The 57,030-nt window shown below is 73.5% G+C and carries 49 protein-coding genes and 1 tRNA gene (1 of these 50 only partly in view); 31 read left to right on the forward strand and 19 right to left on the reverse strand.

Translation table 11 applies throughout. The features are described 5' to 3' along the window. From ABH925_RS29005 to ABH925_RS29020, 4 genes are all read right to left on the reverse strand, one after another. The coding region (locus ABH925_RS29005; protein ID WP_370152607.1) for an NAD(P)-binding protein at positions 1–242 on the reverse strand (242 nt) is incomplete at its 3' end. A gap of 1,144 nt (positions 243–1,386) precedes the next feature. Beyond that, on the reverse strand, positions 1,387–1,782 hold the full coding sequence (locus tag ABH925_RS29010) for a hypothetical protein (protein ID WP_370152609.1): 396 nt from the start codon (positions 1,780–1,782) through the stop codon (positions 1,387–1,389). Then, positions 1,779–2,033: a hypothetical protein gene (locus ABH925_RS29015; RefSeq protein WP_370152611.1), complete on the reverse strand. Its 255-nt coding sequence runs from the start codon at positions 2,031–2,033 to the stop codon at positions 1,779–1,781. Before ABH925_RS29015 ends, ABH925_RS29010 begins: the two co-directional genes overlap by 4 nt. A gap of 108 nt (positions 2,034–2,141) precedes the next feature. Next, positions 2,142–2,663, reverse strand: a complete 522-nt coding sequence (locus ABH925_RS29020) for an N-acetyltransferase family protein (RefSeq protein WP_370152613.1) — start codon at positions 2,661–2,663, stop codon at positions 2,142–2,144. Positions 2,664–2,768: 105 nt separating this feature from the next. On the opposite strand from ABH925_RS29020, the gene ABH925_RS29025 reads away from it, so the two are divergent. After that, complete coding sequence (locus tag ABH925_RS29025) at positions 2,769–5,102, forward strand: Tex family protein (protein WP_370152615.1); 2,334 nt, start codon at positions 2,769–2,771, stop codon at positions 5,100–5,102. Positions 5,103–5,357: 255 nt separating this feature from the next. Here ABH925_RS29025 and ABH925_RS29030 read toward each other — a convergent pair whose 3' ends face one another. From ABH925_RS29030 to ABH925_RS29040, 3 genes are all read right to left on the reverse strand, one after another. Next, positions 5,358–7,007 (reverse strand): glycoside hydrolase family 13 protein, encoded by a 1,650-nt coding sequence (locus ABH925_RS29030; RefSeq protein WP_370152617.1) that lies wholly within the window; start codon positions 7,005–7,007, stop codon positions 5,358–5,360. Positions 7,008–7,124: 117 nt separating this feature from the next. Continuing rightward, the gene (locus tag ABH925_RS29035; protein ID WP_370152619.1) at positions 7,125–10,118 is read right to left on the reverse strand and encodes an AAA family ATPase; all 2,994 of its coding nucleotides are present in this window, start codon (positions 10,116–10,118) and stop codon (positions 7,125–7,127) included. After that, the gene (locus tag ABH925_RS29040) at positions 10,118–11,281 is read right to left on the reverse strand and encodes an exonuclease SbcCD subunit D (protein WP_370152621.1); all 1,164 of its coding nucleotides are present in this window, start codon (positions 11,279–11,281) and stop codon (positions 10,118–10,120) included. Before ABH925_RS29040 ends, ABH925_RS29035 begins: the two co-directional genes overlap by 1 nt. Positions 11,282–11,531: 250 nt before the next feature. Between ABH925_RS29040 and ABH925_RS29045 the strand changes: the two genes are divergently transcribed. Together ABH925_RS29045 and ABH925_RS29050 are read left to right on the forward strand one after the other, a co-directional pair. Next, on the forward strand, positions 11,532–12,308 hold the full coding sequence (locus ABH925_RS29045) for a dienelactone hydrolase family protein (RefSeq protein ID WP_370152622.1): 777 nt from the start codon (positions 11,532–11,534) through the stop codon (positions 12,306–12,308). Positions 12,309–12,412: 104 nt separating this feature from the next. Next, on the forward strand, positions 12,413–13,261 hold the full coding sequence (locus ABH925_RS29050; RefSeq protein ID WP_370152624.1) for a maleylpyruvate isomerase N-terminal domain-containing protein: 849 nt from the start codon (positions 12,413–12,415) through the stop codon (positions 13,259–13,261). A 159-nt stretch (positions 13,262–13,420) separates the two neighbouring features. Here the strand turns inward: ABH925_RS29050 and ABH925_RS29055 are convergent, their stop codons facing one another. The 3 genes from ABH925_RS29055 to ABH925_RS29065 form a co-directional block, all read right to left on the reverse strand. Then, a complete protein-coding gene (locus ABH925_RS29055; RefSeq protein WP_370152626.1) occupies positions 13,421–14,956 on the reverse strand; it encodes an MFS transporter in 1,536 nt (511 codons plus the stop codon). Between the two features lie 254 nt (positions 14,957–15,210). Then, positions 15,211–15,891 carry a hypothetical protein gene (locus ABH925_RS29060; RefSeq protein WP_370152628.1) on the reverse strand — a complete coding sequence of 227 codons (681 nt, stop codon included), beginning with the start codon at positions 15,889–15,891 and terminating at the stop codon, positions 15,211–15,213. A gap of 178 nt (positions 15,892–16,069) precedes the next feature. Continuing rightward, positions 16,070–16,876 (reverse strand): MerR family transcriptional regulator, encoded by an 807-nt coding sequence (locus ABH925_RS29065; protein ID WP_370152630.1) that lies wholly within the window; start codon positions 16,874–16,876, stop codon positions 16,070–16,072. 151 nt (positions 16,877–17,027) lie between these two features. Here ABH925_RS29065 and ABH925_RS29070 point away from each other — a divergent pair, with 151 nt between their 5' ends. The 8 genes from ABH925_RS29070 to ABH925_RS29105 all read left to right on the forward strand — a co-directional run bounded on the left by ABH925_RS29070 (position 17,028) and on the right by ABH925_RS29105 (position 24,076). Next, complete coding sequence (locus ABH925_RS29070; protein WP_370152632.1) at positions 17,028–17,759, forward strand: hypothetical protein; 732 nt, start codon at positions 17,028–17,030, stop codon at positions 17,757–17,759. A 117-nt stretch (positions 17,760–17,876) separates the two neighbouring features. Further along, positions 17,877–18,015, forward strand: a tRNA-OTHER gene (locus tag ABH925_RS29075). Between the two features lie 241 nt (positions 18,016–18,256). Continuing rightward, positions 18,257–18,547 (forward strand): YiaA/YiaB family inner membrane protein, encoded by a 291-nt coding sequence (locus ABH925_RS29080; protein ID WP_370152634.1) that lies wholly within the window; start codon positions 18,257–18,259, stop codon positions 18,545–18,547. A gap of 234 nt (positions 18,548–18,781) precedes the next feature. Continuing rightward, positions 18,782–19,687: an MHYT domain-containing protein gene (locus ABH925_RS29085; RefSeq protein ID WP_370152733.1), complete on the forward strand. Its 906-nt coding sequence runs from the start codon at positions 18,782–18,784 to the stop codon at positions 19,685–19,687. 361 nt (positions 19,688–20,048) lie between these two features. Next, positions 20,049–22,658, forward strand: coding sequence for a nitrate- and nitrite sensing domain-containing protein (locus ABH925_RS29090; RefSeq protein ID WP_370152636.1), 2,610 nt, complete (start codon positions 20,049–20,051; stop codon positions 22,656–22,658). Then, entirely contained in the window at positions 22,630–23,070 is a 441-nt protein-coding gene (locus ABH925_RS29095) for a roadblock/LC7 domain-containing protein (RefSeq protein ID WP_370152638.1), read from the forward strand. Before ABH925_RS29090 ends, ABH925_RS29095 begins: the two co-directional genes overlap by 29 nt. 12 nt (positions 23,071–23,082) lie before the next feature. Further along, the gene (locus ABH925_RS29100; RefSeq protein WP_370152640.1) at positions 23,083–23,511 is read left to right on the forward strand and encodes a DUF742 domain-containing protein; all 429 of its coding nucleotides are present in this window, start codon (positions 23,083–23,085) and stop codon (positions 23,509–23,511) included. Continuing rightward, a complete protein-coding gene (locus ABH925_RS29105; protein WP_370152642.1) occupies positions 23,492–24,076 on the forward strand; it encodes an ATP/GTP-binding protein in 585 nt (194 codons plus the stop codon). The genes ABH925_RS29100 and ABH925_RS29105 overlap by 20 nt, the downstream gene beginning before the upstream one ends. Before the next feature lie 44 nt (positions 24,077–24,120). On the opposite strand, the gene ABH925_RS29110 is transcribed toward ABH925_RS29105, so the two are convergent. Further along, entirely contained in the window at positions 24,121–26,808 is a 2,688-nt protein-coding gene (locus ABH925_RS29110; RefSeq protein WP_370152644.1) for a flippase-like domain-containing protein, read from the reverse strand. Positions 26,809–26,921: 113 nt separating this feature from the next. Next, entirely contained in the window at positions 26,922–27,716 is a 795-nt protein-coding gene (locus ABH925_RS29115; RefSeq protein ID WP_370152646.1) for a lysophospholipid acyltransferase family protein, read from the reverse strand. A gap of 279 nt (positions 27,717–27,995) precedes the next feature. Here ABH925_RS29115 and ABH925_RS29120 point away from each other — a divergent pair, with 279 nt between their 5' ends. The 5 genes from ABH925_RS29120 to ABH925_RS29140 all read left to right on the forward strand — a co-directional run bounded on the left by ABH925_RS29120 (position 27,996) and on the right by ABH925_RS29140 (position 32,995). Next, on the forward strand, positions 27,996–28,337 hold the full coding sequence (locus tag ABH925_RS29120) for a thioredoxin family protein (protein WP_370152735.1): 342 nt from the start codon (positions 27,996–27,998) through the stop codon (positions 28,335–28,337). A gap of 249 nt (positions 28,338–28,586) precedes the next feature. Then, a complete protein-coding gene (locus tag ABH925_RS29125) occupies positions 28,587–29,372 on the forward strand; it encodes an electron transfer flavoprotein subunit beta (RefSeq protein WP_370152648.1) in 786 nt (261 codons plus the stop codon). Between the two features lie 61 nt (positions 29,373–29,433). Next, positions 29,434–30,402 carry an electron transfer flavoprotein subunit alpha/FixB family protein gene (locus tag ABH925_RS29130; protein ID WP_370152650.1) on the forward strand — a complete coding sequence of 323 codons (969 nt, stop codon included), beginning with the start codon at positions 29,434–29,436 and terminating at the stop codon, positions 30,400–30,402. Positions 30,403–30,507: 105 nt separating this feature from the next. Then, positions 30,508–31,911, forward strand: a complete 1,404-nt coding sequence (locus tag ABH925_RS29135) for an acyl-CoA synthetase (RefSeq protein ID WP_370152651.1) — start codon at positions 30,508–30,510, stop codon at positions 31,909–31,911. Positions 31,912–31,978: 67 nt separating this feature from the next. Beyond that, a complete protein-coding gene (locus tag ABH925_RS29140; protein ID WP_370152653.1) occupies positions 31,979–32,995 on the forward strand; it encodes an NUDIX domain-containing protein in 1,017 nt (338 codons plus the stop codon). A 60-nt stretch (positions 32,996–33,055) separates the two neighbouring features. On the opposite strand, the gene ABH925_RS29145 is transcribed toward ABH925_RS29140, so the two are convergent. Next, a complete protein-coding gene (locus tag ABH925_RS29145; RefSeq protein ID WP_370152655.1) occupies positions 33,056–33,577 on the reverse strand; it encodes a MarR family winged helix-turn-helix transcriptional regulator in 522 nt (173 codons plus the stop codon). 148 nt (positions 33,578–33,725) lie between these two features. Between ABH925_RS29145 and ABH925_RS29150 the strand changes: the two genes are divergently transcribed. The 9 genes from ABH925_RS29150 to ABH925_RS29190 all read left to right on the forward strand — a co-directional run bounded on the left by ABH925_RS29150 (position 33,726) and on the right by ABH925_RS29190 (position 43,467). Then, on the forward strand, positions 33,726–35,072 hold the full coding sequence (locus ABH925_RS29150) for an MFS transporter (RefSeq protein ID WP_370152657.1): 1,347 nt from the start codon (positions 33,726–33,728) through the stop codon (positions 35,070–35,072). Positions 35,073–35,216: 144 nt separating this feature from the next. Next, positions 35,217–36,407, forward strand: a complete 1,191-nt coding sequence (locus tag ABH925_RS29155) for a geranylgeranyl reductase family protein (RefSeq protein WP_370152737.1) — start codon at positions 35,217–35,219, stop codon at positions 36,405–36,407. Positions 36,408–36,582: 175 nt separating this feature from the next. Further along, positions 36,583–37,788 carry a sensor histidine kinase gene (locus ABH925_RS29160; protein ID WP_370152658.1) on the forward strand — a complete coding sequence of 402 codons (1,206 nt, stop codon included), beginning with the start codon at positions 36,583–36,585 and terminating at the stop codon, positions 37,786–37,788. An 18-nt stretch (positions 37,789–37,806) separates the two neighbouring features. Continuing rightward, positions 37,807–38,475: a response regulator gene (locus ABH925_RS29165; protein ID WP_370152660.1), complete on the forward strand. Its 669-nt coding sequence runs from the start codon at positions 37,807–37,809 to the stop codon at positions 38,473–38,475. 75 nt (positions 38,476–38,550) lie between these two features. Beyond that, a complete protein-coding gene (locus ABH925_RS29170; protein WP_370152662.1) occupies positions 38,551–39,516 on the forward strand; it encodes an ATP-binding cassette domain-containing protein in 966 nt (321 codons plus the stop codon). Beyond that, positions 39,513–41,135 (forward strand): ABC transporter permease, encoded by a 1,623-nt coding sequence (locus ABH925_RS29175; RefSeq protein WP_370152664.1) that lies wholly within the window; start codon positions 39,513–39,515, stop codon positions 41,133–41,135. Before ABH925_RS29170 ends, ABH925_RS29175 begins: the two co-directional genes overlap by 4 nt. A 132-nt stretch (positions 41,136–41,267) precedes the next feature. Then, positions 41,268–42,032 carry an enoyl-CoA hydratase family protein gene (locus ABH925_RS29180; RefSeq protein WP_370152666.1) on the forward strand — a complete coding sequence of 255 codons (765 nt, stop codon included), beginning with the start codon at positions 41,268–41,270 and terminating at the stop codon, positions 42,030–42,032. 39 nt (positions 42,033–42,071) lie between these two features. Continuing rightward, a complete protein-coding gene (locus ABH925_RS29185) occupies positions 42,072–42,590 on the forward strand; it encodes an NUDIX hydrolase (protein WP_370152667.1) in 519 nt (172 codons plus the stop codon). 88 nt (positions 42,591–42,678) lie between these two features. Beyond that, a complete protein-coding gene (locus ABH925_RS29190; protein ID WP_370152738.1) occupies positions 42,679–43,467 on the forward strand; it encodes a DapH/DapD/GlmU-related protein in 789 nt (262 codons plus the stop codon). Here the strand turns inward: ABH925_RS29190 and ABH925_RS29195 are convergent. Continuing rightward, the gene (locus ABH925_RS29195; RefSeq protein WP_370152669.1) at positions 43,460–44,902 is read right to left on the reverse strand and encodes an MFS transporter; all 1,443 of its coding nucleotides are present in this window, start codon (positions 44,900–44,902) and stop codon (positions 43,460–43,462) included. The genes ABH925_RS29190 and ABH925_RS29195 overlap by 8 nt on opposite strands. A gap of 71 nt (positions 44,903–44,973) precedes the next feature. Between ABH925_RS29195 and ABH925_RS29200 the strand changes: the two genes are divergently transcribed. The 3 genes from ABH925_RS29200 (at position 44,974) to ABH925_RS29210 (ending at position 47,465) form a co-directional block, all read left to right on the forward strand. Further along, a complete protein-coding gene (locus ABH925_RS29200) occupies positions 44,974–45,627 on the forward strand; it encodes a class I SAM-dependent methyltransferase (protein WP_370152671.1) in 654 nt (217 codons plus the stop codon). A 58-nt stretch (positions 45,628–45,685) separates the two neighbouring features. Beyond that, a complete protein-coding gene (locus tag ABH925_RS29205) occupies positions 45,686–46,888 on the forward strand; it encodes an ROK family protein (RefSeq protein WP_370152673.1) in 1,203 nt (400 codons plus the stop codon). 211 nt (positions 46,889–47,099) lie between these two features. Beyond that, positions 47,100–47,465, forward strand: a complete 366-nt coding sequence (locus tag ABH925_RS29210; RefSeq protein WP_370152675.1) for an SHOCT domain-containing protein — start codon at positions 47,100–47,102, stop codon at positions 47,463–47,465. Between the two features lie 27 nt (positions 47,466–47,492). On the opposite strand, the gene ABH925_RS29215 is transcribed toward ABH925_RS29210, so the two are convergent. After that, positions 47,493–48,089: an ATP-binding protein gene (locus ABH925_RS29215; RefSeq protein WP_370152677.1), complete on the reverse strand. Its 597-nt coding sequence runs from the start codon at positions 48,087–48,089 to the stop codon at positions 47,493–47,495. A 287-nt stretch (positions 48,090–48,376) separates the two neighbouring features. Here ABH925_RS29215 and ABH925_RS29220 point away from each other — a divergent pair, with 287 nt between their 5' ends. Further along, positions 48,377–49,474, forward strand: a complete 1,098-nt coding sequence (locus ABH925_RS29220; RefSeq protein WP_370152679.1) for a PLP-dependent cysteine synthase family protein — start codon at positions 48,377–48,379, stop codon at positions 49,472–49,474. Positions 49,475–49,536: 62 nt separating this feature from the next. Here the strand turns inward: ABH925_RS29220 and ABH925_RS29225 are convergent, their stop codons facing one another. The 3 genes from ABH925_RS29225 to ABH925_RS29235 all read right to left on the reverse strand — a co-directional run bounded on the left by ABH925_RS29225 (position 49,537) and on the right by ABH925_RS29235 (position 52,018). Continuing rightward, positions 49,537–50,082, reverse strand: a complete 546-nt coding sequence (locus ABH925_RS29225) for an SRPBCC family protein (RefSeq protein WP_370152681.1) — start codon at positions 50,080–50,082, stop codon at positions 49,537–49,539. A 123-nt stretch (positions 50,083–50,205) separates the two neighbouring features. Further along, positions 50,206–51,042 (reverse strand): DeoR/GlpR family DNA-binding transcription regulator, encoded by an 837-nt coding sequence (locus ABH925_RS29230; protein ID WP_370152682.1) that lies wholly within the window; start codon positions 51,040–51,042, stop codon positions 50,206–50,208. A gap of 112 nt (positions 51,043–51,154) precedes the next feature. Then, on the reverse strand, positions 51,155–52,018 hold the full coding sequence (locus tag ABH925_RS29235; RefSeq protein ID WP_370152684.1) for an alpha/beta fold hydrolase: 864 nt from the start codon (positions 52,016–52,018) through the stop codon (positions 51,155–51,157). Positions 52,019–52,104: 86 nt separating this feature from the next. Between ABH925_RS29235 and ABH925_RS29240 the strand changes: the two genes are divergently transcribed. Together ABH925_RS29240 and ABH925_RS29245 are read left to right on the forward strand one after the other, a co-directional pair. Then, positions 52,105–52,680: an ABATE domain-containing protein gene (locus ABH925_RS29240; protein WP_370152685.1), complete on the forward strand. Its 576-nt coding sequence runs from the start codon at positions 52,105–52,107 to the stop codon at positions 52,678–52,680. A gap of 189 nt (positions 52,681–52,869) precedes the next feature. Then, positions 52,870–55,221, forward strand: coding sequence for a hypothetical protein (locus ABH925_RS29245; RefSeq protein ID WP_370152687.1), 2,352 nt, complete (start codon positions 52,870–52,872; stop codon positions 55,219–55,221). Here the strand turns inward: ABH925_RS29245 and ABH925_RS29250 are convergent. Then, a protein-coding gene (locus ABH925_RS29250; RefSeq protein WP_370152740.1) for a right-handed parallel beta-helix repeat-containing protein crosses the window boundary here: on the reverse strand, positions 55,184–57,030 show its 3' portion. It continues 769 nt past the right edge of the window; 1,847 of the gene's 2,616 nt are visible here — the last part of the coding sequence; its start codon lies off the right edge, out of view; its stop codon occupies positions 55,184–55,186. The two genes, ABH925_RS29245 and ABH925_RS29250, sit on opposite strands and share 38 nt — an antisense overlap.

Here is a 57,030-nt window from a genome sequence, read left to right on the forward strand (position 1 = left end):
GCGGCGAAGCGCTCGGTCCACTGCCACTCGCGCTGCAGCTCGTCCGAGAACGAGTAGGAGTAGTGCACGGACTCGAAGTCGCACCGCGCCCCCGGGTAGCGGTTCCACCACCAGGTCCCGCCCACCCCGCCGGCGGCGTCGAACCCCTGCACCCTCAGCCCCAGCCCGTCACGCAGCCTGTGCACCGCGTACAACCCGGCGAACCCGGCACCGACAACCACGACATCATGATCAGTACTCATGAACTTTCTCCCCGTTTGAAGCATCACTGATGGCGCCAGTGTGGAAGAGAAATCGATGCGCGGAAATACCCATTCGAGTACGGCGGGTGTACATCGTCAGGTCGGCGGTTCGGCGGAATTTCGTATTCAAGTACGGTGGTCGCACATCGTCAGGTCGGCCCTTCGCCTGCATATGCATGCCACCGCTTCCGCATGCCAGGTATCTGGCATTTAATTCCAGGCCGTCCTTTTTGCGGCTTGCGCCGCCTCTCCGCCGGCAACACCGCCGAGGACGCCTGCGCGGCCCTGCTCCCGGGCGTCGGAAGGAGGCGCGAGACGCGGCCCCACTCCGTGAAGCGCGCTTGGACTGCTGTTATGGCGCCACTGTTACTCCAACCTGTCGGTCGCCACCAGGGACAGCGCCAGGTCGATAGTGGCCGACGCTACCCGGCGCGGCCACTTTGAGTGGTCCTGCGGCGGGGCAAGCCGTGCGATTACCTCTCGCGCGTAGGCCTCCGCTGCGGGATCGCCGAGCCATGCAAGTGTCGTGGCCGTGCAGGCGATGGATTTTCCCGGGTCGTATTGAAAGTGATGCTCAGGCTGATCGGGAAATCCTGCGGAGGCGTTGAGCGCATGTACTCGGGTTATTGCGGCGTACGTCTCCGCCGGCTTCCCGAGTCGGGCGGAGGCGCGACCTTGCTGGGCGGTGGCCTGAATCTCTGCCGAGCTTCCCCTGGGTGCAAGTTGCCGGGCCGCCCGGCTCAGTTCCACGGCTTTGGAATGGTCGCCATCCGTGAGCACTCGCCGGGCATCCGTCTCGTAGCACCATGCCTGGATTTCCGGATGGTCAGCGTGTCGGGCCAGCACAATTGCTGACCGCAGTCGCGCTGTTGCCGCATCCTGCTGGTTCAGATCGATATGCAGAGCCGGTGAGGACGTTGCTGTGGAGGCTCTGACTGCCTGACCGCGGAGCGCCCGGCCGGACTCGTTCCCCGCCGCGGCCGTCCCGCCTGGCGCGAGCGGGGTCCTGGCCCTGGGTCAGCGGCTCGCCGAGGAGCTTGCCCGCCTTGGGGCCGGGCCACCGCGACGGGATGGTCGTGGGCCCGGGCGGTGGCGCCCGACGGCCGCGCCCGTTGGTGCTGGATTGTCGCGGAGGTGGGTCCGGTCAGGCGGGTGGGTCGATGGGGAACGCGCGTACGCCCAGGTCCTGGTAGGCATGGGGGATGGCGGTGAGCAGGGGCAGCCCGTCGGGCCAGTCGGCGCTGGGGCGGGCGAGGTGGGCGGCGTGGGCGACGGCCCAGGGGTGGCCGGCGGCGGCGAGAGCGCCGATGGTGCAGGCGGCGGTGAAGTCGAGGTCGACGAAGGCGAGGGCCGGCAGGCCACCGAAGTGCTCGGCTGATCCGGGGCGGTCCTGTTCGGCCTGGGTGAGGCAGGCGGTGGCGACCAGGACTCGGCGTTCGGGGTCGCCATGTGCTTCGTCGATGACGTGGGACAGGAAGTGGTGTCCGGTGCCGAGCGCGGCCAGGGCTGTGTGGTCCAGGGCCAGGATGCCGGTGCTCACGCGCGCGGTGCCTCGATCCGGGACCAGAGGTCCACGGCGCGGGCGCGGGCGCCGGGGTCTGCGTCGAGGTCGGCGCCCAGGGCGCGCAGGGTGGTGCGGGCGCTCTCCCTGCGGTCGTGGATTTCCTGGGGAGTGAGGGACTGGGAGGCCAGTCGGGCGACGACGCGGCCGATGGTGGTGTGCTCGGCTTCGGCCAGGGTCCGCAGCCGGTCGCGGACCTCGGAGTCGACCTGGATCGTGGTGATGGCCATGGAGGACACCCTACACGCGCCTATAGATCGTCTATAGGGAAGCGGTGGAGTTGGTGCCGGGCCGGGTCGCGCCCTGTGTCCGAGCCGCTCGATCGACTCCCGGGGCTGTTACAGCCGCTGGTACATGATGTGGAGGCCGACGTAGCCGAGGGTCGGGTGCAGGAAGCCCTCGGGGAGGGTCGCGACGATCTCGAAGCCCAGCGACTTCCACAGCGCCACCGCGCGGGTGTTGGACTCCACCACGGCGTTGAACTGCATCGCCCGGTAGCCCTCGGCCCGCGCCCAGGCCAGCACGTACTCGCCGAGCGCGCGGCCCACGCCGCGTCCGGCGTGCGCGGGGTCGACCATGAAGCTGGCCGAGGCGATGTGCGAGGCGCCGCCCATGTGGTTGGGGTTCATCTTCGCGGTGCCGAGCACCACCCCGGTCCCCGGGTCCACCGCGACCACGGTGCGGCTCGGCGCGGACAGCATCCACATCGCCCGCGCGGTCTCCTCGCCGAGGTCGCGGGGATAGGTGTAGGTCTCGCCGGCGGCGACGATCTCATGGAGGAAGGGCCACACGGCGGGCCAGTCCGCGGCGACCGCCTCACGGATCCTCGCTGGTTCTGCTGATTCCGGTGATGTCGACACGATGCCACTCTGCCGCCGCGACCCGCCGGGCGCCAGAGGTTTTCCCCCGGGAGCCGGGACGGGCAGAATGCTGACGGAGTCCCTGCGAGAAGGCGGTAACCCAGCGTGACTGTGCACAGCGTGTCGATCCAGCAGACCATCGCCGAGGAACTCGGCGTACGGGCCGGGCAGGTGCAGGCCGCCGTGGACCTGCTCGACGGCGGGGCCACCGTGCCCTTCATCGCCCGTTACCGCAAGGAGGCCACCGGCGAGCTCGACGACGCCCAGCTGCGCACCCTGGAGGAGCGGCTGCGCTACCTGCGCGAGCTGGAGGAGCGCCGGACCGCGATCCTGGAGTCGATCCGCAGCCAGGGCAAGCTGGACGAGGCGCTGGAGGCGCAGATCCGCGCCGCCGACTCCAAGGCCCGGCTGGAGGACATCTACCTCCCCTACAAGCCCAAGCGCCGCACCAAGGCCCAGATCGCCCGCGAGAACGGTCTTGAGCCGCTGGCCGACCTGCTGTTCGGCGACCCGGGCCGCGATCCGCAGACCGAGGCGGCCGGCTTCACCGGCGAGAACGTCGCCGACGCCGCAGCCGCCCTGGAGGGCGCCCGGTCCATCCTGGTCGAGCGCTTCGGCGAGGACGCCGACCTGCTCGGCGAACTGCGCGAGCGGATGTGGGGCCGGGGCCGGCTGTCCGCGACGGTCCGTGACGGCAAGGAGGAGGCCGGGGCGAAGTTCTCCGACTACTTCGACTTCGCCGAGTCCTTCGTCTCGCTGCCCTCGCACCGGGTGCTGGCGATGCTGCGCGGCGAGAAGGAGGACGTCCTCGACCTCACCCTGGAGCCCTACGCGGACCAGGCCGACGCCGAGGCCCCCGGCGGCTACGAGTCCCGGATCGCGCAGCGCTTCGAGATCGCCGACCGCGGCCGTCCGGGTGACCGCTGGCTGCTGGACACCGTCCGCTGGGCCTGGCGCACCCGGATCCTGGTGCACCTCGGCATCGACCTGCGGCTGCGGCTGCGTACCGCGGCGGAGGACGAGGCGGTGCGGGTGTTCGCGGCCAACCTGCGCGATCTGCTGCTCGCCGCACCGGCCGGTACCCGCGCCACGCTGGGCCTGGACCCGGGGTTCCGGACCGGCGTGAAGGTCGCGGTGGTGGACGCCACCGGCAAGGTCGTCGCCCACGACACCATCCACCCGCACGTCCCGGCGAACCGCTGGGACGAGTCCATCGCCACGCTCGCCAGGCTCTGCGCGGCCCACCAGGTCGAGCTGATCGCCATCGGCAACGGCACGGCCTCGCGCGAGACCGACAAGCTGGCCGGGGACCTGATCAAGCGTCACCCCGAGCTGAAGCTGACCAAGGCCGTCGTCTCCGAGGCCGGCGCGTCGGTGTACTCGGCGTCGGCGTTCGCCTCGCAGGAGCTGCCGGACCTCAACGTGTCGATCCGCGGCGCGGTCTCCATCGCCCGGCGGCTGCAGGACCCGCTGGCGGAGCTGGTGAAGATCGACCCCAGGTCGATCGGCGTCGGCCAGTACCAGCACGACCTGTCCGAGACCAAGTTGTCGCGCTCGCTGGACGCGGTGGTCGAGGACTGCGTCAACGGCGTCGGCGTGGACGTCAACACGGCCTCGGCGCCGCTGCTGACCCGGGTGTCCGGCATCGGCGCCGGCCTGGCCGAGAACATCGTGGCGCACCGCGACGCCAACGGCCCGTTCCGCAGCCGCAAGGAGATCAAGGGCGTGGCGCGGCTCGGCCCCAAGGCCTTCGAGCAGTGCGCGGGCTTCCTGCGGATCCCCGGCGGCGACGACCCGCTGGACGCCTCCAGCGTCCACCCGGAGGCCTATCCGGTGGTGCGGCGGATCCTCACCGCGACCGGCGGTGAGCTCAAGTCGCTGATCGGCAACGGCTCGGCGCTGCGGGGCCTGCGTCCCGGGGACTTCGCGGACGAGAAGTTCGGCGTGCCCACCGTCACCGACATCCTGCGCGAGCTGGAGAAGCCGGGCCGCGACCCGCGCCCCGCGTTCCGCACGGCCGCGTTCCGCGAGGGCGTCGAGAAGCTCTCCGACCTGGAGCCGGGGATGCTGCTGGAGGGCACCGTCACCAACGTCGCCGCGTTCGGTGCGTTCGTCGACATCGGCGTGCACCAGGACGGCCTGGTGCATGTGTCGGCGCTGTCGAAGACCTTCGTCAAGGACCCGCGCGAGGTGGTGAAGTCCGGCGACATCGTCCGGGTGAAGGTGCTGGACGTCGACATCCCGCGCAAGCGGATCTCGCTGACGCTCCGTCTGGAGGACGAGGCCCAGCAGCCCCGCGCCGAGCGGGACCGCCCCGAGCGGGACCGTGGCCCGCGCCGTCAGCAGCAGCCGCAGCGTGCGCCGAAGCCGCGCGCCGAGGCCCCGGCCGGCAACACCGCGATGGCCGAGGCGCTGCGCCGGGCCGGCCTGTCGAAATGAAACGCACGCCGTGACGCCGAACGCCGTGACACCGCACGCCGGGACACCGCACGCCGGGACACCGCACGCCGGGAGGCGGAACCACGCCATCGGATGATGGCACAGTGCATCCTGGCGTGCGTTCGCCGCAGACATCGGGCCTATCGCTCGTACGATGATCCAAGGAAGCCCCACCCGCTCCCCCGTGCGGAAGGGGCTTCCTTCGTGTCCGGCGTCAGTTCCGGGCGGCCGGTTCCGGGGTCAGGTTCCGGGCGGTCAGGACGGCTGCGAGCGCAGCCAGACGGCGACGTCGCCGGGCAGCCAGTTGCCGTGCAGCGGGCCGCTGGCGAGCAGCACCTCACTGTGCTCCGGCAGCGCCACCGGTGTCGGCCCGAGGTTCAGCAGGCAGCGGAAGTCGCCGTCGCGGGCGAAGTCCAGCACCGCGGGATCGGACCGCAGCCACCGCATCGTGCCGTCGCCGAGCCCCGGCTCCGCGCGGCGCAGCCGCAGCGCGGTGCGGTAGAGGGCCAGGTGCGAGCCGGGGTCCCCGGACTGCGCCGCCGCCGTGTGGTCCTTCCACTCCACCGGCTGGACGTTCAGCCAGGGGACCGAGCCCTCCGGGCCGAAGCCGAAGGGACGCTCGGTGCCGCTCCAGGGCAGCGGCACCCGGCAGCCGTCCCGGCCCCGGTCGACCCCGCCGGACCGCAGCCAGGTCGGGTCCTGGCGCAGCTCGTCCGGGATGTCCTCGACCTCCCACAGGCCCAGCTCGTCGCCCTGGTAGACGTACACCCCGCCGGGCAGCGCGAAGGTGAGCAGGGCCGCGGCGCGGGCCCGGCGGGTGCCCAGCTCCAGATCGACCGGCAGGCCGAAGCGCCGGGCCCGGTCGAAGTCGTAGCCGCTGTCGGCGCGGCCGTAGCGGGTGACATGGCGGGTGGTGTCGTGGTTGGACAGCACCCAGGTCGGCGCGGCGCCCACCGGGGCGTGGGTGGCCAGGGTGTCGTCGATGACCTTGCGCAGCGCGGCCGGGTCCCACGGGGACTTCAGCAGTGCGAAGTTGAACGCGGTGTGCAGCTCGTCGCCGCGCAGGTAGCGGCAGAAGCGGGCCGGATCGCGCTCCCACAGCTCGGCCACGAACATCCGATCGCCCGGGTAGGCGTCGGTGACGGACCGCCAGCCGCGGTAGACCTCGTGCACGCCCTCCTGGTCCCGCCACGGGTCCGGGCGGCCGTGGTGCCCGGCCGAGTCCGGCAGGCCGTCCTCCTTCACCAGGTGGTCGGTCACGTCGATGCGGAACCCGTCCACCCCCAGGTCCAGCCAGAACCGCAGCACCGACTCGAACTCGGCGCGGACCTCGGGGTGCTCCCAGTTCCAGTCCGGCTGCTCGGGCGCGAACATGTGCAGGAACCACTCGCCGGGGCGGCCGTCGGCCGGCTGTTCCACCCGGGTCCAGGCGGGGCCGCCGAAGTGCGACCGCCAGTCGTTGGGCGGCAGTTCGCCCTCGTCACCGCGGCCGGGACGGAAGTGGAACAGCGCGCGCTCGGCGGAGCCGGGCCCGGCGGCGAGGGCGGCCCGGAACCAGGGGTGCCGGTCCGAGCAGTGGTTGGGGACCAGGTCGACGATGATCCGCAGCCCGAGGCCGTGTGCCTCGGCGATCAGCCGCCCGGCCTCGTCCAGGGTGCCGAAGGCCGGGTCGATGTCGCGGTAGTCGGCGACGTCGTAGCCGCCGTCGGCGAGCGGCGAGACGTACCAGGGGGAGATCCAGAGCGCGTCCACGCCCAGCTCCACCAGGTAGGGCAGTCGGTCCCGGATCCCGGCCAGGTCACCGGTGCCGTCGCCGTTCCCGTCCGCGAAGCTGCGCGGGTAGACCTGGAAGATGGCCGCGTCGCGCCACCACGGGGTCGCGCTCTGCTGGGGAGCCTCGCTCATGCCTGCGCCTCCGGGACGATCGGTGTGGTCCTCGTCGTTGACTGCGGACGTCGTTGACTGCGGACGTCGTGGACAGTGGACTCCGTGCGCCCGTCCCGGATCAAGGGGGCCGGGCCGTCAGTGGGTTCCCGCGCCGCCTCCCAGCCGCCGCAGCGTGGAGCCGTTCCGCCCCTTGCGGACCTGGAGCTGGGACGGGATCCGGCCGCGCAGGTCGGACACGTGGCTGACGATTCCCACCGAGCGGTCCCGTTCGCGCAGCCGGTCCAGCACGTCCATCACGTCCTCCAGGGTGTCCTCGTCCAGCGAGCCGAAGCCCTCGTCGACGAACAGCGTGTCCAGCGGCATCCCGCCGGCCTCGTCGGTCACCACGTCGGCCAGGCCCAGGGCCAGCGCCAGCGAGGCGAAGAAGCTCTCCCCGCCGGAGAGCGTGGCGGTGTCGCGGTGCCGCCCGGTCCAGGCGTCCAGCACCGTCAGGCCCAGCCCGGACCGCCCGGCGCCCCGGGTGCGGGCGTCGCTGTGGGCGAGGGTGTAGCGGCCCTGGGACATCACCTCGAGCCGGGCCCCGGCCGCCGCCGCGACCTGCTCCAGCCGGGCCGCCAGGACGTAGGTCTCCAGCGACATCCGCAGTTCGTTGCTGCGGCTGGTCCCGGTCGCCAGGGAGGCCAGGCCGGCCACCCGGGCGTGCTCGGCGGCCAGCGGTTCCAGCCTGCGCACCTCGTCGGCGAGCCCGGTACTGAGCCGGTCCAGCGCGGCGCAGCGCTCCCGTACGCCCTGCGCGGTCGCATGCGCGTCACGCAGCGCCGCGTCGGCCCGGTCCAGCACGGCATGGTCGCGGGCGGGGTCGGCGAACGGCAGCCGGGCCGCGGCGGCCACCGCCTCGTCGGCCAACTCGGCCTCGGCCCGCGCCAGTTCCGCCCGGTACTGCTCCACCTGTGCGCGCAGCCCGGCCAGGCGCCCGGGCGGCAGCGCGGCCTCGGACGCCGCCGCCAGGTCGGGGAACCGCTCGCGTTCGGCCGCCGCGCGGGCCTGCTGCTCGGCGCGGCGCAGCGCCTCGGCCGCCCCGAGCGCCGCCCGTACCGCGTCCGAGGCCTCGGCCAGCCGGTCCGCGAGCGGCCCGACCTGCGCGAGCCGCGCCGGCACCGAGTCCGCCCCGGCCCGCCCGCGCCGCAGCCCGGCGGCCAGCTCGTCCTGCTGTTCCTCCAGCGCCTCCAGCCGTGCGGTGAGGGCCGAGACCAGCTGCGCCGCCGCCCCGGCGGCCTTGGTCCGGGCGGCGTGCTCACGCTCCAGCCGGTCCGACTCCTCCTGCGCCCGGACGCCTGCGGCCGCCTCCCGGGAGGCCGCGGCCTGCTCGACCGCCAGTTTCTCGGCGGCCGCCCGCAGCGTCGAGGCCGGTTCGCCGCCCGCCTCGACGGCGAGCCCGGCGGCCTGGCCGCGCAGCTCCTGCAGCTCCTCCGCCAGCTGCTCCGCGGTACGGGTGGCCTCGCGGTAGCGCCGCTCGGCCTGCTGCTCCTGCTCCGGGGTCACCCGGTCCGGCCCGGCGGCGGCCGGCGCCGGATGTTCCGCCGACCCGCACACCGGGCAGGCCGCACCCGCCGCGAGCTCGGCCGCCAGCTCGGCGGCCATGCCCAGGAGCCGCCGCTCGCGCAGCTCCAGCCAGGCCTCATGGGCGTCGTTGGCGGCCGAACGCAGCGATGCGCCACGTGGTTCGAGCTCCGCCAGACGCTCCGTCAGCAGGTCCCGCCGATCTGCGGCCCCGGCCCGGCGGAGGGCCTCGTCGAGCCGGGCTGTGAGCTGCCCGTCCCGGGCCGCCGCGGTCTTCGCGGCGTCCAGCGCCGAGGCCACCCGCTGCCGTGCGGCCGGCCACCCCCCCAGCCAGGCGGCGGCGTCGGCCCGGAGCGCCTCGGCGTCCTCGCGTTCCCGCTCCAGGCGACCGAGGAGCAGCTCGTTGCCGTGGTACTGCTCCTCGGCCGCCAGCAGCGCGCGCAGACCGCCGAGCTCCTCCCGGGCCCGCCGCTCCGCCTCGGCCAGCGCGTCGGCGTCCGCCGCGCCGAGTTCGCGGGGGAGCCGGGCCCGGCACTGCTGCTCGGCGTGCGCGGTGCGCCGCGCGGTGTCGGCGGCCTCCGCGTGCAGCCGCAGCAGCGGGACCACCGCGTCGGCGCGCTGCGCCCGGTCCAGCCGCTCGGACGCCTGCCGCTGGACGTCCGCGTTCGCGCGGAGCTCCGCGAGCAGCCGCTCGGCACGTCGGTGCCGCTGCTGACGCTCCGCCAGGACCTCCACCTGCCGCGCCCGCCGCGCCGCCGCGTCGCGCCGTTCGGCAGCCAGCGCCCGGCCCGACTCGGCCACGTCCAGCCGCGCGCGGAGCTGCTCCCGCAGCAGCGCGGCCCAGGTCAGCGCCTCCTCGTCAGCGGCTCCGGCGGTCTCGGACGCGACCGCGCGGGCGGCGGGGCCCGCGGCCTCACGCATGCGCTCCAGGCGGGCGGAGATCTGGCCCTGCACTGCCTGGCAGGCCTTCTCCGCCTGCTGCCGACGCTCCGTCAGCCAGGCCTCCACCTGCCCGAACCGCGCGGTGTCGAACAGCCGGCCGAGCAGCTCGGCCCGGTCCAGCGCGCCCGCGTGCAGGAACCGGGCGAACTCGCCCTGCGGCAGCAGCACCACCTGGCAGAACTGCTCCCGGCTCATCCCCAGCAACAGCTGCAGCTCGGCCCCGATCTCCTGGTGCGACCTGCTGCTCGCGGTCCAGCCGTCCGCCGCGGTCCACTCCCGCAGCAGCGTCTGCGGGCGGTCCACGGTTGTTCCGCTGCCGCGCTTCTTCACCCGCTCCTGCTCGGGGCTGCGGGTGATCTCCAGCCGCCGCCCGCCCAGGGTGAGCTCCAGCACCACCTCCGTGCGGTCCGCCGCGGCGGCGTGGTCGCTGCGCAGCCTGGACCGCGGGCGGCTGCCCGGCACCTCCCCGTACAGGGCGAAGCAGACCGCGTCGAGCACGCTGGTCTTGCCCGCCCCGGTGGCGCCGTGCAGCAGGAACAGGCCGTCGGCGGACAACGCGTCGAAGTCCACGGTCTCGGTGCCGGCGAAGGGGCCGAACGCGGTGATCCGCAGCGAGTGCAGCCGCATCAGCGCTCACCCTCCCGGACGCCGGCGGCGACCCGGACCGCGTCCGTCGCCGCCCGGAGCAGCACCAGCTCCGCCGGGTCGGGGTCGCTGCCGCGCACATGCCGGACGAAGCCCAGCGCGACGTCCACGTCGCTGCGCCCGCGCATCCGCGCCCCGTAACTCCGCAGGCCGTCGTCCGGCCGCCGGTCGGGCTCGAAGGCCAGCTGCAGGGTGTGCGGGAAGCGGGCGCGCAACTGCTCCATGGCGCGCTCCGGGCGCACCGCGTCGGTGAGCGTGACCTGGACCCAGGACTGCTCATGGCGGTCCAGCCCGGGATCGGCGAGCAGTTCCGCCAGTCGCCCCCGCAGCCGCGCCAGTGGACGCGGCTGCGGGCAGTCGATCCGCCGCGCCTCCACCTCGCCGGCCGGACCCAGATCGACCAGCCACATGCTCTTGCGGTGGTCCGCCTCGGAGAAGGAGTAGGCGAGCGGCGAACCGCTGTAACGCAGCCGTTCGCCGATCGTCTGGCAGCCGTGCAGATGGCCCAGCGCGGTGTAGTCGACCCCGTCGAAGACGGACGCCGGGACGCTGGGCACGCCGCCCACCGCGATGTCCCGCTCGCTGTCGCTGACCTCGCCGCCCACCACGAAGGCGTGCGCGAGCACCACCGAGCGGGTGCCCGCCGGTCGCCCGGCCAGGTCCGCGCGGACCCGGTCCATCGCGGCACCCAGCACCGCCGCATGGCTCACAGCGGGCGCCTCCAGTTCCGCCCCGACCAGGGCCGGTTCCAGATAGGGCACCCCGTAGACCGCGACCGGACCGTGCTCGTCCGCCAGCAGCACCGGGTCGCCGCAGCGCGCCACGTCCGTCCGCAGATGCACCCCGGCCTGTTCGATCAGCCGGGCGGCGATCCCCAGCCGCCGTGCCGAGTCGTGGTTCCCGGAGATCAGCACCACCGGCACGCCGAGGGCGGCCAGCCGCTGCAGCACCCCGTCGAACAGCTCCACCGCGCCCAGGCTGGGAATGGCGCGGTCGTGCACGTCGCCGGCCACCAGCACGGCATCGACCCGTTCGTCCCGCGCGGTGGCGACGAGATGGTCGAGGAAGGCGTGCTGGGCCCCGAGCAGACCCTCCCGGTGGAGGTTCCGCCCCAGATGCCAGTCGGAGGTGTGCAGAAACCTCACCGCACCGACCTCACCTGCGTGTATGCCATTCCAGCGACCTCCGGTTCAGCGCCGAACCGGCACCGGTCGAGTGACCGGCGCCGCGTCAGCACCGAGTATCACAGCAGCCACTGACAGTACCGCCCGGCCCAGCGCCCCCGAGCCTGCTGCACCGGTCGTACGTGCCGGCCGCAGCGGACAACCGGGTGCTCCTGGTACCAGGATCAACAACCTGTGGATACCCCGGCGCGGAGCGGGCTACGGTCGCCCCATGACCACTGCATCCCTGCCCCAGCACCCGATGCCCCAGCACCCGATCGTGGCCGACCGTGTCGACATCCCGGTCGGCGACGGCGCACCGATGGGCGCGTACCTCGCCCGGCCCGCGGCGGCCGGGTCCTGTCCGGGTGTGGTGGTGGCCCCGGAGCTCTACGGGGTCAATGCCGACGTCCGCGCCGTCTGCGACCGGCTGGCCGGCTTCGGCCTGGTGGCGCTCGCCCCGGACTTCCACCACCGCACCGCCCCCGGCGCCGAACTGCCCCGCGACGATGCGGGCCGCACCCGCGGCTTCGAACTGCTGCACCAGATGACCCGGGCCCAGGTGCTGACCGATGTGGCCGCCGCCGTCGACCGGCTGCACGAGCTCGGCGCCGAGCAGGTGGGCATGGTCGGGCTGAGCATGGGCGGTCACATCGCCTACCTCGCCGCCACCGAGTTCCCGCTCTACGCGGTCGCGGTCTTCTACGCGGGCTGGCTGCCCACCACCGACATCCCCTTGAGCAGGCCCGAGCCGACCCTGTCGCTGACCCCGAAGATCACCGGCCGACTGCTCTACCTGGTCGGCGGGGACGACCACGTCATCTCGCCGGACCAGCGGCGCGAGATCGGCGCCGCGCTGGAGGAGGCGGGCGTCCGTCACGAGGTGGTGGTCTACCCCGGCATCGGCCACAGCTTCCTGTCCAGCGACCCGGCCGCGGCCGACGACGCCTGGCGCCGGGTCCACGCCCTGTTCGTCGGCGAGACGCAGCCCGGGGGCAGCGCCACCTGACCCGCAGCCACCTGCCAGTGGTTACCGATGGGTAGACAGGCTCTCGACCCGGCTTCTAGGCTCTGCCGACGCTGATGGACCAGGCCTTCCCCGGGAGTTGCGGTATGGATCAGAACGACCGTGCGGCCGCCCGGCAGGCCGTTGCCGAGAACGGGGAGCGGCTGCTGCGGCTGCTGCGCCGGAGCGATCCCGGGGCGGCGGTGGACGCGGAGTGGCGGGTGGTCGACGTCGCCTCGCACCTCGCCTTCGTGTTCCGCGGCTTCGGCGAGGCGGCGGGCGGCACCAGCGCGCAGTACGCCCGCTACGTGCCGGAGGAGCAGGACTTCCACAAGCGGCTGGCGACCGTGAACGCGATGCTGGTCAAGGAACTCGCGGACACCACCGCCGACCAGCAGATGACGGTCGCGGTCGGCATGGTCGAGGAGGGCATCGCCGGATTCCTGGACGCCACCGCCGAGCTGGACCCGGACGCCGAACTGGACACCCCCTGGTACGGGCCCGGGGTGACCCGTACCCCGGACACGCTCACCGCGCTGGCCCTGGGTGAGCTGCTGGTGCACGGCCTGGACGTGGCCAGGGCGGCGGGCGTGCCCTGGCCCATCGCCCGGGCCGAGGCCGCGCTGGTGGGCGGGGAGGTGTTCGCCCGGATGCTGCCGCTGATGCTCACCGACGTCGGCCGGGCCACCACCGTCGCCTACCGGGTCCGCTGGCGCGGCGCGCCGCCGCAGAAGCCGGACCTGGTGATCCGGCTGGAGGCGGGCACGGTGCGCACCGGCCCGGTACGGCCGGGGGAGCGCGTCGACTGCCGGGTCTCGGCGGACCCGGTGGCGTTCCTGCTGGTCGGCTACGGCCGGATGCCGACCTGGCGCGCCATCGGCACCGGCCGGATCGCCTCCTGGGGGCGCCGGCCCTGGACCGCCCTCAAGCTCCCGGAGCTGTTCTGCCGCCCGTAGCCTGACGCGCTGTCCGTCGGCGGTGGCAGTCCGTCCACCCGACGCGTGGCACTCCGGGGGCCGACGCGGCGAGGGGCGCGAGCAACCGCCGCTGCGGTTCCTCGCGCCCCTCGCCTCCGCTGCCGTCAGGGCAGGGCTTCCCCTGCGGCCGGCGGACGGTCAGCTCTTGGCGTCCGCCTCGATCGGGGCGTCGGCCAGTGCCTCGGCGTGCGCCTCGTGCTTGACCTCGGTCAGCGCCGAGGAGGCGACGGTGGCGATCATCGGACGGTGGTGCCGGGTGAGCCCGAACAGGGCGACGCCGATGGTCAGCAGCAGTGCGCCGGCCGCGATGGCGAAGCTCGTCGTGAACTGGCTCTCGGCGGGCAGCGGCGGGATGCCGGCCGGCAGGCCGTGGATCAGCTTGGAGGCCAGCAGCGAGGTGACCACGGCGGAGGCGATGGAGCTGCCGACCGAACGGGAGATCGAGTTGATCCCGTTGGCGATACCGGTCTGCTCGACCGGGACGCTCGCGGCGATCAGGGCCGGCATCGAGGCGTAGCCGAAGGCGATGGCGATACCGGCCAGCATCCCGGCGATGATCACGTTCGGGGTGCTGCCGTGGCCCCAGGCCAGCCAGGAGAACCCGGCCACGCCGACCAGCGCGCCGATGGCCAGGGTGTAGCGGGCGCCGATCCGGCGCACCAGGATGCCGCCGATCGGTGCGGCCACCAGCGAGATCAGCGCGCTGGGCAGCAGGTACTCGACCGAGGCGCGCAGCACCGAGGCGGTGAAGCCGTAGCCGGTCAGCCGCTGCGGCATCTGCACCAGGTAGGAGATGCCGATGAACTGGGCGAAGGACGCGAAGCCGACGAAGAGCCCGGCGATGTTGGTGAAGGCGACCTGGCGGTGGACGAACATCCGCATGTCGACCAGCGGGCTGGCGACCTTGAGCTCGACCAGTACCCACACCGCGGCCATCACCACGGCGCCGACGAAGCAGCCGATGATCCGGTCGGAGCCCCAGCCCCAGGTGTGGCCCTGCGAGATGCCGAGCAGCAGCAGGACCAGGAAGACGGCGAGCGTGGTGGCGCCGAGGAAGTCGATGCGTCCGCCGGTGCGCTTGCCGCCGTCCGGGACCAGGAAGGCGACGGCGAGCAGGGCCAGCACGGAGACGCCGGTGGAGAACCAGAACACCGAGTGGTAGTTCGGGTGGGTGCCCTGCGTGAGCAGGCCGGTGACCACCAGCGAGAGCCCGCTGCCGAACGCCAGGGTGCTGCTGACCAGGGCCATCGCCCCGTGCAGCTTCTCCTGCGGGATCTCGTCGCGGATCACCGAGAGCGCCAGCGGGAAGATCGCGGTGGCCGAGCCCTGCAGCACCCGAGCCACGATCAGCAGTCCGAGCGAGGTGGTGCTCGCGGCCAGGACGGAGCCGACGACCATGACCGCGAGGACGGCCAGCAGGGTGCGCTTCTTGCCGTACTGGTCGCCGACGCGGCCCAGCAGCGGGGTGAACACGGCGGCGGACAGCAGGGTCGCGGTGGTGACCCAGCTGACCCCGGCGGCGCTGGCGTGCAGGTCGCCGCCCAGCAGCGCGAGGATCGGGATGACCTGCGTCTGGGCCATGGCGACGACCATGGCGGCCAGGCCCAGAGCGAGGATCAGGGGGGTACTGCCGCGCCGCGCGGTGGCGGCGGGGGAAGTCAGCGCAGAGCTCATGGTGGTCAGCAGGTCCTTCGATGGTTCATGCGTTTGATGCTTTATAACCTCAAGTAATGTGAACCGTAGAGGAGAAGCTTTAGGTAGTCAAGTTAAAAGGTTGAGTCTCCGAAGTATTCACTGCGAGAACTGTCTGCCCTGGGCTGCCCGGGCCCCGGACAGACGCGAAAGGCCGCACCGCCGGGGGCGCGGGGCGTCGAGCCCCGCTCACTCCCGGTGGTGCGGCCTGTCTCTACTACTGAGCCGCTGGACGGCTACTGCGCGGTGGGCGGCTGGGCCGGCGGCTGCGGGTATCCGTACCCGTAGCTCTGGCCGTCCTGCGGCTGCGGAGGCTGGGGCGGCTGCTGGGGCATGGGCTGCTGCATCGGCTGCTGGGGCTGGCCCTGCGGCGGCGCGAACTGCGTCGGTGTGTACGGCGGCTGCATCGGGGCGCCGGGCTGCTGGGGGAGCGGGGCCGGCGGCACGGGCTGGCCGCCGTACGGGCCGGGGCCGCCGTACGGGCCGGACATCCGGGCGGCGGTGTCGGAGCCGCGCAGGCCCAACCCGCCGACGACCAGCGCCGCGAGGCTGACCAGCAGCTCCAGCACGGCCACCAGGTTGAACGGGATGTTCGAGCCCTGGGTGAAGACGCCGTGCTGGTCGCCCGCGGTGAGCTGCACCAGGATCGAGGTGAAGGCGGTGTAGCCGAACACCGCCATCAGCGGCATCCCGGCGATCCGGGCCCAGCCCCGCCCCATGAAGGCGGCGACGGCGCAGCCGATCAGCAGCAGCGTGAGCGGCACGTCGGTGGTGTAGTAGCCGTAGGAGACCCCCGCCCAGTGGTCACTGAAGCCGAGCACGCTCGGGAGCAGGCCGACGCCGACCTTCACCAGGCTGAGGACCAGCAGTACCAGTTCGAGTACCGCATAGGCCGCGATCAGTGCGCCGAAGGCCATCAGTGATCCGCGTCCCGGTGCCCGTGGTGGGCGCGGTGCGGGCGGGGCGTAGGCGGGGGCGGCATACTGCGGGGGCGCCTGGAACGGGCCCGCGGGGGGCTGTGGCTGACCGGGATTGGGGCCGAATGCCATGCTGGTCCTCCGACATCGTGGGGCGTCCGACCCAGCAGACTACCGATCAGGCCTCGCCGTCCGGTGCGGTACCCCGCGATCGCAGGTGCGTCAGCACGTCCCCGAGCTCACTGTGTACTCTCCGGTCCATCGCCAGCGCGAACTCCACGTCCACGACCGTCCGCGCCACCGGGCGCAGCCGGGCCAGGGTGTCCGCCAGCCGCGCGGTCTCACCCGTCGTCAGCCGCTCCTCCAGGCGGCCCAGCAGATGCTTCTCGACCAGTTCGACGAAGAGCCCGGCCAGCGCGTCGGCGCTGGCCCGGACGCCGTGCGCGGCCTCCAGCACCGCGCCGAGCGGGACACCCTCGGCGACCAGGGCGGCGGAGGCGTCCAGCAGCCGGCGGCTGACATGGCTGACCGTGGCGCCGTCGGTGCTGAGCCGGACGTAGCCGAGCGAGCGGGCCTCGGTGATCGCCCGGGCGTCGGCCTGGCCGGAGTACGCCGCGTCCAGTTCCTCCAGGGTGAGCGGCACCGGGCTCTCGGTGGACCAGGGTGCGGCGATCGCGCCCTCCAGGCCCAGGAGTTCGGCCACGTCGCGGCCCTCCTCCCAGGCGGCGAGCAACTCGGCGATGCCACCCAGGGTGTGGCCGCGCTCCAGCAGGTCGGCGATGATCCGCAGCCGGGCCAGGTGGTCCTCGGTGTACCAGGCGATCCGCCCCTCGCGGCGCGGCGGGGGCAGCAGTCGGCGCTCCCGGTAGAAGCGCAGCGTGCGGACCGGGATGCCGGCCTCCCGGGCGAGGTCCTCGGTGCGGAACTCGCGCTTCGGCTCGGCGGGGTGGCGCGGCGCGGCGGCCGGGTCAGGGGTGTCGCTCACCCGTCCGAGCCTAGACCAGCCCGAGCGCGGAGCCGCTCGTCGGCACACGGCCCGGATCCGGTGCCGCCCCGCCTCCGTGAGGCCGCCGAAAACCCTGATCACCGCAGGGGGGTGCGGTGTTATCGTCCTTTCAGCTTGAGAGGAGAAGAGCGTGGCCAAGCTCAACCAGATCATCGCGGTGGAGAAGGGCGTCAAGGCAAAGTCCTTCGCCGACATCACCGCCGCCCACCACGACGTCCAGAAGACCGCGCTCCTGTCCGGACTCGCCCGGACCTACCAGCCCAAGGACGAGGAGGGCGAGCAGCTTCCGCCCGAGTCGACCCGGGTGCAGGTCAAGGCCGAGGAGGCGATCGCGGCCACAGCGGCGACCCTGACCCGCCTGTTCGACGTCACGGCCACCAAGGACTGGGCGAACTGTGTCGCCAAGGCCGATGTCACCGTCGACGGCCACATCCTGGTGAAGGGCGCGCCGGTCAGCTACCTCCTGTTCCTGGAGAAGCAGTTGGTCGACCTCCACACGTTCGTCAAGAAGCTCCCGGTGCTCGACCCCTCCGAGTCGTGGACGAAGGACGAGTCGTCGGACACGTGGCGTACCGAGCCGGTGAAGACGCACCGCACCAAGAAGGTGTACCGGAACCACGTCAAGGCCGAGGCCACCAAGGAGCATCCGGCGCAGGTCGAGATGTACACCGAGGATGTGACCGTCGGCTACTGGACGCTGGTCAAGTTCTCCGGTGCGCTGCCGGCCCGGCGGGTCAACGACCTGCTGGAGCGTGTGGAGAAGCTCCAGCACGCGGTCAAGTTCGCCCGTGAGGAGGCGAACGGCGCCGAGGTCAGCGACCAGCAGGTCGGTGGCGCGGTGTTCGGCTACCTGTTCGGGTAGCCCCCCATGACCCCCCGTCGGAGCGACGGGGTGGGCCAACAGGCCCAAAGCTGAAGCTGACGCTGAGACTGACGGCGCGGCCAAGTGGAGGTTCGAGTCCTCCCCCGGGCACAACAGGCCCGGGTAGCCCAAACGGTAGAGGCAGCCGCTTCATATTCAGACTCTCGCTCCAACTTCAGTATCGCCGCCCATCGCCGGATCGACTGACTGAGGGCACTGTCGCAGGCTGCTGGTTCGAATCCAGTCCCGGGCTCCACGTGCCCGGGTGCGCTCAATGGCAGAGCGATGCGCACTCAAATTGACTCTCGGTCTTCAACGTGTCGGCGTGCACAGCAGGTGGCATTCCCAGAGGCCCCGGAAGATGGATATCGCTCCGGGGTCTCGCCATGTCCGGACTCGGCTCCTCCGCCGGAGCCGGCGGACTTCCGGCTTCCTGGGTACGGGAGTTGAGTATCCGTACTCATGTCCGCGGGTCCGCTGCGGCGCATTCTTCGGGTATGACCGCTCCAGTGAGACACCACACCACCGCCGCCTACTACATGCAGGCGATCCTCTCGTTCACACTGTCGCTCGGGGCCATGGGCCTCGGCATCGCCTATCTGTCGACCTCCGCCTGGGTCCGCGCGTTCCTGGCAGTCGGCCTGCTCTACGTGGTCACCTCGGCGTTCACCCTCGCCAAGGTGATCCGGGACCGGCAGGACGAGGAGCAGGTCGTCTCCCGGGTCGACCAGGCCCGGCTGGACAAGCTGCTCGCCGAGCACGACCCGTTCCGCGTCGACGCCTCCTGAGCTGCTGATCATCGCTCCGGAGCACCGCTCCCAGGGCACGAAACAGAGCCAGTGGAGCACACTCGTCCCTCCTGCGCAGCCGTTTTCGCGATGTCCGCGGAATCGAGTGAACGCGCTGGATAGCGTCCCCAGCGCCCGGCGGAGCAAGCCCGCTCCACCGGCGCACGGACGGTACCGGGGAGTGGTGACGGACCGATGGGGAGTGCTTCCGGCGCGGTGAGCGCGATGGGCGGCATGGGCGGGATGACCGAGCTCGGCTACGGCTGGCTCACCCCGGTCCTCTCCTATGCCATGGCCGTGCTCGGCTCCGCCCTGGGCCTGCGCTGCACGGTGCGCGCGGTGGCCGCGAGCGACCGCGCCAAGCGGAACTGGCTGCTCACCGCGGCCGCCGCGATCGGGTCCGGCATCTGGACCATGCACTTCATCGCCATGCTGGGCTTCACCGTCACCGGTTCGGAGATCCGCTACGACGTGCTGCTGACCGTGCTGAGCCTGCTGGTCGCGATCGTCTTCGTCGGTATGGGCGCCTTCGCCGTCGGCTACGGCCGGCACCGGGGGCGCTCACTGCTGATCGGCGGGACCACCACGGGACTCGGCGTCGCGGCGATGCACTACCTCGGCATGGCCGCGCTGCGGCTGCACGGCACCGTGAGCTACGACCCGGCGACCGTGGCCGTCTCGGTGCTGATCGCGATGGCCGCGGCCACCGCCGCGCTGTGGGCCGGGCTGAACATCAGCGGACCGGTCGCCGCGGCCGGTGCCGCGCTGGTGATGGGACTGGCTGTCAGTTCCATGCACTACACCGGCATGGACGCGGTCCGGATCGCCCTGCACCCGGACCGGACGCCGCTGCCCGGGGCGACCGCGATGCAGTTCATCTTCCCGCTGACCGTCGGCCTCGGCTCCTTCCTCTTCCTGACCTCGGCCTTCGTCGCGCTCTCGCCCACGGCCGGGGAGCACGCCGCCGCCGGGGCCGCAGAGCGGCTGCGCGCCGCAGCAGCGTCGGACGGCGCGGGGGCGGACCCCGCCATGGCCCCCGGCGCACGGCCGGCGGGCGTCGGGCCGGCGGGTGCTGGGCCGGCGGGTGCCGGGCCGGACGGTGCGGCGGCGGAGCGGGTGCCGCGGTCCGACGGGCGCTGAGCACAGCGACCGGCGGGCGTTTGCGGGCCAGAGCCCGCCTCACCCGTCGACGAGTCCGTCGACGAATCCGAGGAAGCGAGAGGAAACGATGCGTCAACCCCGTGGGGCAGCCCCCACCGGCCCGGACGGCCAACCGCGCCCACGCCCCGCCCACGCAGGTCCTCCCGCCGACGAGCGCAAGACCGAGCGAGCCACCGCGAAGGCGCCCCCGGCGGACACCAGGGACCCGGCCCGCGCGACGAACCGCCCGGCCGCCGCCGCCCCATCCCCGGCACCGTCCCCGGGACCCTTCCGGCCCGGCGTCCGGTTACGGCCGCGGCTGCGTCCACGGACCGTACGGGCCCGTATCGTCTCGTTGCTGATGGTGCCGGTCGTGTCGCTGATGGCGCTGTGGGGCTTCGCCACGGTCACCACCGCCCAGGACGTCGACGCCCTGATCCGGCTCAAGCAGGTGGACGCCAGTCTGCTCACCCCGGTCGCCGCCGCCGTCGACGCGCTGCAGGCCGAACGCACCGCCGCCGCCCGCTCCGCCGCCGCGCCCGGTCAGGAGCGCGCCGCCGCGCTCGCCGTCGTGGCCGCCCGGGCCCGGGGCACGGACGCCGCGCTGGCCGCGTTGAACGGCGACATCCTCTCCGGCGCGGCCACCGAGGCGGGCCTCGCCGCCGCCCTCCCGAGCCGGCTCGACGCGCTGATGGCGGCCGCCGACGCGCTGCCCGCCCTGCGCGGCAAGGTCACCGCGCGCACCCTGGACTGGACCGGCACCATGGCCGCCTACGGCGACGACATCGCCACCGCCCTCGCCGTCGACGGGGCGCTGACGGGTGTGCAGAACACCGCGATCGCCTCCGACGCGCGGGTGGTGCTGGAGCTGGCCCGGTCCGGCGAACAGCTCGCCCGGGAGGACGCGGCCGAGCAGTCCGCCCAGGCGGCGGGCCGGATGAGCACCGACCAGTACCAGCAGTTCACCGGCGCCCGCTACGCCCGCCAGGTCATCGCCGACGGCGCGGTCATCGATCTGCGGCCCGCCGACCGCACCGCCTACCTGGCCGTGGCGCAGGGGCCGCTGGCCACCTCGCTGGCCGGCATGGAGACCGCCGTCGCCGCGGCCGGGCCGGGCAGCGGGCCGGTGCGCGAGGTCGCCGACGTCCAGTGGACCCAGACCGCGCAGAGCCTGCGGCAGCAGCTGGCCGCGGTCGAGACCGCGGCCACCGCCGGGGCGACCTCCGGCGCCGACCCCTACAGCCTCGGCGTGTTCACCAGGAACGGCGCGGCGGTGCTGCTCGGCCTGCTGGCCGTGCTGCTCTCGCTGCTGATCTCGGTCCGCATCGGGCGCGGCCTGGTGGTGGAGCTGGTCGAACTGCGCAACTCCGCGCTGGAGCTGGCCGGCCGCCGCCTCCCCGCTGCGATGCGCCGGCTGCGCGCCGGCGAGGTGATCGACGTGGACGCCGAGGCGCCGATCGTCATGGCCGGGGACGACGAGCTCGGCCAGGTCGGCGAGGCCCTCAACACCGTGCAGCGCGCCGCGCTGCAGGCCGCCGTCGAACGCGCCGAGGTGCTGTCCGGGGTCTCCGGGGTGTTCGTCAACCTGGCCCGGCGCAGCCAGATCCTGGTGCACCGTCAGCTCACGCTGCTGGACACGATGGAACGCCGTACCGAGGACCCGGCCGAACTGGAGGACCTGTTCCGGCTGGACCACCTGACCACCCGGATGCGGCGCCACGCCGAGGGCCTGATCATTCTCTCCGGGGCCGCGCCGGGACGGGCCTGGCGCAAGCCGGTACCGCTGCTGGACGTGGTGCGTTCGGCCGTGGCCGAGGTGGAGGACTACTCCCGGGTGGAGGTGCGCCGGCTGCCGCGTGCCTCGGTGGTGGGCCCGGCGGTGGCCGACCTCACCCACCTGGTCGCGGAGCTCGTCGAGAACGCCACCGGCTTCTCGCCCCCGCACACCAAGGTCCTGCTCAGCGGGGAGCAGGTGGGCACCGGCTACGCGCTGGAGATCGAGGACCGGGGCCTGGGCATGGGCCGGGAGGCCATCGACGCGGCCAACCGTCGGATCGCCGACACCCAGCAGGCCGACCTGTTCGACAGCGACCGGCTGGGCCTGTTCGTGGTCAGCCGGCTGGCCCGTCGCCACAACGTCCGGGTGTCGCTGCGGACCTCCCCGTACGGGGGGCTGACGGCGGTGGTGCTGCTCCCGAACGCACTGCTGGAGTCCGGCCGTCCCGGCCCCCGTACCTGGTCCCGCACCGGACCCGAGGCCGAGCGGCAGCCCGCCCTCGTCCCCGACGCCGACCTCGTCCGCAGTCCCGTCGGCCGTCCTGTCGCCGGCTCCGGCCGCGAGCCGGACCGCGAGCCCGAGCGCGACGACGGGCGCGAGCCCCGGCCCCGGACCGGGCGCGGGCCCGCTGCCGAGCCCGGCGCCGGGTCGCCCTCCTCGCAGCCGGCTGCCGAACCCGGCTACTGGACCGAGCCGGGCCCGCAGCCGCCGGTGCCGGCCGCCTCCTCCGCCGCGTCCGGCCGCAACGCCTCGGGCCGGGACGGCAACGGCTCGGGCCGGGACGGCAACGGCTCGGGCCGGGGCGGCGACTTTCGCCGCGACCCCGCCGACGGTGGTCCACCTTCCGTCCCGGGTACCCCGACCGCCGTCGCGGGCTCACCCGCGACGCAGATCGACGGCCTGCCCCGTCGGGTCCGTCAGGCGAGCCTGGCCGCGCAACTGCGGGAGGCCCCGCAGCCCGAACCGACTGCGGCCCCCGAAGCGACCCCGGCGGCCGGGTCCGACACCTCGCCCCGGCGCAGCCGCCGTCCCACCGGAAGCCCCGAGGACGCCCGCGCCACCCTGTCGGCGCTCGCCGACGGCTGGGGCCGGGGTCGGCGCGCCGAGACCCCCGCCACCACCCGGCGCCATCTGACCATCCAGCAGCAGGAGAAGGAGGCCCCCGATGGCCACGACGACGAACCACACCGGTGAGCTGAGCTGGCTGCTGGACGAGCTGGTCGCCCGGGTCGCCCAGGTGCGGCACGCGGTGGTGCTGTCCAGGGACGGCCTGGCGCTGGGCGCCTCGGCCGAGCTGAGCCGCGAGGACGGCGAGCACCTCGCGGCGGTGGCCTCCGGGTTCCACAGCCTCGCCAAGGGCGCGGGACGCCACTTCGAGGCCGGTGACGTCCGGCAGACCATGGTGGAGTTCGACGGCGGCTTCCTGTTCGTGGTCGCCGCCGGGGACGGCAGCTGCCTGGCGGTGTTCAGCGGCGCGGACGCCGACATCGGCCTGATCGCGTACGAGATGGCCCGGCTGGTCCGCCGGGTCGGCGAGCACCTGTCCAGCCCGCCCCGCTCGGACGGCGACGGGCTCGGTCACCCCGCCCGCCCGGCCGCGGGGTGACCAGGGCAGGCCATGGACGACTACCCGCCGGCACCGCCACCGCTCCCCGGGCACGGCTCCGACCGCCACTGGTACGACGACGAGGCCGGGCCGCTGGTCCGGCTCTACGCCCTGACCCGTGGCCGGACCAGGCCGAACAGTGCGGAGTTCGACCTGATCGCGATGATCACGGCCGAGTCCCCGTACGGACCGGACGATCCCTACGGCAGCGATCCGGGGCTGGCCCCCGAGCCCGCGGCGATCCTGGAGCTGTGCCGCTTCCGCTCCCAGTCCGTGGCCGAGATCGCCGCCGACAGCGAACTGCCCGTCGGCGTGGTCCGGGTGCTGCTGGGGGACCTGCTCGACGCCGGACTGATCCACGTCAGCCACCCCGTCCCGCCCGCCCTGCTCCCCGACGAGCGCATCCTGCGAGAAGTGATCAATGGCCTCCAAGCACTCTGAGGACACCCCTGCCCTCGCTCTGAAGATCCTGGTCGCCGGCGGCTTCGGCGTCGGCAAGACCACCCTGGTCGGCTCGGTCAGCGAGATACGGCCGCTCCGCACCGAGGAGAACCTCACCGAGGCGGGCCGCGACGTCGACGACACCGGGGGAGTGGAACAGAAGACCACCACCACCGTGGCCATGGACTTCGGCCGGATCACCATCCGCGAAGGCCTCTCCCTCTACCTCTTCGGCACCCCCGGACAGGACCGCTTCTGGTTCCTGTGGGACGAGCTGGCGCACGGCGCGCTGGGCGCGGTGGTCCTCGCCGACACCCGCCGGCTGGCCGACTGCTTCCCGTCGGTGGACTACTTCGAGCGCCGCGCCATCCCCTTCGTGGTGGCGGTGAACTGCTTCCAGGGGTCGCGCCGGCACGCGGTCGAGAAGGTGTCGCTGGCCCTCGACCTGGACACCGGCACCCCGGTGCTGCTCTGCGACGCACGGGACCGGGAGTCGGGGAAGAAGGTGCTGGTCGCCCTGGTCGAACACGCGAGCCGTCGGCACGCCGCCCGGCTGCTCGCCTGACGGCGGCCCGGCGTCCGCGATCGGCGCCCGGCGGCCGCGCGCGGTCAGACCGCCTGGCGCCGTTGCAGCCAGACGTAGGAGAGCCAGCCCGGCAGCACCGGCAGCCACAGCGTCACCAGCCGGTAGAGCAGCACCGGCAGCAGCGCCACGCCGTAGGGCACCCCGGTGGTCTGCACCAGCGCGCCGGCCAGCACCACCTCGACGCCGCCGATCCCGCCCGGGGTGGGCACGGCCGCGCCCAGGGTGCCGCCGATCAGGTTGGCCACCGCGACCGCGGCGAAGTTCCAGTGGTGGCCGAACGCGAGGGCGCAGGTGTAGAGGCAGGTCGCGGAGACGATCGAGACCATGAGCTGGCCGATGATGCCGACGGCCAGCTTGCCCGGCTGCTGCAGCAGGTCCAGCATGCGCGGCATGATGCCGCTGACCATCGGCTGGAGCCGGGCCGCGATCCAGCGGCGCAGCGGCGGGATCGCCGCCACGAACAGCCCCAGCACCGCCGCGACCAGCAGCGCGACCAGCAGGTCCGCCGAGTTCCAGAGCGTCGAGCCGTAGTTGCCGCTGGCCAGGAAGCCGAAGGCGAAGATCAGGGCGATGTGCAGCACCAGGCCGATGGCCTGGGCGACCCCGACGCTGGAGACCGCCATCCGGGTCGGGATCCCGGACCGGTGCAGGAAGCGGGTGCTGATCGCCATCCCGCCGACCCCGCTGGGCGTGACGATGTTGAGGAAGGTCCCCGCGACCTGCACCAGGGTGGCCTGCCGCAGGTTGAGCCGCTCCGGGACGAAGCCGACGAAGCTCATGGTGGCGGCCCACAGCCCGGCCGCCGAGAGCGCCACGGCCGCGGCGATCCACCACGGCTGGGCCTGCGTCAGCGCGTCCAGCGGGTTGGAGTTCTTGCTCGACAGCTGCAGCACCAGCAGGTACCCGGCGGCGGCCAGGCCGAAGGCGGCGATCAGGGTGCGCGGGCGCAGCCGCTCCAGCCGTACCGCCTCGACCGGGGCCTCGGGGAGGGTCCGCAGGATGTCGTCGCGGATCCTGGTCAGCAGGTCAGGGCCCTCCTGGTGCTTGAGCGCGGTCCTGGTGCCGCGCGGCAGGGCCAGCGGCTGCAGCAGCGGGACCGCCGAGCCGACCCGGTCCGGTCCCAGCACCTGGAAGGCGGCGGCCACGGCCCGCTCCGGGCCGACCCGCAGTGCGAGGGTGGTGAGCAGCTGCGCCAGGTCCATCCGCAGCGCCAGATCGCCGGCCGCGATGTCGCCGTCCTGGAGGCTCACCAGATACGGGGTCTTCTGCTCGTCGACCAGGATCGAGCCGGGCACCAGGGTGCGGTGGGCGATCCGCCGGGCGTGCAGCAGCTGGACCTGCTGCCAGATCCCCAGCAGCAGCTGGTCGGTCAGCTCGTCGTCGTCCAGCTGGTCCAGGGTGCGGCCGGGGAGCTGCTCGTAGACCGCCAGCGCGGCGTCCGGGCCGAGACCGGCGGTGGCCAGCAGCCGCTTGGTGCGTACCCCGGCCGCGTCGGCGGCGTAGGAGAGCAGGGCCTCCTGCTTGAGCGCGCCGCTGGGCGACAGCAGGCTGCGCCGCTCGGGCGCGGTACGCAGCCGCATCCGGCGCCACAGCCGGTGCAGGAAGCCGGTGGCCGACAGCTCCCGGTCGAGCACGGTGACGTCCAGGACCGGGAAGCGCTCGTCGTCCTGGTGGACCAGGTAGTGGCGCGGTTCCTGGGGCGGCCGGTCCAGGCTCCGGAACGCGGCGGTGGGGGCGAAACCGACCTGGCGCAGGCTCTCGAAGAGTCGCTCGACACTGGGTCGTACGTTCGGTGAGCCGAGGGCGTAGGCGGTGCCGTGCGCCACGGTCCAGCCGAGCAGCAGCGTCAGCAGCACGGACAGGGCGTTGGCGTAACCGCTGACCAGCACGGTCAGGACGTTCAGGGCCAGTACGACGACGAGGGCCGCGCGCCAACGCGGCCGATGGGCGACCCCGGCGGCGGTCATGAACGCCAGCGCCGGTGCGGCCAGCGTCAGCAGTGGTCCGTCCATGCCCGAGGGGCTGTGCACGGGCGGGGTGAGCGCGACCGCTATCGCGTGCGGGACCAGGTCCACCAGCCAGAGGTTGAGGGCCAGGGTGATCCCGAAGACCAGTGCGGCGGCGATCAGACCGTCGACGGCGCGGCGGCGCTCGCGCAGGTACAGCTTCTGCAGTCCGAAGGCCACCGGCACCAGCAGCACGGCGGTGGTGGAGAAGGACCCGGCCAGCCCCAGCAACAGGTGCGGCGCGCGCCCGGCCCCGTGCGCGGCGTCGGCCTCCAGGCCGCCGGTGGTGTTCTGCGCCGAGTCGGCGAGCAGGAGGGTCAGTGCGGTCAGCACCAGGCCCAGCACGAACCGGATCAAGGTCTCCGGCCGCCGCGCCCGCGCCGGCAGCAGCAGCTCCTCCGCCCCCACCTCGGCGGTGGGCACCTCGGCCCCGGCCTCCCCGCCGGGCACGTGCTGCTCCGGCGCCTCGCGCTCCGGCCCGTCGGGTACGGGCACCTCGGCCCCGGCCTCCCCGCCGGGCATGTGCTGCTCCGGCGCGTCGGGTACGGGCGCGTCGGGTACGGACAGGTCGTGCACGGGCGCCTGGGCTACGGCCGGGACGGGTGCGGGCGCGTCGGCGGTGGGCACGTCGGCGACGGGCATGTCGGTCGCCGGTGTCGCCTCGGGGGGGACACCGTCCCGGTCACCCCGTATCACCCTGCTCACGCGGACCGCTCCTACCCACGCCTCTGCCGCGCCCGGCCGACAGTCCTGTTCAGCCTGTTCCACCAGCATCGCCCGTTCATGCCGACACCACCCATCGGGGTGCGGCTCCGCGGCTACCGCTGCTGCGCGGCCTCCGCCTCGGCCTTCGCGGCCCGGCGCGCGGCCTTGTCCGCGTTCTCCTTCTCGTCCTCGGCCTCCGCGACCTCCAGCGTCGGCGCGGTGCCGCCCAGGTGCGCGGGCTGCCACCACGCGTCCTCGGGGCCGCTGGGCGTCTCCGGGTAGGTGGTCTGGGCCCGGTCGACCAGCTCGGTCATGGCCGCCCGCAGCCGCCGGGTCACCATCACCGGCCGGTCCTCGGGGGTGAGCACGATGGGTTCGCCGATGATGATGGTGATCGGCGTGTGACGGCGGGTCAGCGTCTTCGGCCGCCCCTTGGTCCACAACCGCTGGGTGCCCCACACCGCCATCGGCAGCAGCGGCACGTTCGCGTCGGCCGCCATCCGGGCCGCACCGGTCTTGAACTTCTTCAGCACGAACGAGCGGCTGATCGTCGCCTCGGGGAAGACACCCACGACCTCGCCCGCGCGCAGCGCCGCCACCGCCGCCTCGTAGGCGGGCTGGCCGTCCGAGCGGTCCACCGGGATGTGCTTCATGCCACGCATCAGCGGGCCGGAGATCCGGTGGTTGAAGACCTCTTCCTTGGCCATGAAGCGGGTCTTGCGCTTGCCGGCCTTGAGCGCGCCCCAGCCGGCGAAGATGAAGTCGAGGTAGCTGACGTGGTTGCTGACCAGCACGGCCCCGCCGGTACGCGGGACGTTCTCCGCGCCGATGATGTCGATCTTCAGGTCGAGCCCTCGGAACAGGGTGAGCGCGGCCCCGATGATCGGCGGGTACACGAGATCAGCCACGGTCGGTCCTACTTCCCAGGGCTGTCGCCCGCTCCGGCGTTGTATCGAGGTATCGTCCCCCGGCATGCGGTGCCCTGTCACTCCGGGCTGCAGTGCGATTCGCGAGACGGTGATCACACCGGCTGCAAATCCACCATACTGCCCGGGGCGTCCCGGCGAGTAGCACGCCTGTGCGTGCCCACCCCTCGGCCCCGGCCGCCGTAGGCTGGCCTTGAGGCGGGCAGCGGCCGCGCCTGCGGCTGCTGAGGACGCAGCGGGCGCTCGGGCGGGGCCGGGAGGCTGACAGTGCGGGGTGACGGAGTGCGGCTCAGTGCCGAGGAGCTGGGTGCGGAGCTGGGGGCGCGTGCCACGCTGGTGCAGTTCTCCTCGGCCTTCTGCCAGCCGTGCCGGGCCACCCGCCGGGTGCTGGACGAGGTCGCCGGCATGGTCGAGGGGGTGGCCCATGTGGAGGTCGACGCCGAGTCGCGGCTGGAGCTGGTCCGGCGGCTGGACATTCAGCGCACCCCCACCGTGCTGGTGCTGGACGCGGACGGCGCACTCGTGCGGCGCGCGGTGGGCCAGCCGCGCACCGCGGACGTGATCGCGGCCCTGGGCCGGTCAATAGGCGCAAAGTCACAGTGACTCCCGGTTGCGGTGTGCCACCCGATGCCCTTGCGTGGGGGAGTATGGGCGACGGCGGGCCACCAGGTATGTGGGGACCAGCCGGAGCGGCAAGGGGATCGGCGTCGGGGCGTAAGCTACTGGCGGGTAGCAAAACCAGGGCTACTCGTGAGTATGCTTCCGGGAGTTCCGGTCGGCAGGGCGCTGAACTGCACCCTTCCCTTGCCAGAGTGAACAGTTGCCGGACGTGACCAGTACAGGAGACAGGCCGTGAGCTTGAGGATCGTTGTCTGTGTGAAGTACGTGCCCGATGCGACCGGTGACCGTCGCTTTGCCGATGACAACACGACCGATCGGGATTCCGTTGACGGTCTGCTCTCGGAGCTGGACGAGTACGGGGTGGAGCAGGCGTTGCGGATCGCTGAGGCGTCGGGGGACGCGGAGGTGACGGTGTTGACGGTGGGTCCGGATGATGCGAAGGACGCGTTGCGCAAGGCGTTGTCGATGGGTGCGGACAAGGCGGTGCACGTCAACGACGAGGACATCCACGGGACCGATGTGATCGGGACCTCGCTGGTGCTGGCGAAGGCGCTGGAGCGGATCGGGTTCGATCTGGTGGTGTGTGGGATGGCGTCGACGGACGGGACGATGGGTGTGGTGCCGGCGTTGCTGGCCGAGCGTCTGGGTGTGCCGCAGGTGACGCTGCTGTCCGAGGTCAGTGTCGAGGGCACGGTGGTGAGGGGTCGTCGGGACGGGGATGCGGCCACGGAGCTGCTGGAGGCGTCGTTGCCGGCGGTGGTGTCGGTGACCGACCAGTCCGGTGAGGCGCGGTACCCGTCGTTCAAGGGGATCATGGCGGCGAAGAAGAAGCCGGTGCAGGGGTTCGACCTGGATGATCTGGGGATCGGGGCGGAGGAGGTCGGTCTGGCCGGTGCGTGGACCGTGGTCGACGCGGTGGCGGCGCGTGCGGCGCGGACGGCGGGGACGGTCGTCAAGGACGAGGGTGAGGGCGGCAGGCAGCTGGCCGAGTACCTGGCCGCGCAGAAGTTCATCTAGAGCCCCGGGCTCGCATCCCGCATCCCCTTGTCGACGTTGAATTTCTTTGGAGAGCTGAGTTATGGGTGAAGTCCTGGTCCTGGTGGATCACGTGGACGGTGCTGTCCGCAAGCCGGCGCTGGAGCTGTTGACGCTGGCGCGTCGGATCGGTGAGCCGTCGGCGGTGCTGTTGGGCGCCGGTGCGGCGGCGGCGGAGCTGGCGGTGAAGCTGGGTGAGTTCGGTGCGGCGACGGTGTACACGGCCGATGCTGCGGAGTTCGGCGAGTTCCTGGTGGTGCCGAAGGTGGATGCGCTGGAGCAGATCGCCGGGGCCGGCAGCCCGGTGGCGGTGCTGGTGACGTCCTCGGGTGAGGGTAAGGAGGTCGCGGCGCGGCTGGCGTTGCGGCTGGGGTCGGGTGTGATCACCGATGCGGTGGACGTGACCGCGGGTGATGGTGGTCCGGTGGCGACGCAGTCGGCGTTCGCGGCGTCGTTCAGCACGACCTCGCGGGTGTCGCGGGGGGTGCCGGTGATTACGGTGAAGCCGAACGCGGTGGGTCCGGAGGCGGCCCCGGCCGCCGGTGCGGTGCAGAGCGTCGTGGTGGAGTTCGGTGCGGCCGCCAGCGGGACGCGGGTGGTTTCGCGGACGGCGCGGGTCTCGACCGGGCGTCCGGAGCTGACCGAGGCGGCGATCGTGGTCTCGGGTGGTCGTGGGGTGGGTGCGGCCGAGGGTTTCGGTGTGGTGGAGGAGCTTGCGGACTCGCTGGGTGCGGCGGTGGGCGCGAGCCGGGCCGCGGTGGACGCGGGTTGGTATCCGCACAGCAACCAGGTGGGGCAGACGGGTAAGCAGGTGTCGCCGCAGTTGTATATCGCGAACGGGATCTCGGGGGCGATTCAGCACCGGGCCGGGATGCAGACCTCGAAGACGATCGTGGCGGTGAACAAGGACGCCGAGGCGCCGATCTTCGAGCTGGCCGACTACGGCGTGGTGGGCGACCTGTTCGCGGTCCTGCCCCAGCTCACCGCCGAGATCAAGGCCCGCAAGGGCTGACCGACCCCAGGGTCGGCACAACGGACCACCCGGGAACGCAGAGAGTACCTCTGCGCCCCCGGGTGGTCCCGTCTGGTTTGTACCGGTGCAGAGAGCGGGAGACGAATGCTGCTGACGGCGCTTGACGGACGGTACGGCGACAGCGCGGACGCGCTGCGCGTGGACGGGGCGGCGATGTCCCGCGAGGAGCTGCTCGCCGCGGCGGGTGCCGTGGCCGCGCGGATCGCCGGCGCACCCGCGCTCGCGGTGCTGGCGCGCCCCGGTCTGGAGACGGTGATCGCGACTGTGGCAGGACTGCTGGCCGGGGTGCCGGTGGTGCCGCTGCCGCCGGACGCGGGCCCCAAGGAGCGGGAGCACATCCTGCGTGACAGCGGTGCGCCGCTGCTCGCGGTCGCATCGCAGGACCGTGACACCGAGGCGCACGGGGCGCGGCTGCTGACCGTGGATCCGTCCGAGCGTGCCGAGGCCCCGGCACCCGCCCCGGAGACGGGCACCGCGTTCGTCGTCTACACCTCCGGCACCACCGGCGCGCCCAAGGGCGTGCTGCTCAGCCGCGCCGCCGTCGCCGCAGGCCTGGACGGCCTCGCCGACGCCTGGGCCTGGACGCCGGAGGACACCCTGGTCCACGGCCTGCCCCTGTTCCATGTGCACGGCCTGATCCTCGGCGTCCTCGGTCCGCTGCGTACCGGCGGACGGCTGGTCCACACCGGGCGGCCGACCCCGGCCGGCTACGCGGCGGCCGGCGGCAGCCTCTACTTCGGCGTCCCCACCGTCTGGTCGCGGATCGCCGCCGACGAGGCGGCCGCGGCGGCGCTCTCCGGCGCGCGGCTGCTGGTGTCCGGCAGTGCCCCGTTGCCTGTGCCGGTGTTCGACCGGCTGGCCGCGCTCACCGGCCACGCACCGGTCGAGCGCTACGGCATGACCGAGACGCTGATCACCGTCAGCACCCGGGCCGACGGCGAGCGCCGCCCGGGCAGCGTGGGACTGCCGCTGACCGGAGTACGCACCCGGCTGGTCGCGGACGACGGGTCACTCCTCGCCCCGGACGGCGAGACCGTCGGCGAGCTGCAGGTCACCGGGCCGATGCTGTCCGACGGCTACCTGGGCCGCCCGGACGCCGACGCCGAGTCCCGCACGGCGGACGGCTGGTTCCGTACCGGCGACGTGGCGGTGATCGGCCCGGACGGCTTCCACCGCATCGTGGGCCGGGCCTCGGTCGACCTGATCAAGAGCGGCGGCTTCCGGATCGGCGCCGGCGAGGTGGAGGCCGCGCTGCGGGACCATCCGGCCGTCGCCGACGCCGCGGTGGTCGGCGCGCCGGACCCCGACCTGGGGCAGGCGGTGGTCGCGTTCGTGATCCCCTCGGGCGAGGTGACGGGTGACCAGCTGACCGCGTTCGTGGCCGAGCGACTGTCCGTGCACAAGCGGCCCAGGCGGGTCGTGCTGGTTCCGGAACTGCCCAGGAACGCGATGGGGAAGGTGTTGAAGAAGCAGCTCCTGGAGCCCTAGGCGTACTCGACGCCCCCTGTTCCGCTCTGCGTACCATGCCTTCGGCAGTCGACGAACAGGGGGAATCGTGATCGTCTGGGTCAATGGTGCATTTGGTGTCGGAAAGTCCACCACCGCAAGGGAGTTGACGGCGCTCTTCCCCGGCAGCACGGTGTTCGACCCGGAGACGGTGGGGCAGTACCTGCGTCAGGTGCTCCCGCCGGAGGCCCTCGCCGGTCTCGCCGACTTCCAGGACCTGCCCGCGTGGCGCAGTCTGGTCCCGGACGCTGCCGCGGCCCTGCTCGCTCAGTGTCCGGGCACGCTGGTCGTGCCGATGACGCTGTCCCGTGAGGACTACCGGGACGAGATCTTCGGCGCCCTCGCGGCGCGTCGCATCGTGGTGCACCATGTGCTGCTGCACTGCGGAGAAACGATCCTGCGTCAGCGCATCGAGGCGGATCGGGGCGACCCGGGCGCCCGGCAGTGGCGGCTGGGCCACATCGAGGTCCAGGCGCGGGCCCGCAACTGGCTGGACCGGGACGCGGTGCCGGTCGACACCACGAACCTGACCCCCCGGCAGGCGGCCGAGCGGGTGGCCGAGGCGGTCCGCTCCGGCGCGGCCTGCCGGGCCATCGTGCAGGATCCGGTCGCGCCCGGGGACACCCTGGCCGCCGCGGTGCTGTTCTTCGACGACGAGGGCCGGGTGCTGCTGGTCGACCCGGTCTACAAGCCGGGCTGGGAGTTCCCGGGCGGTGTGGTCGAGGAGGGCGAGGCGCCCTCGCGCGCGGCGGCCCGGGAGGTCGCCGAGGAACTGGGGCTCACCGTCGACCCGGACCGGTTGCGACTCCTGGTCGCCGACTGGGAACCGCACCGTGGCCCGCGCTCGGGCGGCGTACGGCTGGTCTTCGACGGCGGCAGGCTGACGGCGGACCAGGTCTCCGCCGTCAGCCTGCCCGACGCGGAGCTCCGCGGCTGGCGCTTCGCCGGCCCGGAGGAGTGGCCCGAGCTGCTGCAGGAGAACAAGCTCCGGCGCCTCGCCGCCGCCGTGGCCGCCCGCGAGGCGGCCGTCCCGCGCTACCTGGAGGCCGGCGCGCCGCTCGGCTGAATCGGCGGATGCGGCGGATGCGGCCGACCGTGCGGCTCCGTCCGGCCGGTCTGCCGGGGGTCAGTCCTCGCAGGCGGCCAGCAGCAGGCGCAGCAGGCGTTCCAGCTCGGTCACGTCCGGCCCGGTGAGTGCGGCGACGGCCTCCGCCTGGACGGCGAGGCCGTCGCCGACGGCCTCGTCGATCAGGCGGAGGCCGGTCAGGGTGAGGGTGACCCGCAGGCCGCGGCGGTCGTTCGGATCCGGTGAGCGGCGGACCAGGCCCGCCTTCTCCAGCTTGTCGAGCCGGCCGGTCATGCCGCCGGTGGTGAGCATCAGCGTGGCGGTGAGCTCGCGCGGCGACAGCGTGTAGGGCTCGCCCGCCCTGCGCAGCGTCCCGAGCACGTCGAACTCCCCACGGCTGATGCCGTACCGGCCGTAGGCCTCCACCATGCGGGCACCCATGGCGTTCGCGATCCGGTTGATCCGGCCGAAGACCGCCATGGCCTCGGTGTCCAGGTCGGGCCGGACCCGGCCCCACTGTTCGATGATCGCGTCCACCCGGTCGGCGGGCAGAGCAGCGGCGTCGGCGGCGTCAGGGCTCATGGCCCGATTATGGCCGCCGTCCAGCTTGCTTGCAAGGCAGCTACTTGAAGGGAAGCAACTTAGCGAGAAGCCACTTGTGGCTAAGTAGCTTAGTGCTAAGTTAATCAGCGCAAGCCCACTCTGGCCGCCGCGACTCGTTGGAGCCCGCATGTCCGTCTCCCGCCCCCGCTTCCCCGGGGAACGTGCCCTCGTCGCCGGGATCACCGTCGACGCCCTGGGCTCCGGCATGTACGTGCCGTTCAGCCTGGTGTTCTTCCGGCACGTCACCGGACTGTCGCTGCCACTCATCGGCCTGGTGCTGACCGTCACCGGGCTGCTGGGAATGACCGTGCTGCCGATGGCGGGTGCGGCGGTCGACCGCTTCGGGGCGCGGCAGATGCAGCTCGCGCTCTACGTCGTCCGAGGCCTCGGCTTCGCCTGCTACCCCCTGGCCACCAGCCTGCCGGTGTTCGCGGCCATCGCACTGGTCACCGCGATCGGCACCCGCGCCTTCCCCGCCGTCCAGCAGGCCAGGATCGCCGAGCTGGTCGGGGGCGCGGACCGCGAGCGGATGCAGGCGCTGACCCGCAGCCTCAGCAATGCCGGACTGGGTGCGGGCACCCTGCTCGCCTCTCTGCTCATCGCCACGGCCGGCGACACCGGGTACCTCGTCGCCGCCTGGCTCAACGCCGCCAGCTTCCTGATCGCGGGCCTGCTCGCCTCGCGCATCCCGGCCGCCGCCACCGCCCTCGGAGCAGCGGCCGGGCCGGGTACCGCCCGGCCGCAACGCGGCGGCGGGTACCGCCTGGTCCTCAGGGACGGCCCGTACCTCGCGCTCACCACCGCCAATCTCCTGATCGCCCTGGGCTACGCCTCCCTGGCCGTGCTGCTCCCGGTGTACGCGAGCAGCTGGCTGCACCTGCCGCAGTCCCTCACCGGTGTCACCTTCGCCGTCAACACCGCCCTGTGCGCCACCCTCGGCATCCCGGCCGCCGCGCTGGCCCGCCGTCGCTTCAGCACCCGCAACCGCGCCGCCGCCGCCGGTGCCGGGCTGTTCGCCGCGGCCTTCCTCGGCCAGGCCGTCCTGGGCACGGTCCGACCGCACAGCGTCCCGCTGCTGATGACGGGTCTGCTCGCGGCCGTGGTCCTCGCCACCGTCGGCGAGCTGGTGCACAGCCCCGCCGCCGGCGCGCTCGCCCAGTCCGCCGCCCCGCAGCCGCTGCGGGGCAGGTACCTGGCGGCCTATCAGCTCTCCTGGTCGCTCGCCAACGCACTTGCGCCGTCGCTGTTCACGCTCCTGCTCGCGCTGGACGGCCGACTGCCGTGGCTGGTGGTCGCCGCCGCGGCCCTGGTCGGCGGCGCGATACTGCTCCGCCTGGAGCGCAGCCTCCCCGCCGACGCCGTCAGCACCCGGCCGCAGGCCGCCGACGGCCGGCGGCAGAGCCCCGCGCCGACCCCGGCGCGACGCGGGGGCGGACCGGATCGTGATCGTTCTCAGCCGGTCGCTCTAGTATGAGGAACCGTGACGCAGACCCAGGATCCCAGCGGCGGTTCGACCTCCCGTGACGACGTACCGGCCGACCCGCACGGCGCCGACCAGCTCGCCGCCGAACAGCCCGGCACCGACGACCCCGCTGCCGACGACTTCGCCGCCGACGAACTGAGCACCCACGAACTGGACGGCGTCTGGGACGTCGTGGTGGTCGGTGCCGGGCCGGCCGGCGCCTCGGCCGCCTACGCCGCCGCCGCGTCCGGGGGGGACGGGGTACGGGTGCTGCTGCTCGACAAGGCGGCGCCGCCCCGCTACAAGACCTGCGGCGGCGGCATCATCGGCCCGTCCCGGGACGCGCTGCCGCCCGGTTTCGTCCTGCCGCTGAAGGACCGGGTGTTCGCCATCACCTTCGCCCTGGACGGCCGGTTCCAGCGCACCCGCCGCTCCAAGCGGATGCTCTTCGGCCTGGTCAACCGGGACGAGTTCGACCAGCGGCTGGTCCAGTGCGCGGAGAAGGCCGGTGCGGTGCTGGCCACCGGGGTCACCGTCACCGGGGTCCAGCGCAACGACGCCGACGGGGCGGTGCTCACGCTGCAGGACGGACGCACCGTCCAGGCCCGCGCGGTGGTCGGCGCGGACGGCAGCGCCGGCCGGATCGGCAACCATGTCGGCGTCAGCTTCGATCAGGTCGACCTCGGCCTGGAGGCGGAGATCCCGGTGCCGCCCGAGGTCGCCGCCGCCTGGGCCGGGCGGGTGCTGCTGGACTGGGGCGGGGCGATCCCCGGCTCCTACGGCTGGGTGTTCCCCAAGGGCGACAGCCTCACCGTGGGCGTCATCGCCGCCCGCGGCAAGGGCGCGGAGACCCGGACCTACCTCCGGGACTTCATCGCCCGCCTGGGCCTGTCCGGGTTCACCCCGTCCATCGAGTCCGGCCACCTCACCCGCTGCCGATCGGAGGAGTCGCCGCTGGCCAAGGGCCGGGTGCTGGTCGCCGGCGACGCCGCGGGGCTGCTGGAGCCGTGGACCCGTGAAGGAATCTCCTACGCCCTGCGCTCCGGACGGCTGGCGGGCGAGTCGGCGGTCAGGGTCGCCCGGGCCGCCGACGACACCGAGGTGCGCCGTCAGGCGCTGGACTACAGCTTCGCGATCAAGGCCGACCTCGGCCAGGAGATGCGCACCGGACGGCAGCTGATGACGGCGTTCGAGCGCCGCCCGCGGGCCTTCCACTTCGCGGCGCTCGGCCTGCGCCCGGCCTGGCAGGCCTTCGCCCGGGTCACCCAGGGCCACACCACCTTCGCCGGGCTCAGCCGCGAGCACGGTCTGGGCCGGCAGACCATCGACCTGCTCACCAGGCACTGAGCGGACACCGACCGCCGCGGCCAGGCGTCCCGGCCACGCACCCGGTCAGGACCCCGGCGGTCAGGTACCCGGTCGCTCGCGACAGGGGTCCGGCCGGGGCTACTACGGGTGGAGTACGGAGATCCACCGCGCCCGGCCGACGCGACGGCGGCCGCCGTTGACCTACCGTGCAGGCATGAGGCATCCCCGAGCCCGCGGCATCGAGTTCGGCGGGGCCCGCCCGCTGCGGCGGCGGGCCCGGCCGTTCCTCGCCCTGGGCGTGGCCGTTGTGCAGCTGGTCGGCACCCATGCGGCGCAGCGCACCCAGCTCGACCGGCACCAGCTGGACGCCCTCGGCTACGCGCTGCTGGTGCTCGGCCCGGCGCTGCTGCTGTTCCGGCGCCGCTGGCCGCTGCCGGTGTGCATCGGAACCACCGCGGTCGCCGTGGTCTACCTGTACGTCGGCTACGCGTTCGGGCCGATCTTCCTCAGCGTGGTGGTCGCCTTCGTCGGGGCCGTGATGGCCGGGTACCGCAGGGGCGCCTGGCTGACCATGGCCGTGCTCTACCTGACCCACCTGCTGCTCGCGCTGACCAACGGGAGCTTCCACTGGCCCGACGAACTCGGGCTGCTCGCCTGGCTCGCGGCCGTCGTGCTGGCCGCCGAGGTGATCAGGGCCCGGATCGAGCAGCGCGAGCAGTGGCGCCAGGTGTGGGCCGAGCGTGATCAGCGCATCGCGGACGAGCAGCGCCTCGCCATCGCGAGGGAACTGCACGACGTGCTGGCGCACAGCATCTCGCTGATCAACGTTCAGGCCGGGGTGGCGCTGGAACTGCTCGACGGCGACCCGGAACAGGCCCGTACCGCGCTCACCACGATCAAGCAGACCAGCAAGGACGCGCTGGGAGAGGTCCGCCAGGTGCTGGGGACGCTGCGGGCGCCCGGTCGAGGTGCCCCGCGAGCCCCGGCGCCCGGCCTGGACCGGCTCGGCGAGCTGGTGCAGCAGGCCCGCGCCGCCGGGCTGCAGGTCACCCTCGGTACCGACGGCAGGCCCAGGGCACTGCCGACCGGCGTCGAGCTCGCCGCGTTCCGGATCGTGCAGGAGGCGCTGACCAATGTCATCCGGCACTCCTCGGCGCGCACCGCGGAGGTCCGGGTGGCCTACCGGAGCACCGGGCTGACGCTGGAGGTCCGCGACCCGGGGCCGCTGTCGGTGACCGGGGGTCCGCGCGCCGGGGGGTCGGGCAGCGGGCTGACCGGGATGCGGGAGCGGGTCGCCGCCCTCGGTGGCGAGGTCACCGCCGGCCCGGACGGCGACGGCTTCCTGGTCCACGCCGAGATCCCGCTCACCCCCGCGCCACCCACGCAGGAGCAGAATGAGCGGCGGGACGATGCCGACTAGACACCCTACGGAGCCCCGATGACGATCCGCGTCCTGCTCGCCGACGACCAGGTGCTGGTTCGCGCCGGATTCCGTTCGCTGCTCGACGCCCAGCCGGACGTCACCGTGGTCGGCGAGGCGGACGACGGCAGGGCCGCCGTCGCGCTGGCCCGCCAGCTCGTGCCCGACGTCGTGCTGATGGACATTCGGATGCCCGAGCTGGACGGCCTCGCCGCCACCCGGATGATCACCGAGGACCCGGTCCTGGCAGCGGTGCGCATCGTCGTGCTGACCACCTTCGAGCTGGACGAGTACGTCTTCGAGGCGCTGCGCTCGGGCGCGGCGGGCTTCCTGGTGAAGGACACCGAGCCGGCCGAACTGGTCCGCGCGGTGCGCGCCGTCCACAACGGCGACGGGCTGCTGTCACCGGGGGTGACCCGGCGGCTGATCTCCGAGTTCGCCGCGCGCTCCAAGGAGCCGGAGGAGTCGGCCCCGCTGGCCCGGCTGACCGAACGGGAGCGCGAGGTGGTGGCGCTGGTCGGCCTCGGGCTGACCAACAGCGAGATCGCCGGGCGCCTGGTGGTCAGCCCGCTCACGGCGAAGACCCACGTCAGCAGGGCGATGGTGAAACTCGGAGCCCGGGACCGGGCCCAACTGGTGGTGCTGGCCTACGAGTCAGGCCTGGTGCGGCCCGGCTGGCTGGGCTGAGTCACCCGGAGGGGCAGGACCGTCGGCGGTCCACAGCCTGCCGGACACCCTGGCGGTCGGCGTAGATTCCCTCCTATGACAACGGCCATCTCGGTGTCCGGCCTGGTGAAGACCTTCGGCCGGACCCGTGCTCTCGACGGGCTCGACCTGTCCGTCTCCCAGGGCGAGGTTCACGGCTTCCTCGGCCCCAACGGCGCTGGGAAGTCCACCACCATCCGGGTGCTGCTCGGCCTGATCCGGGCCGACTCCGGCGAGGCCCGGCTGCTGGACGGTGACCCCTGGCGCGACAACGTCGCGCTGCACCGGCGGCTCGCCTACGTCCCCGGCGACGTCACGCTGTGGCGCAACCTCACCGGCGGCGAGACCATCGACCTGCTCGGACGGCTGCGCGGCGGCCTGGACGCCAACCGCCGCGCCGCGCTGCTGGAGCGCTTCGAGCTGGACCCGACCAAGAAGGGCCGTGCCTACTCCAAGGGCAACCGGCAGAAGGTCGCACTGGTCGCCGCGCTCGCCTCGGACGTGGAACTGCTGCTGCTGGACGAACCCACCTCCGGCCTCGACCCGCTGATGGAGGAGGTGTTCCGCGCCTGCATCGCCGAGGAGCGCGAGCGCGGCCGGACCGTGCTGCTGTCCAGCCACATCCTCAGCGAGGTCGAGGCGCTGTGCGACCGGGTCAGCATCATCCGGGCCGGCCGCACCGTGGAGAGCGGGACGCTGGCCGAGATGCGCCACCTCACCCGCACCTCGGTCGAGGCCGAACTCGCCGCCGTCCCACCGGACCTGGGCGCACTCCCGGGCCTGCACGAGGTCGAGCTGCGCGGCACCCGGCTGCGCTGCCAGGTCGACACCGACCACCTGGACCAGCTGCTCCGCGCCCTCACCGCGGTCGGTGTCCGGACGCTGACCAGCCGTCCGCCCACCCTGGAGGAACTCTTCCTGCGCCACTACGAGCCCGAGCGCGCGCAGCCGCAGCCGGAGAAGTCCCAGCCCGAAAAGTCCCAGCCGGAGCACCCGCAGCAGCCGGAAGGAGCACAGCGGTGACGCGTCCAGCGAGTGTCCTGGCCCGTCAGACCACCGGCGCAGGACCGCTACTCGGCCTCGCGCTGCGCCGCGACAAGGTCATGCTGCCGTGCTGGCTGTACGCGGCGGTCGGTTCCGTGGCCGTCACCGGCATCAGCTTCGGAAAGCTCTACCCCACCGCGCTGTCCCGGGAGGTGTTCGCCGCCACCATCAATCAGAGCGCTTCGCTGCGCGCCGTCTACGGCCCGATCTTCGGCACCGGCATCGGCGGTCTGACGGCCTGGCGGATGGCGGCCTTCGGCGGGGTCATCGTCGCCCTGATGAGTTCCCTGCTGGTGGTGCGGCACAGCAGGGCGGAGGAGGAGACCGGGCGTCTGGAGCTGATCGGCGCGGGAGCGGTCGGCCGAGGGGCTCCGCTCACCGCCGCCGTGGGCACGGCCGTGCTCGGGAACCTGCTGGTCGCCCTGCTGATCCCGGTCGCGATGATCGCGACCGGCCAGGACGCGGCGGGCTCCGTCGCGTTCGGTCTCGCCGTCGCCTGCAGCGGGCTGGTGTTCACCGGGATCGCCGCCGTGGTGGCCCAGATCACCGAGACCGAGCGGGCCGCCAACGGCGCCTGCGGCGCGCTGCTCGGGCTGGCCTTCCTGCTGCGGGCCGCCGGGGACGCGGCCGGGCCGGGCGGCCCGGGCTGGCTCAGCCGGCTGTCGCCGCTCGGCTGGACCGAGCAGGTCCGCCCCTACGGGGGCGACCGCTGGTGGGTGGTCGTCCTGGCCCTGGTCGTCGCCGCCGCGCTGATTGCCGCGGCCTTCGCGCTGGTCTCCCGGCGCGACCTCGGCGCCGGACTGCTGCCGCAGCGTCCGGGCCCGGCCACCGGCGCCGCCCGGCTGCGCAGCGCCTCGGCGCTGGCCTGGCGGCTGCAGCGCGGATCGCTGTACGGATGGAGCGCGGGCGCGCTGATCTCCGGCGCGGTCTTCGGCAGCCTCGCCAAGGGCGTGCTCAGCCTGTTCGGCGGCAACGCGCAGATCCAGCAGATCATCCAGCGGATGGGGGGTCAGCAGAGCATCGTCGACGCCTACCTGGCCACCATGGTGAACCTGCTCGGCATGGTCGCCGCGGTCTACGCGGTGCAGGCCGCGCTGCGCCTGCGCGGCGAGGAGGCGGACGGCCGGGCCGAACCCCTGCTGGCCACGGCCGTCTCCCGGCTCCGCTGGGCCTGCAGCCATCTCGCGTATCCGCTGGCCGGATCCGCGGTGCTGCTGATCGCCGGCGGGGCCGGCACCGGCGTCGCGGCCGGCGTGCTGCTCGGGGACGTCGGCGGCCGCACCGCGTCGCTGGTCGGCGCCGCCGCCGCGCAGCTCCCGGCGGTCTGGTGCATCGCGGCGGGCGCGGTCCTGGTGATCGGTCTGCTGCCGCGCCGGACCTCGGCGGCCTGGGGGATCCTCAGCGTGCTGCTGCTGATCTCGTACCTGGGCCCGGCGCTGAAGGCCGGCCAGTGGGTGCTCGACCTCTCGCCGTTCACCCACATCCCCCGGCTTCCCGGCGCGCAGTTCGCGGCTGCGCCGCTGCTCTGGCTCACCGGCCTGGCCGCGGTCCTCGCGGCGACCGGTCTCGCCGCCCTCTGCCGCCGCGACCTCGGCTGACCCGGCCGGCTGTGATCGACTCCACGCGGCCATGATCTCCCCGGGGCGCCCACCGGTGCGGCGAGCGGTAGTAACGTCGCCGCACAGCGAACACCCTCGCCGCCCGCACCCGCCCCGGAAGGACACCACCTCATGTCCGGTACCGAGCCGCTCGTCCACTACCGCGTGGAGCGCTCCGTCGCCACGCTGACCCTGGACTCGCCGCGCAACCGCAACGCGCTCTCCTCCACCCTGGTCGCCCAGCTGGAGCAGGGGCTGGCGGACGCGGGCAAGGATCCGGCGGTGCGCGCCGTGGTGCTCACCCACACCGGCGGTACCTTCTGCGCCGGGGCGGACCTCTCCGAGGCCACCTCCGGCGACGCCACCGCGAACCCGCGCCGCCTGGTCGCGGTGATGCGCGCGCTCGTGGAGCTGCCCAAGCCGGTCATCGCCAAGGTGGACGGCCATGTCCGGGCCGGCGGCCTGGGCCTGCTCGGCGCCTGCGACCTGGCCGTCGCGGGACCCAGCTCCACCTTCGCCTTCACCGAGGTACGGCTCGGCCTCGCCCCCGCCGTCATCTCGCTGTCCCTGCTGCCCCGGCTCGACCCGCGCGGCGCCGCCCGCTGGTACCTGACCGGCTCGGTCTTCGACGCGGCCGAGGCACAGCGGATCGGCCTGCTGACGGAGGCCGCGGAGGACACGGACGCCGCGCTGACCCCCGTCCTCGACGCGCTGCGGCTGGCCTCGCCGCAGGGCCTGGCCGAGACCAAGCGCCTGGTCACCGGCGAGGTGCTGCGCACCTTTGAACACGACGGCGAGTCGATGGTGGCGCAGTCCGCCCTGCTCTTCGGCTCCGCCGAGGCCCGCGAGGGCATGCTCTCCTTCCTGGAGCGCCGCCCGCCCAACTGGGCCGAGTAGCCCGGCCGGGGAGCGGCTCCGGCTGGCAGGATGCGGAGCATGACCACCGCCACCGTGCTCGCCACCCTGACCGTCCCCTGGATCCGGCCGCCGCACCGGATGGACCTGCTGCGCTCCGCCGAGGTGCCGAAGAGCCATGTCGTCACCACGGCGTTCGCCCTGGTCCTGGACGCCGAGGAGCGCACCCTGCTGACCCGGGTCGACCGGCCGGGGCGCGGGTGGGAGGTGCCCGGCGGGCACCTCGACCCGGGGGAACGGCCGGTGGCGGCGGCGGTGCGGGAGCTCGCGGAGGAGACCGGGCTGCGGCTCCAGCCGTCGCAGCTGACGCTGATGGGCGGCCAGCAGATCACCCTGCTCGGCCCGCCCCCGGCCGACTACGGCTATCCCGGACGGGCGTTCATGGCCTTCCACCTGGCCCGGCTGGACCACCGGGGCCTGCCCACGGAGCCGGATCCGGGGTCGGAGTGCGCCGAGGCCGACTGGTTCGCCCGTGACGAGGTCGCCCACCGCTGCGCGGGCGCGGCCTGGCTGCCGCTGCACAGCTCGCTGTTCGACTGACGCGCGACCATGTTCGAGTGACGTGTGACTCGTCAGTAACCCCGGCGGAACGATGCGGGTCCACTCCGGTTACCGTGTCCGCATGCCGATGCCGTTCGCCGAGAAGATACGCGCCGCCGCACGGGCCCGTGCCCGCCGGGCTGCGACGACGCTGGTCCACCGGGGCTGGCAGTGGGTGCAGGAGACCGGTTCGGTCAGCGCCGAGCGGCCGGGCCGGCTGCGCTTCGGTGCCATCGGGGAGTGCACCCGGCTGACCTTCCCGCTCGGGTCGGTGTTCAACGAGCGGTGGATCCACCTGGGTTCGCACTGCATCATCGGGGAGGGCGTCTCCCTCTCGGCCGGATTCCTGCCCGGCCTGGACCTGGGGCCGGAGCCCATCGTGACCATCGGCAACGGCTGCGTGCTGGGGCGCGACAGCCATGTCGTCGGCCACCACTCCATCACCTTCGGCGACGACGTCTGGACCGGGCCCGGCGTCTACGTCACCGACGAGAACCACTCCTACGACGACCCGGACCTGCCGATCGGCAAGCAGTGGCCGCGCAACGAACCGGTGTCCATCGGCTCGGGCAGCTGGATCGGGACCGGCGCGGTGATCCTGCCGGGGGCGACCATCGGCCGCAATGTCGTGGTGGCCGCCAACTCCGTGGTCCGGGGCGTGGTGCCGGACCACAGCGTCGTCGCGGGCGCGCCCGCACGGGTGGTACGCCGGTTCACGCCGGAGGAGGGCTGGCAGCCGCCGATCCGCACGGTCGCGCCCAAGCCGATCCCGGAGGGGATCACCCACGAGCAACTGGTCGCGCTGATCGGCTGGGACCTGCGGCTGCCCAGGACCGAGGAAGCGGACACGGCACCCGACCCGGACCCGGTCAGCTGACCTGCCCCGCACCCGCACCGTCCGCGGTGCTGCCGCAGGGAGTACGACCACCCGAGGCATCCGCCCTCCCTTCGGCCCTGACTCCGCCCGTGCGTCCGGCTCCGTCTCCGGCCCTGTCTCCGGCCCCGGGCCGTGGCAGGCCGGGGCCGGCCGAGGAGCCGGCCCGCTGTACGGCGAGGGCGGCCACCCCCGCGAGCCAGGCCAACAGCGCCACCGACACCAGCGCGTTCGGCAGACCGACCCCCTGGGCCAGGAACCCGATCAGCGGCGGCCCCAGCACCATCCCGCCGTAGCCCAGCATCGACGCCGTGGCCACGCCCTTGGGGCCGTCCAGCGCCCCGGCCCGGTCGATGGCCAGCGGGAAGATGTTCGCCAGGCCGAGCCCGACCAGCAGGAACCCGCCCAGCACCAGCGGCAGCCAGGGACTGAGCGCCGAGACCAGCATTCCGGCGCCGGCCACCCCGGCGCCGGTGATCATGACCCGGGTCGGACCGAAGCGCTCCACCAGCCGGGTGCCGCTCAGCCGACCCGTCGTCATGGCCAGCGAGTAGGTGGCGAATCCGGCGGCGGCGACGGCGGCCGAGGTATGCAGGTCGGCACTCAGGTGCAGCGTGCCCCAGTCCGCGAGCGCCCCCTCGCCATAGGCGTCGCAGAGCGCGACCACGCCGAGCAGCAGCACCAGCAGCAGCGGCCCACGTGCCCCGAGCCTGGCCCCGGCACCGGCCGCGCCGCCCCCACCGGGCACCGTTCCGGCCGGCGCTGCGGTTCCGTTCGCGACATCGTCCACCGCCGCCCGCGCCAGGTCGGCGCGCGGCGCGGGCGCGACCCGGTGGCGCAGCAGCGGGACGCCCGCCAGCACGGTCACCACCAGCCCGAACACCGCGATCAGGCCCAGGTGCCGGGCCGGGCTCAACACCCCGGCCAGCAGCCCGCCCAGGCTCGCGCCGATCAGTCCGCCCAGGCTGTACGCGGCGTGGAACGACGGCATGATCGGCCGTCGTGCCGCCGCGACCAGGTCGACGGCGGCGCTGTTGATGCCGATGTTCATCGCCCCGTAGCCCGCGCCGAACAGCAGCAGCACCCCGCCCAGGCCCAGCACCGAATGCACCTGCGGGGGCAGCGCCGCCGAGGCGCTCAGCAGCACGGCCGCGCCCGCGGTGACCGGATGGTTGCCGTACCGCAGGCAGAGCCGGCCGACGCCGGTCATCACCGCGAGGGCGCCGAAGGACACGCAGAGCAGGGCCAGCCCCAGCTGCGCCGCCGAGGCGTGCACCTCTGTCTTGATCGCCGGGATCCGGACGACCCAGCCGGCGAAGAGGAATCCGTCCAGCGCGAAGAAGACGGTCAGCGCGGTCCGCGCCGGCGACCAGCCGGCCGCGAGGCGGGTGAGAAGGGGTGGGGCGGACGTGACGACTGATTTGTTTATTTGCGGCACAAAGTCAGGATAGAAGCGCCCGGCCCACCCACACAAGTCCCGGAGAACCAGTGGGCCGGTAGCCTTCGGCCATGAGTGATCAATCGGCCCCCGCCGGGAGCGGCATCGGCCCGGCCAGGGGAACCGCTGGGTATGCCGAGGCGGCGGACGCGCTGGCGGTCCAGTACGAGGAGGTCACCTTCGGCGACGTCCACGGCGACGTGCTGCAGCTGGTTCCTGCCGAGCCCGGGCGCATCCTCGATGTGGGCGCAGGGACCGGGCGCGATGCCGCCGCACTGGCGGCCCGTGGACACAGGGTCGTGGCTGTCGAGCCGACTGCGGAGCTGCGGGCGCATGGACAGCGCATCCATGCAGACAGCGGGATTGACTGGGTCGACGACGTTCTTCCGGACTTGGTGCTGAGCCGGCACACAGGCCGGTTTGACGCGGTCTTCGCCACTGCGGTGTGGATGCACGTGGACGCCGAGGAGCGTCGACGCGCGATGGCCAGGATCGCCACGTTGCTGGTGCCCGGTGGCCGGTTCTTCGTCAATCTCCGCCACGGTCCTGTGCCCGATGGCCGTCACATGTTCGACGTGTCCCCTGCTGAGACAACCGAGCTGGGCGCTGCGTACGGCCTGCAGACGGTCCACCGCAGTGAGCGTCCCGATCTCCACGGCCGCGACGGCGTCCGGTGGAGCTGTCTCGTGCTTCAGGCGGCGGACGCCGCCGACTCACTCAACTGAGCGTTGTCAAAGCGCACGGCTGGTTTGTTTATTTGGGGCACAAAGTCAGAATGGAAGCGTGCAGCCTACCCATACGACTCCCGACCGGGGGCGCGCGGCCCTCGGTCCCGCGCTCGCGCTGATCCACAGCGGCGCGGCGCCGACCCGCTCCGTGCTGACCGGCGCGCTCGGGGTGACCCGGGCCACCGCCGGGGCGATCACCGGCGAGCTGCAGGCGCTCCGCCTGATCACCGTCGACGCCCGGCCCGCCGGGGGGACCCGGGGCCGGCCCTCGCACCGGCTCGGCGTCGACCCGGCCGGGCCGGTGGTGCTGGCCGCGCAGATCCACGCGGACGGCTTCACCGTCGCGGTGGCCGGGCTGGGCGGTGTCCTGCACGCCCACCGGGACCATCCGCTGCCGGACCGCGCCACCCCCGAGCGGGTGCTGCACGCGGTGGTCGCGGAGGCGGCCCGGGTGATCGCCGCCGAACCGCGCCGCTGCGTCGGCTTCGGCCTGGCCGTCCCCACCCCGGTCGCGCTGCCGGAGCGGATCGCCGTCGCGGCCATGTACCTCGACTGGCCGTCCGGTACGCCGATCGGCCGACTGCTGGAGGACGAGGTCGAGGCAGCCGGGCTGGGCATCCCGGTGGACCTGGCCAATGACGCCAACCTGGCCGCGCTGGCCGAACACCGCCACGGCGCGGGGCGTGGCGCGCGGCACCTGCTCTATGTGACCTCCGGTCACCGGGGCGTCGGCGGGGCGCTGGTGGTGGACGGCAGGCTGCACACCGGCAGCGGCGGGCTGGCCCTGGAGGTGGGGCAGGTGGTGGTCGACCCGAACGGACGCCGGTGTCCCTGCGGCAACCGTGGCTGCCTGGACGTCGAGGCCGACCCGCCCGCGCTGCTGGCCGCGGCCGGACGCGAGGACGACCCCTCACGCCCGCTGTTCGACCAGACCGCGGAGGTGCTGGCCGCTGCGGCGGCGGGGGACCGGCAGGCCCGCGCGGGGGTGGAGCACGTCACCGACCGGCTGGGCCTGGGCATCGCCGGGGTGATCAACATTCTCAACCCGGACCGGGTGGTGCTCGGCGCGTTCCACAGCGCGCTGCTGGCGGCGGATCAGGACCGGCTGCCGAGGGTGGTCCAGGAACGCTCGTACTGGGGGCGCAGCGGGTGCATCCCGATCGTGCCCGCCTGCCTGCCGCGCTCGGAGCTGGCCGGTGCGGCCGAACTCGCCTGGGCCCCGGTCCTCGCCGACCCCCTCGCCGTCCTCGCCCGCTGACCCGGCAGCCGCAGGCCGCTGGCCGCTGGGGCGGGGCGGGGCGGGCGGCGCGGCATCGGGCGGAGTAGCGGCGGAGTAGGGCGGGACGGGGCCGGTACTCCCGGGGGAGCAGGGCAAGTGCCCGCCGGTGCACGACGACCGGCGGGGGTGCGTGGGGCGATTCTCGTAGTGGGCCGCGAAGGTCGCAGCCCGCACGGACGAGGAGCCCGACATGAACGCAACTCTCCTGGCCGACGGCTGGCACGGCGGGCCGGGCCCGTGGATCCTGCTGGTGCCGCTGTTCTGGTTCACCGCAGTGATGGTGATCCGCCGGGTCGTCTTCCGGGCCGGCGGCTTCCGCCGGGGCCCCGGGGCTTCCGGCGCCGCCGGAACCCCTCCGTGGGCCGGCCGCGCGCCCTGGGCCGGCTACGGGCCGCAGGCCTCCGGGCCGGCACCCGCGCCGTCCCCGATCGAGACGCTCAACCGGCGCTACGCCGAGGGGGCCATCGACGAGTTCGAGTACCGCGAGCGCTACGACCTGCTGGCCGGGGCCGGCAACCCGCCGGTGACCGACCAGCCCACGGACGGCAAGCGCTGAGCGCCGTGTTCGGCTCCGCCGTCGGCGTCAGACCCTGACCCGTACCGGGATCCGCCCCCGCTCGTCCGCCTTCTCCGGCGGGGGCGGGGGCGTCCGCCATTCCGACGGCAGCGTGGCCAGCCGCAGCGGTTCGGAGGCCGCGATCCCGTTCGCGTGGTCGACCTCGACGGCGGCCTCGGCCTCCGCGGCGGTCCCTGGCCCGGACCCGGGCTCGTCCGGGTAGGGCTCGGCCGGCATCTCGCTGCTCTGCAGCGCGAACCAGACCACCTTGCCGGACTCCTCCGGCTGCGCGCCCCACTCCTTGCTCAGCGCCGCGACCAGCGCGAGGCCCCGCCCGGTCGGCTCGTCCTCGGGCGGGGCCAGCAGCCGGGGGAGGGTGGGGCTGCTGTCGTGGACCTCGCAGCGCAGGAAGCCGTCGACGGCGGTCAGCCGCAGCCGGCACTCCGCGAGCGGTCCGACATGCCGGTGCACGTTCCCCAGCAGCTCGGTCACTCCGAGCAGGGCCTGGTCCACCAGGTCCGGGAGGTTCCAGTGACGCAGATGCGCCGTGACAATCCTTCGGACCACCGTGAACCGCTGCGGTTCGGCGGTAAGACACAGTTCGTAATGCCTGTCGGACTCCATCACGCGTCGACTCCTCCGCTGCGCAGAGTTACCACGAGGATACGATCAGAGACATGTCCAGAATCACCCGATCAGTGCGTATCCGCAACGCGCGGGCGACCCCGGTCCATGCTGCACGCATGTTCGGCGCTGCGTAACCGCGCCAACGCGTTGAGTTGTGGAACATCCGCCCCCGGATGGCAGGTGCCGGCGATTTCCAGCCACCGCCCGCCGGTTACGATGCGCGGGAGTACAGGCCCGTGGCGGCGACAGGGACCGCAGGGCGACCGAGGGAGCAGCGCAGCCTTATGAAGACCGTGGACGTGGACCGCAGCGACGCCGAGTACCGGGCCTGGCTGAAAGAGGCTGTCCGCAAGGTTCAGGCCGACGCCAACCGCTCCGCCGACACCCATCTGCTGCGGTTCCCGCTGCCCGAGGAGTGGGGCATCGACCTCTATCTCAAGGACGAGTCGACGCACATCACCGGCAGCCTCAAGCACCGGCTGGCGCGTTCGCTGTTCCTCTACGCCCTGTGCAACGGCTGGGTCCGGCCCGGCAAGCCGGTGGTGGAGGCGTCCAGCGGCTCCACCGCGGTCTCCGAGGCGTACTTCGCCAAGCTGATCGGGGTGCCCTTCATCGCGGTCATGCCGCGCACCACCAGCTGCGAGAAGATCAGCCTCATCGAGGCCCAGGGCGGCAGCTGCCACCTGGTCGACGACACCCGCACGCTGTACGAGGTCTCGGCGCGGCTCGCGGAGGAGTCCGGCGGCCACTACATGGACCAGTTCACCTATGCCGAGCGGGCCACCGACTGGCGCGGCAACAACAACATCGCCGAGTCGATCTACGCCCAGCTGCGGCTGGAGCGCTACCCCGTCCCGGCCTGGATCGTGGCCACGGCCGGCACCGGCGGCACCTCGGCCACCCTGGCCCGGTACGTGCACTACGTCCAGGCGGACACCCTGATCTGCGTGGCCGACCCGGAGAACTCCTGCTTCTTTGACGGCTGGGTCAGCGGCGACCTGGACGTGACCTGCGAGAAGGGCTCCCGGATCGAGGGCATCGGCCGCCCCCGGATGGAGCCCAGCTTCATCCCCGGGGCGATCGACCGGATGATGAAGGTCCCGGACGCCGCCTCCATCGCGGCGGCGCGCGCCCTCGCCGCGGTCATCGGCCGCAAGCCGGGTGCCTCCACCGGTACCGGCCTGTGGAGCGCCTTCACGATCATCGCGCAGATGCTCGCGGCCGGTGAGCGCGGCAGTGTGGTCACCCTGCTCTGCGACCCGGGCGACCGCTACCTCGACAAGTACTACTCCGACGCGTGGCTCGCCGAGCAGGGCCTCGACATCGCCCCGTACGCGACGGTCCTCGACGAGTTCCTCGGCAGCGGGACCTGGACCGGCTGACGGTCCCTCACAACGGCGGGCGCGTGCGGGGGCGCGCGGACGGGACGGCAGGCGGGGTCGGGTCAGCTGCCGCCAACGCCGCTGCCGCCAACGCCGCTGCCGCCAACGCCGCTGCTGACGCCGTTGCCGCAGCGGGCGTCCAGGCGGCGGGCGGCGATCCGGACGGAGCGGGACACGCCGGGGCGGATCGCCGTCAGCAGCAGGCCGACGCTCAGCGGCGTCTCGACGGCGATGGTGAAGCGGAGCGCGGTGCCGCCGTCCGGAGCCGGGCTGAGCAGCCACTCCTCCGCCCAGGCCCGGACCGAGGGGACGTTGACCTGCTCGACCCGGTAGACGAAGCGCCGGGGCGGGTCGCAGACCAGCACGCTCTCGACGAGCCGGACACCACCGCGCAGCGCGACGGCGCGGCCGGCGCCGACGCCGTGCGGCGGCGGGCCGGTGTAGCGGGCGGAGCGTATCTCGCGGAACCACTGCGGCCAGGTCGAGGCGTCCTCGGTCAGCTCCTGGAACACCGCTTCCGGCTCCGCCCGCAGCCGCGCGGTGCTGACCAGCCGGACCGGGGCGTGCTCCAGGAAGTCCGGGGTCACCGGACGCAGTACGTTCACCATCGCGCACCTTCGGGGATCTGGACCTCGTCTGGGTCCGCGCAGTCTAGTTGACGATCTGTCAGTTAGACAGGCCGTCAGTTCGCCCGCCCTCGGGACGGCGGGCCCGTCAGCCGGGCGCGTCGGTCACTCGGGCAGCGGGGCGGCGCCGCCGCGGGCGTCGGCGATGATGACCTGGCGGACCTGCTCGGAGACCGCGGAGCGGATCTCCAGCGGCAGGCCGACATCGGTGACCAGGGTGTCGACTTCGGTCAGCGCGGCGAAGGTGGACAGGCCCACGGTGCCCCACTTGGTGTGGTCGGCCACCGCCACCACCCGGCGCGCGGAGGCGACGAAGCTGCGGTTGGTCTCGGCCTCGGCCAGGTTCGGGGTGGACAGTCCGGCCTCCAGGGAGATGCCGTGGCAGCCCAGGAACAGCAGGTCGAAGTGGAGCGAGCGGATGGCCCGGTCGGCGATCGGGCCGACCAGGGAGTCCGAGGGGGTGCGCACCCCGCCGGTCAGCACCACCGTCGCCGCGTGCGCCGCCGCCGCGCCGTGCCGCAGCGCGTGCTCGAACACGTCGGCGACCCGGACCGAGTTGGTGACCACGGTCAGGCCCTCGACCTGGACCAGGTGGTGCGCCAGCGCGTAGGTCGTGGTGCCGCCGGACAGGGCCACCGCGCTGCCGGGGGTGACCAGGGCGGCCGCCTCCCGGGCGATGTCCTCCTTGGCGGTCAGCTCCAGCGCCGACTTGGCCTCGAAGCCGGGCTCGTGGGTGCTGGCCTCCAGTACCGGCACGGCACCGCCGTGGACCTTCTCCACCATCCCCTGCCGGGCGAGCGCGTCCAGGTCCCGACGGACCGTCATGTCCGACACGCTCAGCCGCCGGGTCAGCTCGTTGACCCGGACCCCGCCGCGCCGCCGCACCTCGTCCAGGATCAGGGCTCGCCGTTGCTCCGCCAGGAGATTGCTGTTCTCGGCCACCCTCGTCCTCTCACCACTCCGCTGCGTCGGGGCCATCCTTGCATGTGCGGGCGGCGCGAACCATCGCCCGACCGTCCTCCGGACGAGCCGGGCCGCCGCGGGCGGCGGCCGGTCAGATGCGGTCGAGGAAGGCGGCGATCAGCGGGGCGATCTCGGGCAGCTTGTCCTCCAGTGCGAAGTGCCCGGTGTCGAGGACGTGCAGCTCGGCGTCCGGAAGGTCGCGCAGGTAGGCGTGCGCGCCGGGCTCGGGGAAGAAGGCGTCGTTGCGGCCCCAGACGATCAGCGCCGGCGGCTGGTGCTTGCGCAGCCACTCCTGCCAGAGCGGGTAGAGCTCCAGGTTGGAGTGGTAGTCGAGGGCCAGTGCGACCTGGGCGTCCTTGCGTCCGGGCAGGTCGAGGAAGTGCTGGTCCAGGGTCCAGCCGTCCGGCGCGACGAGCGCCGGGTCGGCGGTGCCGCCCTCGTACTGGCTCCGGGTGACCGGCAGGACCAGGAACTCCCGCACCCGCTCGGCGGCCCCCTCGACGCCCGGACGGTTGGCGGTCATGCCCCGGGCGAGGTCCGACAGGCCCACCTCGTAGGCGTTCGCGTTCTGGACGACCAGGCCGGCGATCCACTCCGGGTGCCGGGTGGCGAGCCGGAGGCCGACCGGGCCACCGAAGTCGAAGGTGTAGATCGAGAAGCGGGTGAGGCCCAGTGCCCGCACGAAGCCCTCGGTCACGTCGGCGAGGCGCTCGAAGGAGTACTCGAAGTCCTCCGGCGCCTCGGTGTGCCCGAAGCCCGGATAGTCCGGGGCGATCAGCCGGTAGCGCGTGCCCAGGACCTCCATCAGCCGCCTGAACTGGTGTGACGCGGAGGGGAAGCCGTGCAGCAGTAGCAGGGTCGGCGCGTCGGCCGGGCCCGCCTCGCGGTAGAAGACCCGCACTCCGTCGACGTCGACGAAGCGGTGCGCGACCTGGACGATCTCCGGTGCAGCCATGTCACATGCCTCCTTGTGGTGATGATGCATTAGTACTATCTCCTGAGCCCTCTAATGTGTCAACGTCCTGAGTTACCATTAGTGCCATGGAGATGGTCCCCCTGGCCGGAGAGCCGCTCGCGCTGGATCTGATCAACACGAGGTTCGGCACGCCCGAGGGCGCGCTCGACCTGCTGGCCACCGCCGAGGGCTTCGGCGCCTGGCTCGCCGCCGAGGCGGGCCGGCTCACGCCCCCGGGCGGCGGCGGGGTCGCCGACGCGGTCGACCTCGGCGCGTTGCGCGCGCTGCGCGATCAGGTCGCCGAGGCCGTCGCGCACGCCAGTACCGGCACGCCCCCGCCGGCGTCCACGCTGCTCGCGCTCACCGAGGCCCAGCGCGGGGCGCCCGGCCATCGCGAACTGGCCTGGGTGGACGGCGCGGTGGTCGCCAGGCCGCGTCGCGGCGGCGACCCCACCGCGGTGCTGCTGGCCGAACTCGCCGAGGCGGCGGCCGACCTGCTGACCTCCCCGGCGGTCACCTCGGTGCGGTGCTGCGAGGGGCCGGACTGCACCCTGCTGTTCCTGCCCGCCCACCCGCGGCGCCGCTGGTGCTCGCCCGCCCTGTGCGGGAACCGGGTCCGCGTCGCCCGCTACTACCAGCGGCACAAGGACCAGCCCCGCTGACGGCGCACGCCGCGCCGGCCGACCGCTCCCACCCGTCGCTATTGCCCCAGTGACCACCCCATCGGGTGGTTTTCACCTGTTCCTGTCCGAGTTGATGCGTGTCGCCCCGGAACGCGCGACGATATCCGGACAACACACCGCGCGTCGCGCGGCACCACCGCACGGGCAGCAGCGGGCAGGGGGGTGGCCATGCCGAACGAGTACGCACCGGCGTCGCCGGACGGAGCGGACCAGGGACTCTCGTTGGAGCTCCTGGTGCACGGGGTCGGCGGGACCACCCCCGAGGTGATGCTCGACGATCCGCACCTGCAGCAGATCACCGGGGACGCCGTGGCCGGAACCTACCGGCGCTCGGAGGACGCGGACGCCGAGCAGCACCCGGAGCGCTACGCGGGCGGCGCGGTCGAGGAGGCGTACTCCTGGGGCGGGCTGACCTCCGGAGCGGCCGGCCGGGCGCTGTGGCTGCTGCTGCTCCCGTTCATGCTCGCCAACCTGGCCCACTGGACCCGCCCGGCCGCGCCCCGCACGGCCCGTGCGCAGCGCCCCTACGACCTGCTGGTGCGGCTGGTCGCGCTGAGCCTGACCGTGCTGCTCACCGCGGCCGCCTGCGAGGTGGCGCTGGACCTGACGGCCTGGCAGTGCGCCGGCACCGCCGGCTGCGCCGCGCACCACTCCTGGCTGGGCTTCCTCGCCGCCGACCACGGCGGCTGGTGGAGCGAACCGGGCCGTCGGCTCGCGCTGGCCGCCGCCGTGCCGACCGCGCTGGTGGCGCTGCTGTGGTGGCTGTCCCGACTCACCTGGAGCAGCTACGAGGCCCAGCGCCCCGCCGCCGACCCGGGTCTGAGGGTGGATCTGCCGCCGATGGAGATGCCCGGATTCTGGTACGGCATGGCCCAGGTCCGCCGCCTGCGGACGGTCCACGTCGCGGCCGGGCTGCTCACCGTGGCCCTCGCGGTACTGCTGCCGACGCTGGCCCGGGACCGCTCCAGCGGCGGCGGCACCGTCCTCGCGGTCATCGGCTGGATCCTGCTCGGGCTGCTGGTGCTGCCGGCGGCCGGTGCCCTGGTCGCGCTGGTGGCCGGCGACCGCCAGGAGGAGCAGCAGGACGACCGGGCCGACCCGCTCGCGCTGCGGATACTGCACTGGGCCGCGCTCGCGGTGCTGCTGCTGGTGGTCCTCTACGCGGGCTGGTCCAGGGACAGTTGGCGCACCGGCGGCCGGCTGCCCGGCGCGGGCGGCACCTTCGCGGCGCTGTGCCTGCTGCAACTGATGCTGGTACTGCTGCTGGCCGGTGCCGCGCTGCTGCTGCGCGGCCACGGCACCCCGCCGCCGCGGTCGCGGGACCCGATCACCGTCCCCGGCCCGGACCGGCCGCCCGCCGACGGGGACCTGCGCTTCGGCGGCCCGGACGGCCCCGCCCTGCACGGCCTGGCCGGACCGGCCACGGCCATGCTCGGCATCGGCCTGGGCAATCTGTTCACCGCCGGGGCGACGGTCTGGGCGGCGCAGTGGCTGATGGGCACCGGCACCCTCGGGGTCACCCTGCCCGGCCCGCCGCTGCTGCTCACCTGGCACAGCACCGGGGTGCCGCTGCTCGCCGTGCTGCTGGTGCCGCCGCTGCTGCTGCTCGCGGTCCGGATGCTCCGTCAGCAGCACTCCCTGGAGCCCGAGGTGAACCAGGCGTACGAGACCGGGACGCACTCCAGTGCCACCCGCACCGCGCAGATCGCCGGGGCGCTGGCCCGGGCCCGGCTCACCGACGCCGGTCCGGTGCTGGTCGGCGGCCTCGCGCTGCTGGCCTTCCTGCTCGCCGCGACCGCGCTGGCCGGGGCGCTGGCCAGTGGCCGGACCCCGGCGCTGGCCGCGCAGGGAGCCCCGACCGCGGTCTCGTACGCGGCGACCACGCTGCAGTCCCTCGGCGGCTGGCTGGTCGGCGCGTTCGCGCTGGCCCTGGTCGGGCTCGGCCGGGCCGCCTACAGCCAGGTCGGCACCCGCCGTACCGTGGGCGTGTGCTGGGACATCGGCACCTTCTGGCCGCGCGCGGCGCACCCCTTCGCGCCGCCCTGCTACGCCGAGCGCGCGGTCCCCGACCTGGAGTGGCGGATCCGCACCTGGCTGAACGGGGACCCGGCCCGGCGGCTGGTGCTGTCCGGTCACTCCCAGGGCACCGTGCTCGCGGCGGCCGTCGTCTGGCAGCTGGACCCGGGGACCCGGGCCCGGGTGGCGCTGCTGACCTACGGCTGTCCGCTGCGCCGCCTGTACGGGCGGTTCTTCCCGGCGTTCATGGGCCCGGACGACCTGGGCAGACTGCACGGCTACGCCCCGCGCTGGCGCAACCTGTTCCGGGTCACCGACCCGATCGGCGGCCCGGTCCGGGTCGCGGTGCCCGCACCGAGCGTGGACGCGCTGCCGCTGGTCGACCCGCTCGCCTACGACCGGGACGCGGCGCATCCGCTGCCCGTCCCGATCCGGGCGCACAAGGACTACCGGCTCGACCCCCGCTTCATCGAGGAGCGGGACGCCCTGCTCCGTCAGCTGTAGCCCCGGCCACCACCGATGCCCCGGCGCCGCCCGACACCCCGGCACCCGCAGCCACCCCGGCACCTGCGGCCACCCCGGCACCTGCCGCCACGACGGCGGGTGCCGGGGGCGGGGGAGGGGCGCCGGGCAGGTCCTGCGGCAGCAGCAGCTGCAACTGCTCGGTGGTCACCTCGGCGACCTGGGCCAGCCGTACCGCATGGCGTTCGATCATCGTCTCGAACACCTGGCGGGCGGTGCGGCCGTTGCCGAAGGACGGGCCCTTGGGGATCACCGCGTAGTGCTCCAGCAGTGCCGCCGCGGTCTCCTCCGCCAGCTGGTACTCGTGCTCGGCGGCCTGCCGCCGGGTGATCTCCAGCAGCTCGGGGGCGGAGTAGTCGGCGAAGGTGACGGTCCGCGAGAACCGGGACGCCACCCCGGGGTTGGCGCTCAGGAAGCGCTCCATCTCGGCGGTGTAGCCGGCCACGATGACCACCACCTCGTCGCGGTGGTCCTCCATCAGCTTCACCAGGGTGTCGATGGCCTCCCGGCCGAAGTCGCGGCCGCCGTCCTCCGGCGCCAGCGCATAGGCCTCGTCGATGAAGAGCACCCCGCCCAGCGAGCGCTGGAACACCTCGGAGGTGCGCAGCGCGGTCGAGCCGACGTGCTCGCCGACCAGATCCAGCCGGGCCACCTCGACCAGGTGCCCGCGCTGCAGCACGCCCAGCGCCGCCAGGATCTCCCCGTAGAGCCGGGCCACCGTGGTCTTGCCGGTGCCGGGGGAGCCGGTGAACACCAGGTGCCGGCGCAGCGAGGGGGCCTTCAGCCCGGCCTGCTGCCGCCGCCGTCCCACCGAGATCAGGTCGATCAGGGTGCGCACCTCCTGCTTGACGGTCTCCAGGCCGATCAGCGAGTCGAGTTCGGCCAGCGCCACCTCGGCCGGACGGCAGTCCGGCAGCGGCGCGATCTGCGGCCGCGCGTCCACCAGCGGCTCGCTGCGGGGCTGCGGCAGAGCCGGGCCGGAGGCGGCCGGAGGCGCGGCCTGTTGCCAGGCCGAGGCGGTCGAGGTGGCCCGGGCCGGAGCGGCCGCGGCCGGTGCGGCGGCCCTGGCGTCGTCCGACACGCAGCCCTCCGCCACCGGGCCCGCCTCGGAGAACTCGAAGCCGCCGCGGGCGTTCTGCTCCGCGCGGCAGCGGGTCAGCACGGTGCGGCAGCCGTCGATCACATGGAACCCGAAGCCCTTGCCCTGGACGGCGGTGCACTCCTCGAAGGTGCCCCGCCCGCCCGCCGAGACGTACACGCCGGCCTCGGCGCTGCCGCGCACCGTGCAGCGGCGCAGCACCGGGTCGGCGCCCTTGGTGGCGATCACCCCGGTGGCCACGTCGGCGACCTCGCAGCCGGTCAGCAGCCCACCGCTGCCGTGGTCGCGGAACCACAGGCCGGTGTTGGCGTCCTGCACCCGGACCTGGTCGAGCCGGACCGTGGCACCGTCGCTGACCGACACGGCCGTGTTGCGGACCTGGGTGAACGCGCAGTCCACCGCCTCCGCCGTGGAGCCCCGGTCCAGGACGAACAGCGCGTCGGGCACATCGTGGACGCGGCAGTCGGTCAGCTTCACCTGGGCGCCGTCGCTGACCCACACCGCCGGATAGTCGCCGGTGCTGTCACGGATCTCGCAGCCCTCCGCGTCCACCCGGGTGCCGGCGTCCCACACCGAGAGCCCGTTGCGGCCGAAGGAGCGCAGGGTGCTCCGACGCAGCGTCAGCGCGCTGCGGCCGCGCAGGTCGGCGCCGTTCTCCGGGATGTCGTGCAGCCGGCTGCCGGTGAGCTCCA

Source organism: Streptacidiphilus sp. EB129 (genome assembly GCF_041262645.1).
Taxonomy (GTDB): Bacteria; Actinomycetota; Actinomycetes; order Streptomycetales; family Streptomycetaceae; genus Streptacidiphilus.

Bases quoted from the DNA above. Each gene is read 5' to 3' on its own strand.
- ABH925_RS29030 (WP_370152617.1), bottom strand. From the start codon at position 7,007: ATGAGCGAGGCTCCCCAGCAGAGCGCGACCCCGTGGTGGCGCGACGCG.
- ABH925_RS29035 (WP_370152619.1), bottom strand. From the start codon at position 10,118: ATGCGGCTGCACTCGCTGCGGATCACCGCGTTCGGCCCCTTCGCCGGC.
- ABH925_RS29105 (WP_370152642.1), top strand. From the start codon at position 23,492: ATGGCCTCCAAGCACTCTGAGGACACCCCTGCCCTCGCTCTGAAGATC.
- ABH925_RS29200 (WP_370152671.1), top strand. From the start codon at position 44,974: ATGAGTGATCAATCGGCCCCCGCCGGGAGCGGCATCGGCCCGGCCAGG.
- ABH925_RS29220 (WP_370152679.1), top strand. From the start codon at position 48,377: ATGAAGACCGTGGACGTGGACCGCAGCGACGCCGAGTACCGGGCCTGG.
- ABH925_RS29150 (WP_370152657.1), top strand. From the start codon at position 33,726: ATGTCCGTCTCCCGCCCCCGCTTCCCCGGGGAACGTGCCCTCGTCGCC.
- ABH925_RS29055 (WP_370152626.1), bottom strand. From the start codon at position 14,956: ATGAGCTCTGCGCTGACTTCCCCCGCCGCCACCGCGCGGCGCGGCAGT.
- ABH925_RS29015 (WP_370152611.1), bottom strand. From the start codon at position 2,033: ATGGCCATCACCACGATCCAGGTCGACTCCGAGGTCCGCGACCGGCTG.
- ABH925_RS29130 (WP_370152650.1), top strand. From the start codon at position 29,434: ATGGGTGAAGTCCTGGTCCTGGTGGATCACGTGGACGGTGCTGTCCGC.
- ABH925_RS29160 (WP_370152658.1), top strand. From the start codon at position 36,583: ATGAGGCATCCCCGAGCCCGCGGCATCGAGTTCGGCGGGGCCCGCCCG.
- ABH925_RS29060 (WP_370152628.1), bottom strand. From the start codon at position 15,891: ATGGCCTTCGGCGCACTGATCGCGGCCTATGCGGTACTCGAACTGGTA.
- ABH925_RS29190 (WP_370152738.1), top strand. From the start codon at position 42,679: ATGCCGTTCGCCGAGAAGATACGCGCCGCCGCACGGGCCCGTGCCCGC.
- ABH925_RS29080 (WP_370152634.1), top strand. From the start codon at position 18,257: ATGACCGCTCCAGTGAGACACCACACCACCGCCGCCTACTACATGCAG.
- ABH925_RS29180 (WP_370152666.1), top strand. From the start codon at position 41,268: ATGTCCGGTACCGAGCCGCTCGTCCACTACCGCGTGGAGCGCTCCGTC.
- ABH925_RS29245 (WP_370152687.1), top strand. From the start codon at position 52,870: ATGCCGAACGAGTACGCACCGGCGTCGCCGGACGGAGCGGACCAGGGA.
- ABH925_RS29240 (WP_370152685.1), top strand. From the start codon at position 52,105: ATGGAGATGGTCCCCCTGGCCGGAGAGCCGCTCGCGCTGGATCTGATC.
- ABH925_RS29045 (WP_370152622.1), top strand. From the start codon at position 11,532: ATGACCACTGCATCCCTGCCCCAGCACCCGATGCCCCAGCACCCGATC.
- ABH925_RS29145 (WP_370152655.1), bottom strand. From the start codon at position 33,577: ATGAGCCCTGACGCCGCCGACGCCGCTGCTCTGCCCGCCGACCGGGTG.
- ABH925_RS29210 (WP_370152675.1), top strand. From the start codon at position 47,100: ATGAACGCAACTCTCCTGGCCGACGGCTGGCACGGCGGGCCGGGCCCG.
- ABH925_RS29100 (WP_370152640.1), top strand. From the start codon at position 23,083: ATGGACGACTACCCGCCGGCACCGCCACCGCTCCCCGGGCACGGCTCC.
- ABH925_RS29215 (WP_370152677.1), bottom strand. From the start codon at position 48,089: ATGGAGTCCGACAGGCATTACGAACTGTGTCTTACCGCCGAACCGCAG.
- ABH925_RS29135 (WP_370152651.1), top strand. From the start codon at position 30,508: ATGCTGCTGACGGCGCTTGACGGACGGTACGGCGACAGCGCGGACGCG.
- ABH925_RS29170 (WP_370152662.1), top strand. From the start codon at position 38,551: ATGACAACGGCCATCTCGGTGTCCGGCCTGGTGAAGACCTTCGGCCGG.
- ABH925_RS29225 (WP_370152681.1), bottom strand. From the start codon at position 50,082: ATGGTGAACGTACTGCGTCCGGTGACCCCGGACTTCCTGGAGCACGCC.
- ABH925_RS29095 (WP_370152638.1), top strand. From the start codon at position 22,630: ATGGCCACGACGACGAACCACACCGGTGAGCTGAGCTGGCTGCTGGAC.
- ABH925_RS29235 (WP_370152684.1), bottom strand. From the start codon at position 52,018: ATGGCTGCACCGGAGATCGTCCAGGTCGCGCACCGCTTCGTCGACGTC.
- ABH925_RS29185 (WP_370152667.1), top strand. From the start codon at position 42,072: ATGACCACCGCCACCGTGCTCGCCACCCTGACCGTCCCCTGGATCCGG.
- ABH925_RS29090 (WP_370152636.1), top strand. From the start codon at position 20,049: ATGGTGCCGGTCGTGTCGCTGATGGCGCTGTGGGGCTTCGCCACGGTC.
- ABH925_RS29085 (WP_370152733.1), top strand. From the start codon at position 18,782: ATGGGCGGGATGACCGAGCTCGGCTACGGCTGGCTCACCCCGGTCCTC.
- ABH925_RS29165 (WP_370152660.1), top strand. From the start codon at position 37,807: ATGACGATCCGCGTCCTGCTCGCCGACGACCAGGTGCTGGTTCGCGCC.
- ABH925_RS29050 (WP_370152624.1), top strand. From the start codon at position 12,413: ATGGATCAGAACGACCGTGCGGCCGCCCGGCAGGCCGTTGCCGAGAAC.